The 57671-nt window shown below is 68.7% G+C and carries 49 protein-coding genes and 1 pseudogene (1 of these 50 running past the window's edge); 27 read left to right on the plus strand and 23 right to left on the minus strand.

Translation table 11 applies throughout. The annotated features are described in order from the left end of the window. The first annotated feature begins 22 nt into the window (after positions 1–22). From A5781_RS22140 to A5781_RS22150, 3 genes are all read left to right on the plus strand, one after another. Positions 23–910, plus strand: coding sequence for a L,D-transpeptidase family protein (locus A5781_RS22140; protein ID WP_067211925.1), 888 nt, complete (start codon positions 23–25; stop codon positions 908–910). A 146-nt stretch (positions 911–1056) separates the two neighbouring features. Beyond that, complete coding sequence (locus A5781_RS22145) at positions 1057–1638, plus strand: TetR/AcrR family transcriptional regulator (RefSeq protein WP_067211930.1); 582 nt, start codon at positions 1057–1059, stop codon at positions 1636–1638. Then, positions 1635–3881, plus strand: a complete 2247-nt coding sequence (locus tag A5781_RS22150; protein WP_067211934.1) for a molybdopterin-dependent oxidoreductase — start codon at positions 1635–1637, stop codon at positions 3879–3881. Before A5781_RS22145 ends, A5781_RS22150 begins: the two co-directional genes overlap by 4 nt. Here A5781_RS22150 and A5781_RS22155 read toward each other — a convergent pair. After that, on the minus strand, positions 3865–5850 hold the full coding sequence (locus tag A5781_RS22155; protein ID WP_067211938.1) for a M13 family metallopeptidase: 1986 nt from the start codon (positions 5848–5850) through the stop codon (positions 3865–3867). The genes A5781_RS22150 and A5781_RS22155 overlap by 17 nt on opposite strands. 41 nt (positions 5851–5891) lie before the next feature. On the opposite strand from A5781_RS22155, the gene A5781_RS22160 reads away from it, so the two are divergent. Both A5781_RS22160 and A5781_RS22165 read left to right on the plus strand, forming a co-directional pair. Further along, entirely contained in the window at positions 5892–6548 is a 657-nt protein-coding gene (locus A5781_RS22160; protein ID WP_067211941.1) for a hypothetical protein, read from the plus strand. Next, complete coding sequence (locus A5781_RS22165) at positions 6545–7228, plus strand: hypothetical protein (RefSeq protein ID WP_067211945.1); 684 nt, start codon at positions 6545–6547, stop codon at positions 7226–7228. The genes A5781_RS22160 and A5781_RS22165 overlap by 4 nt, the downstream gene beginning before the upstream one ends. On the opposite strand, the gene A5781_RS22170 is transcribed toward A5781_RS22165, so the two are convergent. Both A5781_RS22170 and A5781_RS22175 read right to left on the minus strand, forming a co-directional pair. After that, positions 7229–7717 carry an XRE family transcriptional regulator gene (locus tag A5781_RS22170; RefSeq protein WP_231987303.1) on the minus strand — a complete coding sequence of 163 codons (489 nt, stop codon included), beginning with the start codon at positions 7715–7717 and terminating at the stop codon, positions 7229–7231. Between the two features lie 59 nt (positions 7718–7776). Further along, entirely contained in the window at positions 7777–10821 is a 3045-nt protein-coding gene (locus A5781_RS22175; protein ID WP_067211951.1) for an efflux RND transporter permease subunit, read from the minus strand. A 328-nt stretch (positions 10822–11149) separates the two neighbouring features. On the opposite strand from A5781_RS22175, the gene A5781_RS22180 reads away from it, so the two are divergent. After that, entirely contained in the window at positions 11150–11701 is a 552-nt protein-coding gene (locus A5781_RS22180) for a hemophore (RefSeq protein ID WP_067211955.1), read from the plus strand. Here A5781_RS22180 and A5781_RS22185 read toward each other — a convergent pair. After that, positions 11698–12867: a TIGR00374 family protein gene (locus A5781_RS22185; protein WP_067211959.1), complete on the minus strand. Its 1170-nt coding sequence runs from the start codon at positions 12865–12867 to the stop codon at positions 11698–11700. The genes A5781_RS22180 and A5781_RS22185 overlap by 4 nt on opposite strands. 168 nt (positions 12868–13035) lie before the next feature. On the opposite strand from A5781_RS22185, the gene A5781_RS22190 reads away from it, so the two are divergent. Continuing rightward, the gene (locus A5781_RS22190) at positions 13036–14181 is read left to right on the plus strand and encodes an AI-2E family transporter (protein ID WP_067211964.1); all 1146 of its coding nucleotides are present in this window, start codon (positions 13036–13038) and stop codon (positions 14179–14181) included. Positions 14182–14185: 4 nt separating this feature from the next. On the opposite strand, the gene A5781_RS22195 is transcribed toward A5781_RS22190, so the two are convergent. The 3 genes from A5781_RS22195 to trmB are packed head-to-tail and all read right to left on the minus strand — an operon-like array spanning position 14186 to position 18674. After that, positions 14186–17119, minus strand: coding sequence for an MMPL family transporter (locus A5781_RS22195; protein WP_067211967.1), 2934 nt, complete (start codon positions 17117–17119; stop codon positions 14186–14188). Positions 17120–17168: 49 nt separating this feature from the next. Beyond that, entirely contained in the window at positions 17169–17873 is a 705-nt protein-coding gene (locus A5781_RS22200; protein WP_067212093.1) for an NYN domain-containing protein, read from the minus strand. 9 nt (positions 17874–17882) lie between these two features. After that, positions 17883–18674 carry a tRNA (guanosine(46)-N7)-methyltransferase TrmB gene (trmB, locus tag A5781_RS22205; RefSeq protein WP_156624946.1) on the minus strand — a complete coding sequence of 264 codons (792 nt, stop codon included), beginning with the start codon at positions 18672–18674 and terminating at the stop codon, positions 17883–17885. A 170-nt stretch (positions 18675–18844) separates the two neighbouring features. Here trmB and A5781_RS22210 point away from each other — a divergent pair, with 170 nt between their 5' ends. From A5781_RS22210 to A5781_RS22220, 3 genes are all read left to right on the plus strand, one after another. Then, positions 18845–19927, plus strand: a complete 1083-nt coding sequence (locus A5781_RS22210; protein WP_067211974.1) for a hypothetical protein — start codon at positions 18845–18847, stop codon at positions 19925–19927. Then, positions 19924–21501 carry a hypothetical protein gene (locus tag A5781_RS22215; protein ID WP_067211978.1) on the plus strand — a complete coding sequence of 526 codons (1578 nt, stop codon included), beginning with the start codon at positions 19924–19926 and terminating at the stop codon, positions 21499–21501. The genes A5781_RS22210 and A5781_RS22215 overlap by 4 nt, the downstream gene beginning before the upstream one ends. Before the next feature lie 149 nt (positions 21502–21650). Beyond that, a complete protein-coding gene (locus A5781_RS22220) occupies positions 21651–23480 on the plus strand; it encodes a phosphoenolpyruvate carboxykinase (GTP) (protein ID WP_067211981.1) in 1830 nt (609 codons plus the stop codon). Between the two features lie 16 nt (positions 23481–23496). Here the strand turns inward: A5781_RS22220 and A5781_RS22225 are convergent, their stop codons facing one another. Beyond that, positions 23497–24597, minus strand: coding sequence for a diguanylate cyclase (locus A5781_RS22225; RefSeq protein WP_067211985.1), 1101 nt, complete (start codon positions 24595–24597; stop codon positions 23497–23499). Positions 24598–24756: 159 nt separating this feature from the next. On the opposite strand from A5781_RS22225, the gene fadD4 reads away from it, so the two are divergent. Both fadD4 and A5781_RS22235 read left to right on the plus strand, forming a co-directional pair. Continuing rightward, complete coding sequence (gene fadD4, locus A5781_RS22230) at positions 24757–26274, plus strand: fatty-acid--CoA ligase FadD4 (RefSeq protein ID WP_067211990.1); 1518 nt, start codon at positions 24757–24759, stop codon at positions 26272–26274. A 3-nt stretch (positions 26275–26277) separates the two neighbouring features. Next, positions 26278–27237, plus strand: a complete 960-nt coding sequence (locus tag A5781_RS22235) for an enoyl-CoA hydratase/isomerase family protein (protein ID WP_067211994.1) — start codon at positions 26278–26280, stop codon at positions 27235–27237. Between the two features lie 7 nt (positions 27238–27244). Here A5781_RS22235 and A5781_RS22240 read toward each other — a convergent pair whose 3' ends face one another. Continuing rightward, positions 27245–27688, minus strand: a complete 444-nt coding sequence (locus tag A5781_RS22240) for a CD225/dispanin family protein (RefSeq protein WP_067211997.1) — start codon at positions 27686–27688, stop codon at positions 27245–27247. A 112-nt stretch (positions 27689–27800) separates the two neighbouring features. After that, positions 27801–28961 carry an acyl-CoA dehydrogenase family protein gene (locus A5781_RS22245; protein WP_067212095.1) on the minus strand — a complete coding sequence of 387 codons (1161 nt, stop codon included), beginning with the start codon at positions 28959–28961 and terminating at the stop codon, positions 27801–27803. 193 nt (positions 28962–29154) lie between these two features. Between A5781_RS22245 and A5781_RS22250 the strand changes: the two genes are divergently transcribed. From A5781_RS22250 to A5781_RS22260, 3 genes are read left to right on the plus strand one after another with little or no spacing between them, the layout of a single operon-like run. Beyond that, the gene (locus A5781_RS22250) at positions 29155–30147 is read left to right on the plus strand and encodes a MaoC family dehydratase (protein WP_156624960.1); all 993 of its coding nucleotides are present in this window, start codon (positions 29155–29157) and stop codon (positions 30145–30147) included. Between the two features lie 27 nt (positions 30148–30174). Further along, on the plus strand, positions 30175–31356 hold the full coding sequence (locus A5781_RS22255) for a CoA transferase (protein WP_067212004.1): 1182 nt from the start codon (positions 30175–30177) through the stop codon (positions 31354–31356). Beyond that, a complete protein-coding gene (locus A5781_RS22260; RefSeq protein ID WP_067212008.1) occupies positions 31350–32654 on the plus strand; it encodes an amidohydrolase family protein in 1305 nt (434 codons plus the stop codon). Before A5781_RS22255 ends, A5781_RS22260 begins: the two co-directional genes overlap by 7 nt. A 7-nt stretch (positions 32655–32661) precedes the next feature. Here A5781_RS22260 and A5781_RS22265 read toward each other — a convergent pair whose 3' ends face one another. Continuing rightward, a complete protein-coding gene (locus A5781_RS22265) occupies positions 32662–33561 on the minus strand; it encodes an alpha/beta hydrolase (protein ID WP_067212011.1) in 900 nt (299 codons plus the stop codon). Positions 33562–33641: 80 nt separating this feature from the next. Here A5781_RS22265 and A5781_RS25740 point away from each other — a divergent pair, with 80 nt between their 5' ends. The 7 genes from A5781_RS25740 to A5781_RS22295 all read left to right on the plus strand — a co-directional run bounded on the left by A5781_RS25740 (position 33642) and on the right by A5781_RS22295 (position 40196). Beyond that, positions 33642–33785 carry a hypothetical protein gene (locus A5781_RS25740; RefSeq protein WP_156624949.1) on the plus strand — a complete coding sequence of 48 codons (144 nt, stop codon included), beginning with the start codon at positions 33642–33644 and terminating at the stop codon, positions 33783–33785. 170 nt (positions 33786–33955) lie between these two features. Next, the gene (locus tag A5781_RS22270) at positions 33956–34624 is read left to right on the plus strand and encodes an SAM-dependent methyltransferase (protein ID WP_067212014.1); all 669 of its coding nucleotides are present in this window, start codon (positions 33956–33958) and stop codon (positions 34622–34624) included. A gap of 188 nt (positions 34625–34812) precedes the next feature. Then, on the plus strand, positions 34813–35994 hold the full coding sequence (locus tag A5781_RS22275; RefSeq protein ID WP_067212017.1) for an alpha/beta hydrolase: 1182 nt from the start codon (positions 34813–34815) through the stop codon (positions 35992–35994). A 44-nt stretch (positions 35995–36038) separates the two neighbouring features. Beyond that, positions 36039–37448 carry a wax ester/triacylglycerol synthase family O-acyltransferase gene (locus tag A5781_RS22280; RefSeq protein ID WP_067212019.1) on the plus strand — a complete coding sequence of 470 codons (1410 nt, stop codon included), beginning with the start codon at positions 36039–36041 and terminating at the stop codon, positions 37446–37448. A 117-nt stretch (positions 37449–37565) separates the two neighbouring features. Then, a complete protein-coding gene (locus A5781_RS22285; protein ID WP_369816431.1) occupies positions 37566–38342 on the plus strand; it encodes a crotonase/enoyl-CoA hydratase family protein in 777 nt (258 codons plus the stop codon). A 67-nt stretch (positions 38343–38409) separates the two neighbouring features. Beyond that, positions 38410–39903: a class I adenylate-forming enzyme family protein gene (locus tag A5781_RS22290; protein WP_067212023.1), complete on the plus strand. Its 1494-nt coding sequence runs from the start codon at positions 38410–38412 to the stop codon at positions 39901–39903. Then, positions 39900–40196, plus strand: a complete 297-nt coding sequence (locus A5781_RS22295; RefSeq protein WP_067212026.1) for a hypothetical protein — start codon at positions 39900–39902, stop codon at positions 40194–40196. The genes A5781_RS22290 and A5781_RS22295 overlap by 4 nt, the downstream gene beginning before the upstream one ends. A 4-nt stretch (positions 40197–40200) precedes the next feature. On the opposite strand, the gene A5781_RS22300 is transcribed toward A5781_RS22295, so the two are convergent. The 4 genes from A5781_RS22300 to A5781_RS22310 form a co-directional block, all read right to left on the minus strand. Next, positions 40201–40767, minus strand: a complete 567-nt coding sequence (locus A5781_RS22300; protein WP_067212100.1) for a TetR/AcrR family transcriptional regulator — start codon at positions 40765–40767, stop codon at positions 40201–40203. 89 nt (positions 40768–40856) lie between these two features. Beyond that, positions 40857–40988, minus strand: coding sequence for a hypothetical protein (locus A5781_RS26460; RefSeq protein WP_255360835.1), 132 nt, complete (start codon positions 40986–40988; stop codon positions 40857–40859). Between the two features lie 299 nt (positions 40989–41287). Beyond that, complete coding sequence (locus tag A5781_RS22305; protein WP_067212030.1) at positions 41288–42760, minus strand: aldehyde dehydrogenase; 1473 nt, start codon at positions 42758–42760, stop codon at positions 41288–41290. A gap of 94 nt (positions 42761–42854) precedes the next feature. Continuing rightward, a complete protein-coding gene (locus A5781_RS22310; RefSeq protein ID WP_067212033.1) occupies positions 42855–43622 on the minus strand; it encodes a class I SAM-dependent methyltransferase in 768 nt (255 codons plus the stop codon). Positions 43623–43914: 292 nt separating this feature from the next. On the opposite strand from A5781_RS22310, the gene A5781_RS22315 reads away from it, so the two are divergent. Further along, complete coding sequence (locus A5781_RS22315; protein ID WP_067212037.1) at positions 43915–45069, plus strand: glycosyltransferase family 4 protein; 1155 nt, start codon at positions 43915–43917, stop codon at positions 45067–45069. Here the strand turns inward: A5781_RS22315 and A5781_RS22320 are convergent. Both A5781_RS22320 and A5781_RS22325 read right to left on the minus strand, forming a co-directional pair. Next, complete coding sequence (locus A5781_RS22320; RefSeq protein WP_067212041.1) at positions 45053–46750, minus strand: hypothetical protein; 1698 nt, start codon at positions 46748–46750, stop codon at positions 45053–45055. The genes A5781_RS22315 and A5781_RS22320 overlap by 17 nt on opposite strands. A gap of 8 nt (positions 46751–46758) precedes the next feature. Continuing rightward, entirely contained in the window at positions 46759–48036 is a 1278-nt protein-coding gene (locus A5781_RS22325; RefSeq protein WP_197504014.1) for a DUF3068 domain-containing protein, read from the minus strand. 174 nt (positions 48037–48210) lie between these two features. On the opposite strand from A5781_RS22325, the gene A5781_RS22330 reads away from it, so the two are divergent. After that, positions 48211–49392, plus strand: a complete 1182-nt coding sequence (locus A5781_RS22330) for an acyltransferase (protein ID WP_156624952.1) — start codon at positions 48211–48213, stop codon at positions 49390–49392. On the opposite strand, the gene A5781_RS22335 is transcribed toward A5781_RS22330, so the two are convergent. From A5781_RS22335 to A5781_RS22345, 3 genes are read right to left on the minus strand one after another with little or no spacing between them, the layout of a single operon-like run. Beyond that, entirely contained in the window at positions 49389–49865 is a 477-nt protein-coding gene (locus A5781_RS22335; RefSeq protein WP_067212048.1) for a YbjN domain-containing protein, read from the minus strand. The two genes, A5781_RS22330 and A5781_RS22335, sit on opposite strands and share 4 nt — an antisense overlap. 44 nt (positions 49866–49909) lie before the next feature. Beyond that, positions 49910–51400 (minus strand): AMP-binding protein, encoded by a 1491-nt coding sequence (locus A5781_RS22340; RefSeq protein WP_067212051.1) that lies wholly within the window; start codon positions 51398–51400, stop codon positions 49910–49912. After that, positions 51393–52373: a phosphotriesterase gene (locus A5781_RS22345; RefSeq protein ID WP_067212054.1), complete on the minus strand. Its 981-nt coding sequence runs from the start codon at positions 52371–52373 to the stop codon at positions 51393–51395. The genes A5781_RS22340 and A5781_RS22345 overlap by 8 nt, the downstream gene beginning before the upstream one ends. A gap of 114 nt (positions 52374–52487) precedes the next feature. Here A5781_RS22345 and A5781_RS22350 point away from each other — a divergent pair, with 114 nt between their 5' ends. After that, positions 52488–54185, plus strand: coding sequence for an acyl-CoA dehydrogenase (locus A5781_RS22350; protein ID WP_067212059.1), 1698 nt, complete (start codon positions 52488–52490; stop codon positions 54183–54185). Positions 54186–54224: 39 nt separating this feature from the next. On the opposite strand, the pseudogene A5781_RS22355 reads toward A5781_RS22350, so the two are convergent. The 3 genes and pseudogenes from A5781_RS22355 to A5781_RS22365 form a co-directional block, all read right to left on the minus strand. Continuing rightward, positions 54225–55071 (minus strand): annotated as a pseudogene (locus A5781_RS22355) (aldo/keto reductase). Between the two features lie 108 nt (positions 55072–55179). After that, the gene (locus A5781_RS22360) at positions 55180–55764 is read right to left on the minus strand and encodes an aquaporin (protein ID WP_067212062.1); all 585 of its coding nucleotides are present in this window, start codon (positions 55762–55764) and stop codon (positions 55180–55182) included. Between the two features lie 198 nt (positions 55765–55962). After that, on the minus strand, positions 55963–56559 hold the full coding sequence (locus tag A5781_RS22365) for a TetR/AcrR family transcriptional regulator (protein WP_067212066.1): 597 nt from the start codon (positions 56557–56559) through the stop codon (positions 55963–55965). Between the two features lie 290 nt (positions 56560–56849). Here A5781_RS22365 and A5781_RS22370 point away from each other — a divergent pair, with 290 nt between their 5' ends. Together A5781_RS22370 and A5781_RS22375 are read left to right on the plus strand one after the other, a co-directional pair. After that, a complete protein-coding gene (locus tag A5781_RS22370; protein ID WP_067212068.1) occupies positions 56850–57542 on the plus strand; it encodes a TetR/AcrR family transcriptional regulator in 693 nt (230 codons plus the stop codon). After that, positions 57539–57671 carry the start of a R2-like ligand-binding oxidase gene (locus A5781_RS22375; protein WP_067212071.1) on the plus strand. 809 nt of this gene lie beyond the right edge of the window, so 133 of the gene's 942 nt are visible here — the first part of the coding sequence; the start codon lies at positions 57539–57541; its stop codon lies beyond the right edge, outside the window. The genes A5781_RS22370 and A5781_RS22375 overlap by 4 nt, the downstream gene beginning before the upstream one ends.

The following is a 57671-nucleotide window of genomic DNA, read 5'->3' on the forward strand; positions in this document are numbered from 1 at the left end:
ATGCGATCGTCGGCAGCGTCAGATGTGTATAAGAGACAGGCCTGCGCCGCCGCCCGACCCGTTCGCGCCGCCGCCTCCCCCCGACGCGCCGGCGCCACCGCCGCCACCGGCTGCGCCGGCACCGCCGTGGATGCCCCCGGCGGCGCAACCGGCCGCGGCCTCGGCTGACGGGCAGAATCCCACCCCATTCACCGGCACGCCGCCGTTCGGGCCGCCCTCGTTCGTCCCGAAAACCGGCTCGACGGTGGGTGTGGCCCAGCCGATCATCATCAACTTCCCCGGACCGGTTGAGGACGCCGGCGCGGCCATCAACGCCGTACACGTCTCGTCCGTGCCGCCGGTGTCGGGCAAGTTCTACTGGATGACCCCGACCCAGCTGCGCTGGCGCCCGCTGAGCTTCTGGCCCGCGCACACCGCGGTGACCGTCGACGCCGGCGGCACCGTGACCAACTTCCAGACCGGCGACACGCTGATCGCCACGGCCGACGACGCCACCCACCAGCTGACCGTCACGCGCAATGGCACCGTGGAGAAGACTTTCCCGATGTCGATGGGCATGACGTCCGGTAACCACCAGACCCCCAATGGCACCTACTACGTGCAGGACAAGAAGGCGTCGGTGGTGATGGACTCCTCGACCTACGGGGTTCCGGTCAACTCGACCTACGGCTACAAGGTGACGGTGGAGGACGCGGTCCGCTTCGACAACGTCGGCGACTACGTGCACAGCGCGCCGTGGTCGGTGGACGATCAGGGCAAGCGCGACGTCAGCCACGGCTGCATCAACATCAGCCCCACCAACGCCAAGTGGTTCTTCGACAACTTCGGCCCGGGTGATCCCGTCATCGTGAAGAACTCCAGCGGCGGAAACTACAAGAAGAACGACGGCTCGGCCGACTGGATCAATTAGCCTTCAGCCCAGCAGACGCAAAATCGCCCATTCCGACGCGGAATTGGGCGATTTTGCGTCTGTCGGTGAGTGCATGCTTCTGGGGCTTTCGCCGGCCCGCCGATTATGTATAGCATCATACATAAGCTAGGCCCGAAGGAGCGGCGATGCGCAGTCCACGCGAGCGGATGGTGATCTCCGCCGCGCTGTTGATCAGGGAGCGGGGGGCGCACGCCACCGCGATCTCGGACGTCCTCGAGCACAGCGGCGCGCCGCGCGGATCGGCCTATCACTACTTTCCGGGCGGGCGGACCCAACTGCTTTGCGAGGCGGTGGATTACGCCGGTGAGCACGTCGCCGCGATCATCTCCGCCGCCAAGAACGGCCCCCAGTTGATGGACACCCTGATCGAGAAGTATCGCCGCCAACTGCTCGACAGCGACTTCCGCGCGGGCTGCCCCGTGGTCGCGGTTTCCGTGGAGGCCGGTGAGGAAGAGCGCATGGCGCCCGTCGTCGATCGGGCCGCATCGGTGTTCGACCGCTGGAACGACCTGATCGCGCAGCGCTTCATCGCCGACGGGATACCGCGCGCGCGGGCCGGCGACCTGGCGATGCTGGCCACCACCGCGCTGGAGGGCGCGATCGTGCTGGCCCGGGTGCGCCGCGACCTCACCCCCCTCGACGTCGTGCACCGCCAGCTACGTGACCTGCTGTCGGCCGAGGCGAACAGAAAGGACGTCCCGCGATGACTTGTGAATGGAAGTCCACGGCGTGCATCCTGTGCGAGTGCAACTGCGGCATCGTCGTCCAAGTCGAAGATCGGCGGCTGGCCCGCATCAGGGGCGACAAGGCTCACCCGGCGTCGCAGGGATACACCTGCAACAAAGCCTTGCGGCTGGACCACTATCAGAACAGCGGCGCCCGATTGACCTCTCCGCTGCGGCGGCGCGCCGACGGCAGCTTCGAGGAGATCGACTGGGACACCGCGATTGTCGAGATCGCCGAGGGTTTCAAGCACATCCGCGACGCCTACGGCGGGGACAAGATCTTCTACTACGGCGGCGGCGGGCAGGGCAACCACCTGGGCGGGGCCTACAGCGGCGCGTTCCTCAAAGCCCTCGGTTCGCGCTACCGGTCAAATGCCTTGGCCCAGGAGAAGACCGGTGAAGCCTGGATCGACGGTCAGCTGTACGGCGGTCACACGCGAGGCGAATTCGAGCACGCCGAAGTGTCGGTGTTCATCGGGAAGAACCCGTGGATGTCGCAGAGCTTTCCCCGCGCCCGGGTGGTGCTCAACGAGATCGCCAAGGACCCGAAGCGGTCGATGATCGTCATCGATCCGGTCGTCACCGACACCGCCAAGATGTCCGACTTCCATCTACGGGTGCAACCGGGCACCGATGCGTGGTGCCTGGCCGCGCTGGCGGCCGTCCTCGTCCAGGAAAACCTCTGTGACGAAACGTTTCTGGCCGACCACGTGCGCGGCGCCGACGCCGTCCGCGCCGAGCTGCGCTCGGTGCCGGTGGCCGAGTACGCGCAACGGTGCGGGGTGGACGAAGAGTTGTTGCGCACGGCGGCGCGGCGCATCGGCGCGGCGGCCAGCGTCTCGGTGTTCGAGGATCTCGGTGTGCAGCAGGCGCCCAACAGCACGCTCTGCTCGTACCTGAACAAGCTGCTGTGGATATTCACCGGCAACTTCGCGAAAAAGGGTGGCCAGCATCTACATTCGGCGTTCGGGCCGCTGTTCGGCCAGTTCTCCGGGCGCACGCCGGTGACCGGTGCCCCCATCATCTCCGGATTGGTGCCCAGCAACGTCGTTCCCGAAGAGATCCTGACCGATCACCCGGATCGGTTCCGGGCCATGATCGTGGAGAGCAGCAATCCGGCGCATTCGCTGGCCAACTCGGCCGCGTGCCGGGAGGCCTTTCAGGCGCTGGAACTGATGGTCGTCATCGACGTCGCGATGACCGAGACCGCCCGGCTCGCGCACTACGTGCTGCCCGCGGCATCCCAGTTCGAGAAGCCGGAAGCCACGTTCTTCAATCTGGAGTTCCCGCACAACGCTTTTCAGCTGCGCCGTCCGTTGCTCGAACCGTTGCCGGGGACGCTGCCCGAGCCGGAGATCTGGGCGCGGCTGGTGCGCGCCCTGGGCGTGGTCGACGATGCGGATCTGCGGCCACTGTCCGAAGCCGCCCGGCGCGGGCGACAGGCCTACACCGAAGCCTTCCTCACCGCCACCGCAACCAACCCGACCGTCGCCAAGCTGCTTCCCTATGTCCTCTACGAGACGCTCGGGCCCACGCTGCCGGACGGTCTGCAGGGCGCGGCCGCGCTGTGGGGGCTCGCCCAGAAGGCCGCCCTGACCTATCCCGAGGCGGTGCGCCGCGCCGGTCACGCCGACGGCAACGCGCTGTTCGACGCGATCCTCGACACCCCGTCCGGGGTGACGTTCACCGTCCACAACTACGAGGACGACTTCGCCTTGATCAGCCACGCCGACCACAAGATCGCGCTGGAAATCCCTGCGATGCTTGACGATTTGCGGGCGCTAACCGCAGCCCCGCCGCGGCTGACCTCACCGGATTTCCCGATCGTGCTGTCGGTGGGCGAGCGCCGCGCCTACACCGCCAACGACATCTTCCGCGACCCCTCCTGGCGTAAACGCGACGCGGACGGGGCGTTGCGCGTCAGCGTCGAGGACGCCCTGGCGCTCGGGCTCGTCGGCGGGTGCCGCGCCCGCATCAGCACCGCGGCCGGCAGCGCCGAGGCTACCGTCGAGATCACCGAGACCATGCTGGCCGGACATGCGGCCCTGCCCAACGGATTTGGGCTCGACTACGTCGACGGCGACGGGCATACCGTTACCCCGGGGGTCGCCCCCAACGCGCTCACCTCGACGGAATGGCGCGACCCCTACGCCGGCACTCCGTGGCACAAACACGTGCCCGCCCGGATCGAGCCGGCGGGAGTGCCCGTCAGTTCCAGATCCTGACCCGGCGCTGCGGCTCGAGGAACAAGGCGTCGTCCTCGGACACCTCGAAGGCGTCGTAGAACGCGTCCATGTTGCGGATGACGCCGTTGCAACGGAACTCCGGCGGCGAGTGCGGATCGGTTGCCAACCGCCGGATCGCTTCCGCCTGACGGGATTTGGTGCGCCACACCTGGGCCCAGCCGTAGAACACGCGCTGCACGCCGGTGAGACCGTCGATGACGGGCGCGGGCCGGCCGTTCAGCGACAGCTGGTAGGCGAGCAGGGCGATCGACAACCCGCCCAGGTCGCCGATGTTCTCGCCGACGGTGAATGCGCCGTTCACGTGGTGGCCGGCGTCGAGCCCCCGGGGCGTGTACGCCGCGTACTGCTCGATGAGCGCCTTGGTGCGAGCGCCGAATTCGGCGCGGTCGGCGTCGGTCCACCAGTCCACCAGGTTGCCGTCGCCGTCGTACTTGGCGCCCTGGTCGTCGAAGCCGTGCCCGATCTCGTGCCCGATCACCGAGCCGATCCCGCCGTAGTTGGCGGCGTCGTCGGCCTCGGCGTCGAAGAATGGCGGCTGCAAAATGGCTGCCGGAAAAACGATTTCGTTCATCCCCGGGTTGTAGTAGGCGTTGACCGTCTGGGGCGTCATGAACCACTCGTCTTTGTCGACCGGGCCGCCGAGCTTGGCCAGTTCGCGGTCGTGGTTGACCGCGTATCCGCGCTGGAAGTTGCCGTAGAGGTCGGTGCGGTCGATCACCACCTTGGAGTAGTCCCGCCACTTCGCCGGGTAGCCGACCTTGGCGACGAACTTGTCCAGCTTGGCCAGCGCACGCTCCCGGGTTTGCGGCGTCATCCAGTCCAGCTCGTTGATGGACAGCCGATAGGCCGCCTTCAAGTTCTCCACCAGCGCGTCGATGCGGGCCTTGGCGTCCGGCGGGAAATACCGTTGCACGTAGAGCTTTCCGACGGCATCGCCCATCAGGCTCTCCACCAGCGAGACCGCCCGCTTCCAGCGTTCCCGGATCTGCTCGGCCCCGGTGAGCAGGCGGCCATAGAAGTCGAAATCCGCGGCGACCAGCTCGTCGGTCAGCCAGGACGCGCGGGCGCGGATCAACCGCCAGCGGGCCCAATCCTTCCAGTCCGCCAGGTCGGCGCCGGACCACAGGTCGGCGAAGGCGGTGAGGTAATCGGGTTGCCGCACAATGGTTTCCGCGAAGTCCTGCGGTGTGGCGCCCAGCGCGTTCACCCAGCCGGTCCAGTCGAAGCCCTTCCCTTCGGTCTGCAGATCGGCGAAGGTGCGCAGGTTGTAGCTGAGCTCGGCGTCCCGCCGCTTGACCACATCCCAGTGCGCGGCGGCCAGCTTGCCCTCCAGGTCCACGATGCGGGCCGCGGTCTCGGCGTGCGCGTCCGGGGTCCCGCCGTACACTAGGCCGAACATCCGCGCGATGTGACCGGGATAGGCCGCCAGCACCTCGGCGTGCCGCTCCTCACGGAAGTAGGACTCGTCGGGCAATCCGATGCCGGACTGGGTGACGTGCACCAGGTACCGGGCCGAGTTCTTGGCGTCGGTATCGATATACAGCGCGACGCCGCCGCCCACTCCCGTGCGCTGCAACGCACCCACCGCCGCGGCCAACGCGTCCGGGTCCGCGGCGTCGTCGATGGCGGCCAGCTCGTCGAGCAGTGGTTGCAGGCCGCGGCGCTCGACGGCCTCCTCGTCGAGAAAGCTGGCGTAGAGGTCGCCGATGCGTTGCTGATCGGTGCCCGGGGGCGCGCCGGTCTCGCTGGCCTCGATGATCAGGTCGCGCACCTGTTCCTCGGCGCGGTCGTGAAGGTGTCGGAACGCGCCGTCGGTCGCCCGGTCCGCCGGGATCTCGTATTCGGCCAGCCAGCGGCCGTTTACGTGACCGAACAGGTCGTCTTGGGGGCGGGTGTTGGCGTCGACATGGCTCAGGTCGATCCCCGAGCGAATGGCCTCTACAGTCACCCCGCCATCCTTCCATCTTTGTCGGGTGCGACGATCGGGCCATGTCCGACGGCGAGCGCACCGAGCCAGAAACCCAGGAAACGGAAGAGGCAGATCTCGCCGAACCCGACGAACCCCTTGACGACGAATCCGAGGTCGCCGACGGCCCGATGTTCTCCCCATACGGCATCGCGTCGGCCGTCCTGGGCGTGCTGTCGGTGGCCGCGATCGTGTTCGGGTTCTTCCTCTGGTCCGGGCATCGCGACGACACGGCCGAACGCCGCTACCTCACCCGCGTCATGCAAACCGCCGCCGACTGGACGGGCGTGCTGATCAACATGAACAGCGGCAACGTCGACTCCAGCCTGCAACGGCTGCACGACGGGACGGTCGGCGAACTCAACACCGACTTCGACGCCGCCATGCAGCCCTACCGGCAGGTGGTGGAGAAGCTGCAGTCCAAGAGCGCCGGGCGCATCGACGCGGTGGCGGTCGAGACCGTGCGCCACGACCTGGACACCCAGCCCGGCGTTTCCCGGCCCGTGGTCACCACCAAGTTGCCGCCCTTCGCAAGCCGTCTGGATTCGGTCATGCTGGTCGCGACGTCGGTCAGCGAGAACGCCGGCGCCAAACCGCAGACGGTGCACTGGAACCTGCGGCTCGACGTCGTCAACGTGGACGGGAAGCTGATGATCTCGGGACTGGAATCCATCCGATGAGAAATTTGTGGCGCCTGCTCGCGTTCGACATCCTGGCCCCGGTGGCCGCGATCGCGGGGTTGCTGGCGATCGGCCTGATTCTGGGCTGGCCGCTGTGGTGGGTTTCGGCGTGCTCGGTGCTGGTGCTGTTGATCGTCGAGGGAGTCGGGGTCAATTTCTGGCTGCTGCGCCGTGATTCGGTCAGCGTCGGTACCGATGACGACGCGCCGGGCCTGCGATTGGCCGTCGTCTTGCTGTGCACGGCCGCGCTGGTGGCCGCGGTGGTCACCGGATACACGCACTGGACGCGCTCGGACCGCGAGTTCAAGGACGACTCCCGCGACGTGGTTCGGGTCGCAACGGGCATGGCGGAGGCGATGGCGTCGTTCACCCCGGGCGCCCCGGACAGCTCGATCGACCGCGCCACGGCGTTGATCGTCCCCGACCACGCCGCCGCGTTCAAAGAGCAGTACACGAAGACCAGCGCCGAGCTGGCCCAGCACAACGTCACCGCTCAGGCCGCGACGCTGGCGGCCGGGGTCGAGGCCCTCGGGCCGTCGGCGGCCAGTGTGGCGGTGATCCTGCGGGTCACCCAGAACGCGCCGGGCCAGCCCGCCAGCCGGTCGGCGCCCGCGCTGCGGGTGGCGCTGACCAAGCACGGCGATGCCTGGCTGGTATCGGACGTGCTGCCGATCAGGTGATCAGTTGGAGTCGGCCGAGCGCGTCGACTTCACCTTGACGAACCGATCCGACAGTCGGCGCATCCGGATCATCAGCGCGGCCGACGGGCTGGTGCTGCCGTCCAGGTAGGCGATGAGCTCCTCGGCGGTCACCCCGATGCGGGAGGCGAATTCCGCTTCGGCCAGGCCCGATCGGTCGATGAGCAGCCGCACGTGGCGGGCCACCTCGGCCCGTTCGTTGGCCTCCAGGTGGGTGCGGGCGCGTTCCAGCACCTCCCACAGCGCTTTGGAGATGCCGTAGGGGCGGGTGCCTTCGAGCACCTCTTCGACCTGGCGGGCGGTCCGCCCGTACGGATCGCGCTTCAAAGCCGCGGCGATGCGCTTCCAGGTGGCGATGTCGCCGCCCTGCAGCGCGGCACGAATGGCGGACGTCGGCCAGAACTCCACCGGCTGGTCGGGGTCTTGAACAGGTCCACTGGGAGATTCGCCGCCGGGGGCGCCCTCGCGCATGTGCGGATCGGTGGCCGGCCGGTGGGACGGCAGTGTGGAGCGTCGGTCAGGTGCCAACGTCACCTCGCCTCCTCCAGCATCGCTACGGCCACCGACAGGCAGCGCTGCCTGATCTCCTCCCAGTCGGGGTGGGCGTCGGCCTCGGACGACCCCTGCTCGTCGTTTAAATCACAGGGATCCGGATCAGCGAGTCGACGGACCAACTGGGTGGCGATCCATTCCCGCCTGGGCGACTGACAACAGTAGTACCTGTCCATGCCGGCCAGCACCACAGCGGCGGTCTCGGGCTCCAACGTTTCAACCATATCGGCAAAGTCGGCGTAATCGCGGCGACTGTTACGGCACATGATGAGGTAGCCCTTCAGCCGCAGCGTCTCGGCGCCGGTCGGGACCAGCAGCCGGTCGCCGGTGGGCAGCTGAACGTGGGTGGTTTCCACCGGGCTGCGGCGTTCGTACACCGACCGGTCCGCGGTGTCGGTCTCGCTCTCCAGCGCGTCGATGGCGACCGAAAGCCGCCCCCGCCACAACGTGACCGGGTGCACGGGCCGGTCCGACCCCACGATCGCCTTGGCGATGCCGTTGCGTGACGTCAGGCCACCGACCAGCTTCTTGGCCGTGCCGTTGGTGTGACCGTTGCTGCCGGTTCTGCGCTCGGGGGCGCCCACCGCGACGCCCGCCTTCTCGTCGTCGATGTTGACCTGATGGGGAATCTGACCGGGGTCACGGCCGCGATCCTGGTCCGGTCCCCGCAGCTGCGCGCCCTGCCTCTCCTTGCCGCTGCGCCCGCAGCCGGTGAACGCCAGCGGATCGGTCACGCAGATGGCGTCGGGCGCCAAGTGCTTGAGCTTGGCCGCCGACTTGAGCACCATCCGCAGGTCGGCGTTGGGCGCAGTCAGCGCCGATATGTCGTCGGGAATGACCACGACGTCGCCGAGGTCGACCTCCGGGAGCGGCCGGTCGAAGTCGACCGACGGCAGCACGCGCGACAGCCACGGCGGGATCCACCAGTTCCATTGCGCGAACATCGCCATCAGCGCCGGTACCAGGACCAATCGCACCACCGTCGCGTCCACGGCAATCGCCACCGCGCACGCCACGCCGATCTCGGCCACCAGCGGCATGCCGGCGAACGCGAAGCCGATGAAGACGGCGATCATGATCAGCGCCGCGCTGGTGATGGTGCGGGCGCTGGTGCTCACGCCGTACGCGACGGCGTCGCGGGTGTTGCCGGAATGCAGGAAGCGTTCCCTGATGCGGGTCAGCAGGAAGATCTCGTAGTCCATCGACAACCCGAAGGTCATCGCGAGCACCAGCGGGGGGACGGTGCTGTCGATCGAGCTGATCTGGGCGAACCCGAGGTCCTTCAGCCAGCCCCACTGGAACACCATCACCAGGCTGCCGTAGGCGGCCGCGACCGACAGCAGGGTCATCAGCACGCCCTTGAGCGCCAGGAACACCGAGTGGACCGAGAGCAGCAGCATCACGAACGCGATCAGCGCCACGATGGCCAGCACCAGCGGCTCGGTCTTGGACACCTGGTCGTCGAAGTCTTTGATCAGCGCGGTCGGGCCGCCGACGTCCACTCGTGCGGTTCCCCTGTCGGGCACCTTGGGCAGCTGCGCGCGCATCCAGCCGACGGTCTCGCGGGCGCGCATGTCCTCGGGGTCGACCGACAACACCGCGGACAGCAGGGTGCTGCCGTTGTCCTCGGCGAATTGCGGCGGCGCCACCGTGACGATGTTCGGGGCCTGCGTCATCCGCTGCCGGATCGCGCTGATGGTCTGGCTGTGTTCGGGCGAGGCGGCGCCGCCGTCCGGGAAGGTGACCAGCACCCGAATCGGGCCGAGCGCGCCGGGGCCGAGGGCCTGGGCCGCCGCGCCCACCCCGGCGCGGATTTCGTGCGACGAGTCGAACTGGCGCAACAGGCTGTTGCCCAGCACCATCGAGGAGGCCGGCGCGGCCATGACGAGCAGGACCAGCGAGGCGGCCAGCGCCGAGATCCACGGCCGGCGCATAACCCAGCCGATCCAGCGGTTCCAGAACCGCGATTGGCCACCCTCCGGCCCGCGCGACCAATGCAGGAATGCCGATCGTTTGGCGGCCGAGCGGCCGAACGTCGCCAGCGCCGCGGGGGTCAGCGTGGTCGAGGTCAGCATCGCGACCGCGACGGCCAGGATCGCCCCGGTGGCCATCGATTTCAGCGCCGGGGTGTTGATCACGTAGATCCCGGTGAGCGAGGCGACGACGGTCATCCCGGACAGCACCACCGCCAGCCCCGAGGTGGCCATCGCGGCGTCGACGGCCTCCCGCGGCTCGCGGCCGGACCGCAGCTCCTCGCGGAAGCGCATCAAGATGAACAGCGAATAGTCGACGGCGAGGGCGATCCCGAACATGGAGACCGTCGAGGTCACGAACACCGACATGGTCGTGTAGGCCGACAGCAGGTAGACCAGGCCCATGGTGACCACGACGGTGCACACGCCGAGGGCGAGGGGGATCGCCGCGGCCGCGAGGGAGCCGAACACGGCGAGCAGGACGATCAGGATCACCGGCAGGTTCCAGCGCTCGGCGGCGGCGATGTCGTGCTTGGTGTTCTGCGCCGCGGCGGCGCTGAGCGCGCCCTGCCCGATCACATACAGCCGCACCCGGCCGTTGGCGGTCTGGCCGGGCTGGTCGCCCTTGATGCCGACCTTGGTGCGCAGCTGCTTGGCGACGTCACTGGTGTTGCGGGAATCCAGGCGCAGCGACAGCACGTACGGCCGATCGGGTTGGGGCGGACGCTGGGTGGGGTTGGGCACCTCCGAGACGCCGGGGACCTCGGCGGCGGTCTGCCTCAGTTGCGCGACCGCGTCGTTGATGTCGGCGTAGCTGGCATCGGGGCGGGGCGCGGCCACCAGGGCCAGCGAGGACGACCCCTGGTCGTGGTAGAGCTCCTCGAGCTGATCGTGGACGAGCAGCGACTGCGAACCGGCCACGTCGAAACCGCCGCCGGTCAGGTTCCCCGACTGCGTCAAGGCCAGATAGATCGCCGGAACCAAAGCCAGCAACCAGCCGGTGAAGACCAACCAGCGGTACTTACGCAGGCTGCGGCTGAGGCGCATCATTAGCTGCTGGATTTCGTCACTCCCCGTGTATCGCGTAACGCGTGTTGGCGAGAATACCGCAGCGACCTGTGGATGATGTGAGCTTTCTAGTTCCTGAGCTGCAACGACGGCGTTGTTGCCAAGACGCTGCCGAGCCGTTGTGAGCCGGTGACCGGCGGGATTTTCCTCACAGGGCCTCGCTCGGGCTGGCAGGGGCGCCGCCGGCGATGGCAGGATGTCGGATGGCCCGCGGAGCCCTGGGGAGCTCCGCTATCGAAGAGGCCGTCTATTGCAGCCGTTTGCGAGGCGTCGGTGCTGCGTGCGACGTCGCAAACACTAAGGAGTTTCCATGACGAGAGGCACCGCCACCGGGCGCCGCAGAATCTTCGCCGGGCTGATCGCCGGCACCCTGCCGTGCGCCGCCCTCGCCGTCCTGGCGGGACCGCCGGCCACGGGCGCTACCGACCCGTGCTCGGCCAGCGAAGTCGCCCGGACGATCGGTTCGGTCTCCAAGTCGATGGGGGACTACCTGGACTCGCATCCCGAGACCAACCAGACGATGACCTCGATGCTGCAGCAGCAGGCGGGCCCGCAGTCGATGACCGGGCTGAAGTCCTACTTCGAGGCCAACCCCAAGGTGGCCGGCGACATGACGTCGATCGCCCAGCCCCTGACCAACCTGTCGCTGCAGTGCAAGTTGCCGATCTCGCCTACCCAGGCGATGGGCATGATGCAGCAGGCGCAGGGCGCCGCCGGTGGGCTGCCCGCCCTGCCGGGTAATGCGGCAGGGGCGTCACCGCTGGCCGGCACGCCGGCCGCCCCGCCGGCGGCCACCGGCCCCGTCGCACCGGCGCCGGCCAACCCGCTGTCGGGCCCGTCGCGCGGCAACACCGCCGGCTAGTTCTCGGTTTCCGCGCTGCGGTCGGGCGGTAACGGGCCCTGTAGGGCGGTCTCGGTCGGATCGTTGGCGGGCTGGTTCTGCTGCGCGGTCGGTTCGGTGTCGGGCACCGCCTCTTCGTCGTCCGGGACGGCGACGTTCTCCGTGCGGAACACGAAGAAGAACACCACCCAGCCGATGGCGGACATCAGCAACCAGCTGATCAGCCGGTAGATCAGCATGGCCGAGATCGCGTTGGGCAGCGACATGCCGCTGGACACCAGCCCGGGCACCAGCACCGCCTCCACCACCAACAACCCGCCCGGCATCAGCGGTATGGTGCCGACGGCGCGGGCGGCCGCGTAGGCCACCGTCAGCCCGGCGACCGACGCGTGATCCCCGGCGGCGTACGCCGCAAAGCCGAGGCACGCCACGTCGGCGACCCAGTTGAACATCGACCAACCGAACGCCACCCCCATGTCGCGCCGGCCCAGGCTCACCGATTCCAGCTGCATCAGGGTCTGGCGCCACCTGTCCAGGCCGGTGTCGGCGGGCCGCCCGCGGACGGAGTTGACCCAGGACAACACCCGGCCGCCGATGCCGTCGATCAGCTCCGGCCGTGACGCGACGGCCTGGGCGAGAATCAGCAACGCGACGAAGCCGCCGAGGGTGAACAGCAACGAGAACGGGTTGTTCTTCGCGCCGAGGAAGAACGCGCCGCCCAGCCCCAGCAGCGCCAGACCGACGGCCTGCAGGACGCCCCCCATCACCAGCTGCCACGACGCGACCACCGTCGAGGCGCCCCAAAGCCGTTGCTGCCGAAGCAAAAACGTGGCGGACAGCACCGGTCCTCCGGGCAGCGTGGTGCTCAGCGAGTTGGCGGCATAGATGGCGGCTTCGGATCGCAATTGTTTGACGTGTACGCCGGCCGACCGCAGCAGCGTGCGCTGGATTTGCGCGAAGCTGTGCATCGACGCGGCCGACGCCACCACCGACGCCAGCAGCCACCACCAGTTCGCCTCGTACAGGCTCATCCAGGCCTTGGCCAGCTGATGCCAGCCCAGGGCGACCTCCACGGCAAGCACGATGGCGACGATCCCGAGGATCACCCACCGCAGCCACCAGTACTTCCCGCGCGGGGCCTCTTCGCGCGGGAAGTCGAGATTGCGGGCGGGTGCGTCGTGCGACACGTGATTTAGGGTAACGGTGCAGGTGGCGCGGGGATCGCCGCGCGTCGCCGACCGTGTCTTGGAAGTTCCGGGGTCGTAACCGGATCGTGCCGGGGTGGTCGCGGCCGGCCGGCGTGCGGACGGGTCCGCGCACGTTTGGCGGTGCCCCGCGCCGGATAGGCTCACCCAATGCCGGCAAACACCGACGACGCTTCGGTCGAACCCCTCGTCCGGAAGACCGCAGCCTGGGCCTGGCGTTTGCTGGTCATCCTCGCCGCGCTGCTCGCCCTGCTGTGGGTGGTGAAGAGGCTCGAGATCATCATCGTCCCGGTGCTGGTGGCGCTGCTGGTCAGCGCCCTGCTGCTGCCGGTGGTCGACTCGCTCGACCGGCGCGGCCTGCCCCGCGGCGGGGCGGTGGCGATGGTGCTGCTGGGTGGGTTCGCGATCCTGGGCGGCATCCTGGCGTTCGTCGTCATTCAGTTCATCGACGGTCTGCCGGGTCTGACCGAGCAGGTGACCCGCAGCATCGAGTCCACCCGGCGCTGGCTGATCCACGGGCCGGCGCATTTGCGCCGCGAACAGATCGACAACGCGGGCAACGCCGCGATCGAGGCGCTGCGCAACAATCAGGCGAAGCTGGAAAGCGGCGCCCTGTCCACCGCGGCCACCATCACCGAGCTGGTCACGGCCGCGGTGTTGGTGCTGTTCACGTTGATCTTCTTCCTCTACGGCGGGCGGAACATCTGGGCCTACGTGTCCAAGATCTTCCCGGCCGACGTCCGCGGCCGGGTAAGCGAGGCCGGCCGGGCCGGCTACGGGTCGCTGACCGGATACGTGCGCGCCACTTTCCTGGTGGCCCTGACCGACGCCGCCGGGGTCGGCACGGGCCTGGCGATCATGGGCATCCCGCTGGCGCTGCCGCTGGCCTCCCTGGTGTTCCTGGGCGCCTTCATCCCGCTCGTCGGTGCCCTGATCTCGGGGCTGGTGGCCGTGGTGGTCGCCCTGTTGGCCAAAGGCATTGTGTACGCGCTGATCACGCTCGGTTTGCTGATCGCGGTGAACCAGCTGGAGGCCCATGTGCTGCAGCCGCTGGTGATGGGTCGCGCGGTCTCGATTCACCCGCTCGCGGTGGTGCTCGCCATCTCCACGGGCGGGGTGCTCGCCGGGATCGTCGGCGCGCTGCTGGCCGTGCCGACGGTCGCGTTCCTCAACAACGCGATGCAGGTGCTGCTAGCCCCGGATCCGGCCGCCGAAGCCGAGAAGCAGACCGAAGAGGCCGACGAGGGCAGCATCATGGAGGCCGAACCGGACGAACCCAAAGCGAAGGCCGACTGAGGCCCTACAACCGACCCTCGCGGCGCAGCAAATCCTGGGCGGACAAACCGCCACCCGAACGCCGGCGCTGGCGCGCGTCGCCGTTATCGGCCTGTCCGCGCGGGTTCAGCTTCTCCGTGGCGGCGTCGGGGTCGTTGCCCTCAGGCCGCATGGACGGGATGGCGGTGGTGGGCTCGACGGCGTCGCCCTTGTCGTCAGAACGGTTGGGGGGCACCGGGATCGCGCGGGTTTCGCCGCCGGACGGTGGTGCCGGCGGCGCGGCGGGCCCCGGGGCGGAAGGTCGCGCCGGTGCGGGCGGGGCGGCATTGGCCGGCCGCTCGTGGGCGGGGTGGTGCGCCGGACTGGCGGGGGCGGCGTTGGGCACCGAGAGGCGCGTCGTCTTAGCCTCCGTGGGCTGACCCGGCCGGGTCTGCAGACGGGTGGTGTTGGCGACATCGGCCGGGGGCGCCGCGGAGCGCATCGCCGCGCCCGCGGGCACTTCCGTGCCGGGCTTGGGTTCGGCCGGCCCCGGACGGGTCGCCCGCGACGGCTCGAGGGCCGCGGGGTGCGTGGGGTCGTGAGGCGGGCGCGGCGCGGCGGCGACCAGGCTGGCCGCCACCGGGGGCCGCGCGGGCCGCCCGTTGAGGGTCGGCCGCTTGCGCTCGTCGGGCAGGTCGATCTCGCCCAGCCCGATCTTGTTCTGCAGGCGCCTCGCCCAGCGCGGGGCCCACCAGCAGTCGTCGCCGAGCAGCTTCATCACCGACGGCACCAGGAACATGCGGACCACGGTGGCGTCCAGCAACAGGGCCGCCATCAAGCCGAACGCCAGGTATTTCATCAACACCAGGTCGGAGAACACGAACGAACCGGCGACCACGGCGAGGACGAGCGCGGCGGCCGTGATCAAGCGCCCGGTGGTCGCGGTGCCGATCCGGATCGCCTCGGCGGTCGACATGCCGCGCTCGCGTGCCTCGACCATGCGAGAGACCAGGAACACCTCGTAGTCGGTGGCCAGGCCGAAACCGACCGCCACGACCAGCGCGATGAGCACCACCATCAGTGAAGTCGGCGTGAAATTCAGCCAATGCGATAGGTGCCCGTCGACGAAGATCCAGGTCAGGATGCCCAGGGTGGATCCCAGCGTCAGCGCGCTCATCAGCACCGCCTTGATCGGCAACACCACCGAACCGAACGCCAGGAACATCAACAGAAGCGTGGCGCTGAGCAGCAGCACCAGCATCAGCGGGCCCTTCGCGGCCAGGCTGTGGATGCTGTCCTGCTCCAGCGCCGGTGTGCCGCCGACCAGCAGGGCGAGGCCCTTCGGCGGGCTCACCGCCCGCAGTTCGCTGATCTTCTTGGCGGCGTCGCTCTTATTGAGCAGGCCGTTCTGGATCACCCGCACCGAACCGTCCTTGGGCACCGTCGTCCCGTTCGGCCCGGCGACGCAGGGGTTGCCGGCGATGGTCGGGCAGGGCCGCTCCTCCCAGGTCTTGTCGGTGAACCCGGAGATGGAACTGATCCGGCTGCGGATGTCGGCCACCTGCTGGTCGGTCACCTTGCTCTGGTTGGTGCTCTCGATCACGACCGTCAGCTGTTCGGTGCGGTATCCGGGGAATTGCTTGTCGAAGTGTTCCTGCGCCAGGCGCACCGGGTTGTTGGGCGGCAGGTACTTCTCGCTCATGCCGCCGAACGACAGGTTGCCCAGCGGGATGACCAGCAGGATCATGCCGACGGCGATCGGGATGGCGAAGGCCAGGGGTCGCTTCATCACCCAGTTGACGAGCTTGCCCCAGAAACCGGCCTCGACCTCCTCGCGGGTCTTGGTCTTCTGCAGCCGGTCCGCCAGCCAGTTGAGGTAGGCGCGCGAGTACTTCCAGTTCCGCAGGAACGGCACCCGGAACGCCGTCCGCACGCCCAGCGCGTCGACGTGGCGGCCCAGGATGCCCAGGCACGCCGGCAAAAACGTGATCGACAGCAGCGCCGCCAGCCCCACCGCCGCGAAGATCGCGTAGGTCAGCGAATGCACGAAGCCCTGCGGCAACACCAGCAGGCTGGCGCTCGAGGCGATGATCAGCACCGCCGAGAACGTCACGGTGCGACCGGCCGTCATGATGGTGCGCCGCACGGCGGCCTCGGTGTCGTAGCCCTCGGCGATCTCTTCCCGGAACCGGCTGACCACGAACAGCCCGTAGTCGATGGCGATGCCGAGGCCGATGAGCGAGACCACCGGCTGGGCGAAGAAGTGCACCGGCCCGAATTCCGCGACCAGTCGCAGGATGCCCAGGGCCCCGGCGATGCTGAGGCCGCCCACGATGGCCGGCAGCCCGGCGGCGATCGCGCCACCGAACACCAGGAACAGCACCACCGTCACCAGCGGTAGCGCCAGCACCTCCATGCGGCGCTGGTCCGTGGCGATGGTGCCGGTCAGTGCGCTGGCGATCGGCTCGAGGCCGGCGAGCTGCACCGTGCCGCCGTCGAGCTTCTGCAGCGCCGGCGCGATGGCCTTGTAGTTGTTGAGGATGCTGTCGTCGTCGTCGCCCTTCAGCGGGATGGACACGAACGTGTGCTTCTTGTCCTCGCTGACCATCCCTTTGATAAGGGGATTCGTGCTCTCCGGCGCCGCCAGCCACCCGGCCCAGCCGACGACCTGGTCGGGATGGTCGGTCTTGAACTTGTTGAGCTCGCCGACGATCTTGTCCCGCCATGCGGCGTCATCGACGGTCTGTCCGCTGGGAGCGCTGAACGTGGCCACGACGTGGCTGGTGCGGTCGCGGCCGTAGGTCTGGTCGCCAAGCACCGAGGCCTTGACGGACTGACTGCCGTCGTCGTAGAAACCGCTCTGGGTGACATGCTTGCCGAGGCTGACCCCGAAGACGCCGCCGAGAAGGCACAGAGCTACCGTGACCCCGATAACGATGTACCGGTAGCGGTACACAGTTCGACCCCACCAGGCGAACACGCAAGCTCCTTACTGGATCGTTAACGACCCGCGCATCGGTCTTCCAGTGTCACACACGCGCGGTCAACAGAGCGGACAGCGGCCGGAACGGCTGCAGCCATGCTCCCTGGTCAGGCAGCGAATCTAGGCCGATTCGCGGCAAGGGCTCCCGGAACACACCGCTGATGTCTTCCAGGTCGACAAAGTCCAAGGTATCCGACGCTAGCGCCCAACTCGCATGTTCGCGAAATCCGATGACTTGAACGGTGACCCCGGAGCGTGCTATCTCCTCCAGCGGTAGACGAAACGCCTGGCCGTCGGCCGAAGCCACCACCAGCGCCGCCAGCCCTTCGCTGCGTCGCAGTTCGATGTGGGCGAGCATGTCGCGGTCGACGTCACTGTCCTCGTCGATCTTCGGTTTGGCGAAGACCGCGAATCCCACGTTACGAAGGGCGTCCACCCAGGGGCGGACCACGTCGGCGCTGCCGGGCGCGATGTTGGTGAAGACGGTGGCCTCGGGTTCGACGACGACGCCCGGCCGGCCGGCACTGATCTCGGCCGTGCGCGCTAGCAACCAGCGCCCCAGGGCGTCGAACCGCGGACGCTCCAGGGCGGTGGGGCGTCGCCCCAGGATCGACCCGAGGCCCATGTCGAGGTTGGGCGCGTCCCACACCAGCAACACGCGCCCGCCCGGCGGTGAGAAGCTTCCGAGCGCATCGTCGGGCAACGCCGGCAAAGGTTCAGCTGCCGTGGTCTGTTCTTCCGCCAGGCTCATGGTCATCGCCTACTCATGTCGTAGCCAGATGAATTCGGTCACGGCGCTGCCCGCCTCGTGGGCTTTCGTCTCGTATTTCGTGGTCGGCCGCACCACCGAGATCGGCAGCCGGCTGCCGGCATCGACGCGACGCAGCCGCGGCTCGGCGTCGCCGACCTCGCCGATGTGTTCGGCGTACCCGGGGTGGTCCGTCGCGGCGTGCAGGACACCACCAGGGAGTAACCGGTCGGCGATGAGGCCAATCGTGCCCGGTTGCAGAAACCGGCGCTTGTGATGACGGGCCTTGGGCCAGGGATCGGGAAAGAACACCCGCACCCCGGTCAGGGAACCGGACGGGATCAGCCGCTGCAGCACCTCGACCCCGTTGCCGCGGATCAAGCGGATGTTGCCGACCCCCTCGCGGTCGATCGCGCACAGGAGTTGCGCCAGCCCGCGCTTGTAGATTTCCACCGCGATCACATCGACATCGGGCTCATCCTTAGCCATTGCCAGCGTGGATATGCCGCTGCCACAACCGATTTCGAGCACCAGCGGCGCCTGGCGGCCAAACCATGCGCGGGTGTCCAGCCGCGGGCCCCCGCCGCCCTCGCCTTCGCCGGCCGGGGCGTCCAGGGATAGGCCCAGCTCCGGCCAGCGCCGCTCCCAAGTCTGCCGCTGGGCATCGGAAAGGGCGGATCGCCGGGAGCGAAAGCTCGATGCCGGAAGGTAGCGCTGGCCGCGACGGTCGTCCGACTCCTCCTCAGGCGCGTCGGGGAACGCTCCCGCCCGGGGTTGCGCATGCATTTGTCCATGGTGGCCCATAACCGAGTGATGTAGCCGCCCCTGGTCCAGATTGATACCCAACAGTTGCCTTCAGCTGGTAACAGTCAATCGGTGGCTCGCATCAAAGTGACGCAAGTGCCACCATTCGGTGGGACCCGACCGGCCCCCGGGTCGGATCCATCGAACCGAACGCAGGACATGAGGGGACGATGAGCGGACAAGGACACCAAGGTTTCGTCGACGAGCTGGCGCGATTCGCCGCCGGCCACGCCGACCCTCGCGTGACGGCCATCGCCGAGCGAACGGCCGCGCCCCTGCGCGCGCTGGTCCGGGGACGCCACGGCGTGGGGTGCGCCACGGTGGCGCGGGCGCTGGACCGCGCCGGAGCCGCCGCGGGGATCTCGGTGACGACCGCCGGCGGTCGCGAAGTCGACGTCGTCGTGTACGTGACCACCGAGGTGGTCAAGCCGGAAGACATCGACGCGATCGCCGCCGCCGCGCGCCCGGTGTTGGCGGTGCTGAACAAAGCCGACCTGGCCGGGTCCCTCGCCCGCGGGGACGGGCCGATCGCGGCAGCGCGAACGCGTTGCGCGGAGCTTGCCGAACTGGTGGGCGTGCCCACGGTGCCGATGGCCGGCCTGCTCGCCGTCGCCGCGGTCGACGACCTGGACGCCCCGCTGTGGGCGGCGCTGCGGACGCTGGCCGCGCACCCCGGGGTGGCCGCCTCCCTCGACGGCTCGTTCGCCGGGTTCATGTCGGCGGACAATCCGGTGCCGGCCGACGTGCGGCTGCGCCTGCTGAACACCCTGGACCTGTTCGGCATCGCGCTCGGGGTCGCCGCGGTCCGGCAGGGCAGGACGGCCGCGCAGGTGCGCGCGCTGCTGCGCCGGACGAGCGGTGTCGACGCCGTGCTGTCCCACATTGCGATCGCCGGCGCCGAAGTGCGCTACCAGCGGGTGCTGGACGCCGTCGCGGAGTTGGAGGCGCTGGCGGTCAGCGACGAGACGATCAGCGGATTCCTGTCCCACGACGACACGGTGGTCGCCCGGATGGCGGCCGCCGTCGACCTGGCGGAGGCGGCCGGGCTGGGCCCGGACCACGGGGAACCGGCTGACTGGGACCGTGACCCGTCCGCGCACCTGCCGCGCGCGGTGCGGTGGCAGCGTTACAGCCGGGTGTCGGCGAGCGAGCTGCACCGCGCCTGCGGGGCGGACATCGCCAGGGGATCGATGCGGCTGTGGTCGCAGGCCTGCGGGTCGCTGCCCGGGGAGACGCTGGGGGACTGGCGATGAGCGCCGACAAGCACGACGATCCGGTCGCTCGAGTCGACGCGCTGGTGGCGAGCATCGGTCCGGAGCTGGATGCGCCCGCCATCCACCGCCGTGACGTGGTGCTGGTGACCGGGCCGTGGATGGCCGGGGTGACGGCGGTGGCCGCGGCGCTGCGCGAGCGGCTGGCGGAGCACAAGTTCGTCGAGTCGGTGGACCTGGGCCCGGGCGAGGCGCCGACGGCGGTGGTGTTCGTCGTCTCGGCGGCGGCCCACCTCACGCAGTCCGACTGTGCGCTGCTGGACGCCGCCGCCGCGCACACCGATGTGGTGGTTCCAGTGGTGTCCAAGATCGACGTGCACCGCGCCTGGCGCGACGTGCTGGCCGCCAACCGCGACACGCTGGCCGCGCACGCGCCGCGTTACCGCGGCGTGCCCTGGGTGGGAGCGGCCGCCTTGCCCGACCTCGGCGAGCAGGACGTCGACGATTTGGTGCAGACGCTGTCGACGCGGTTGGCCGACTCCGAGCTCGCGCGCCGAAACCGGTTGCGGGCGTGGGAGTTCCGGCTCAGGACCGTCGTGCAGCGGTTCGACCGCGACGCCGACGGGGCCGGGCGGCGGGCACGGGTCGACGCGCTGCGCGACGAGCGCAGCACGGCGTTGCGGCAGCGGCGCGAGGCGAAGACCGAGCGCACCATCACGTTGCGCGGTCAGATTCAGCAGGCGCGGGTCCAGCTGTCCCACTTCGCGCGCAATCGTTGCTCATCGGTGCGCAGCGAGCTGCAGGAAGACGCCGCGGGATTGTCCCGGCGCCACATGCCCGGCTTCGAGGCGCACACGCGTGGCCGGCTGGACGAGGTGGTCGCCGAAGTGAACGAGGGCACGGCCAGCCACCTCGCGGATGTCGCGCAAGTGGTGGGGGTCGCGACGACGCTGCCGGCAGTCGAGGAGCTGCCGACGGTCGACGTCCCTCCGCCCCCGCTGAAATCGCGGCGGCACGAGACCTGGCTGATGATGCTGCTGGGCGCCGGGTTCGGCCTGGGCGTGGCGCTGACCCTGAGCCGGTTGATGAGCGGGCCGGCCGCTCGGCTCAGTCCCGCGCTGTCCGTCGTCGCGGCGGTGACGTGCGTGGCGATCGGGCTGGCGGTCACCCTCCTGGTGGTCAATATTCGTAGCCTGCTGCGCGACCGGGCGCTGCTGGACCGCTGGGCGGGCGATGTGACCTCGTCGCTGCGATCGGTGGCGGAGGAGCTGGTGGCGACCCGCGTCCTGGTGGCCGAGTCGGTGCTCAGCAAAGCGGTGCTGGCCCAGGACGAGGTGGAGAACGCCGAGGTGAGCGACCAGGTCAGCGCCATCGACCGCGAGCTGCGCGCCCATGCCATGGCCGCGTCGCGGGCCGCCGCCGCGCGGGAGCGGGAGCTGCCAACGGTGCTGGCGGCCCTGGACGCCGTTCGTGCGGAACTGGGTGAAGCGGGTATAACTTCGGCCACCGATGAAGCGTCCGACGGCAAATTGGACGGAGAAATCGAGGGAACCGAAAAACCGGCTTCTAGGAGCGGCGATGGAGATTCTGACGGATCTTCTGAATCGTTGTTGTGAGAAGGCTTATACCTGCCCGAGACTTCCCCGACAAGGTGCTCACGATAACCTGTAGTTAACGCCACCATGTCAACCGTTGTGTGGGCGACCGCATATGCGATAGGCACCCAAAAGAAGCCCGAGTACGCAGAAGAATTCAGGAGACTTCGATGACCTCAGCGACCATTCCCGGATTGGACACCGCACCCACGAAGCATCAGGGGCTGCTGTCGTGGGTACGGGAGGTCGCCGAGCTCACGCAGCCCGAGCGCGTGGTGTTCACCGACGGCTCCGCCGAAGAGTTCGATCGGCTCGCCGGTCAGCTGGTCGAGGCGGGCACGTTCACGAAGCTGCACGAGAAGAAGCACCCCAACTCCTACCTGGCGCTGTCCGACCCGTCCGACGTGGCGCGGGTGGAGTCGCGGACCTTCATCTGCTCCGAGCGCGAGATCGACGCCGGCCCCACCAACAACTGGATGGAACCGGCCGAGATGCGGGCCGTGATGACCGACCTGTACCGCGGCTGCATGCGCGGCCGCACCATGTACGTGGTGCCGTTCTGCATGGGCCCGCTCGGCGCGGACGACCCCAAGCTGGGCGTGGAGATCACGGACTCGGAGTACGTCGTCGTGTCCATGCGCACGATGACCCGGATGGGCAAGGCAGCCCTGGAGAAGATGGGCGACGACGGGTTCTTCGTCAAGGCGCTGCACTCGGTGGGTGCCCCGCTGGAGCCCGGCCAGCAGGACGTGCCGTGGCCCTGCAACGACACCAAGTACATCACCCACTTCCCGGAGACCCGCGAGATCTGGAGCTACGGCTCCGGCTACGGCGGCAACGCGCTGCTGGGTAAGAAGTGCTACTCGCTGCGCATCGCGTCGGCGATGGCCCACGACGAGGGCTGGCTGGCCGAGCACATGCTGATCCTCAAGCTGATCTCCCCGGAGAACAAGGCGTACTACTTCGCCGCGGCCTTCCCGTCGGCGTGCGGCAAGACCAACCTCGCGATGCTGCAGCCGACCGTCCCGGGCTGGCGCGCGGAGACCCTGGGCGACGACATCGCCTGGATGCGGTTCGGCAAGGACGGCCGGCTGTACGCGGTCAACCCCGAGTTCGGTTTCTTCGGGGTGGCGCCGGGCACCAACTGGAAGTCCAATCCCAACGCCATGCGCACCATCGCCGCGGGCAACACCGTCTTCACCAACGTCGCGCTCACCGACGACGACGAGGTGTGGTGGGAGGGCCTGGAGGGCGAGCCGGATCACCTGATCGACTGGAAGGGCAACGACTGGTACATCCGCGAGACGGAAACCAAAGCCGCCCACCCGAACTCGCGCTACTGCACGCCGATGTCGCAGTGCCCCATCCTCGCGCCGGAGTGGGACGACCCGCAGGGCGTGCCGATCTCGGGCATCCTGTTCGGCGCCCGCCGCAAGACCACGGTGCCGCTGGTGACGCAGGCCCGCGACTGGCAGCACGGCGTGTTCATGGGCGCCACCATGGGCAGCGAGCAGACCGCCGCCGCCGAAGGCAAGGTCGGCACGGTGCGCCGCGACCCGATGGCCATGTTGCCGTTCCTCGGCTACCACGTCGGTGACTACTTCCAGCACTGGCTCGACCTCGGCAAGAACTCCGACGAGTCCAAGATGCCGAAGGTGTTCTTCGTCAACTGGTTCCGCCGCGGCGACCAGGGCGAGTTCTTGTGGCCGGGCTTCGGCGAGAACAGCCGCGTGCTGAAGTGGATCGTCGACCGCATCGAGCACCAGGCAGGCGGCCAGGACACCCCGATCGGCATCGTGCCGACCGCGGCGGACCTGGACCTGGACGGCCTCGACGTCGAACCCGAAGACGTCGCGAAGGCGCTCGCGGTCAACGCCGACGAGTGGCGCCAGGAGCTTCCGCTGATCGAAGAGTGGTTCGAGTTCGTCGGGGACAAGCTGCCCACCGGCGTCAAGGACGAGTTCGAGGCGCTCAAGCAGCGCCTGGCCGACGCCGACTAGGTCGGGCTGACCGCCATCACCCCGCGCGCCGCGAATCGGGGCTCGCCCTCTTCTCGGCGTACATCAGTTCGTCGGCGCGGGCCAGCAGTTCGTCCACGGTCGCGTGCTCGGCGACGGGCGCCTGGACCAGGCCGATGCTGGCGGAAAGACGGTAGGGCCGGTCTCCGGTCTCGTTGAAGGAGCGGAATGCCTCGGCGAGGCGGTCTTTGACCGCAGCGGTCCCATTGTCGCCTTCGGTGACCATGACGCAGAATTCGTCGCCGCCCAGGCGGGCGACGATGTCGGAGTCGCGCCGCACGCCGCGCAGGACCTGGGCGACGTCTTTGATCAGGGCGTCGCCCACATCGTGGCCCTGCTCGTCGTTGACCCGCTTGAGCCCGTCGACGTCCAGGAAGGCGAGCGCGCAGTTGTGACCGAGGTGGTGCGCCCCGCGTAGCTTCTGCTCGGCCAGCAGGTAGAAGCCGCGCCGATTGTTGAGCCCGGTCAGTTCGTCGGTGACGGAGAGCCGACTGATCTCCTCGTTGGCGCTTTCCAGCTCGGCGGTGCGGTCGCGGACCCGCTGTTCGAGTTCGGAGTAGACCTGAACGTTTTCCATGGCGATCGACGCCGAATCGGCCAAGGCCTGCAGCAGGCGGACCTCCTGCTCGGACGGCGGATGGAGGTGGGCCCAGTAGTTGCCGATCGCCCCGATCGGTTCGAGCTTGCGGATCGGGACCATCACCAGGCTCTTGACGAAGGTCGCGCGGTAAATGCCTTGCGGGATGCGCGAATCCCGGTAGATGTCCGGGATGATCGCCGCCTCGCGGTTGAGCATCGCCCAACCGCTGATGCAGGATTCGATGGGGAAGCGGCTGCCCTTCCACAGCGGGGCGATGGCGTCTTCGTCGGCGTAATAGCACTTGTTGTCGTCGCGCAGCACGAGCGTGGCGCCGTCGCAGCCGGTGAGTTCGCGCGCCGAGGACCGGACGATGCGCTGGATTTCGGCCAGGCTGCGCGCCAACGACAATTCCTGGACCGCCTCGAGCAACCGCTCCATGCCGTCCACGTAGTCGTCGAGGCCAAGCCGGTCGGTTGCGGAGCAGCACGGCGCGGGCGCGGAGAGGCGCTCGGCGTCCATGGCGCACCTCCGTACGAGACTGGCCGGGGTGTAAAGCCGGCACCGTCAAGGGACGGTACATTACACCGATCGGCGCCGCACCTGCGCCGATTCGGTCGATCGTACCGTCGGCCGTGACCACTTGACACCCGTCAAGTTTTTCGGCGGTACAGTCTGCGCATGCAGATTCGCGAGTACGTCGGCGCCGCTAAGCCCGCCGTCATTCTTCACCCGTCCGGGACGGTCATCACCTTCGATGAGCTGGAGGCGCGGGCCAACCGGCTGGCGCACTATTTCCGGCGCGCCGGCCTCGTCGAGGGCGACGCCGTCGCGATCCTGATGGAGAACAACGAACACATGCACGCGGTCATGTGGGCTGCGCGCCGCAGCGGTCTCTACTACGTCCCGATCAACACCCACCTGACCGCCGCCGAGGCCGCCTACATCGTCGACAACAGTGCCGCCAAGGCGATCATCGGGTCGGCGGCACTGCGCAAGACGTGCGAGAACCTGGCCGAGCATTTGCCGGGCGGCCTGCCCGGGTTGCTGCTGATCGCGGACGACGACCTCGAGGGGTGGCAGCGGTACCCCGAATGCGTTGCGGGCGAGCCGGACACCCCCATCGACGACGAACGCGAAGGTGACCTGCTGCAGTATTCGTCGGGCACCACCGGCCGGCCCAAGGGCATCAAACGCGAACTGCCGCACGTGCCGCCGTCCGAGGCGCCCGGCATGATGTCGGCCCTGGTCAGCTTCTGGATGAATCCGGATTCGATCTATCTGAGCCCGGCGCCGCTCTATCACACCGCGCCGTCGGTGTGGTCGATGAGCGCGCAGGCCGGCGGGGTCACCACGGTGGTGCTGGAGAAATTCGATCCCGAAGGCTGCCTCGACGCCATCCAGCGTCACCGTGTCACGCACGGCCAGTTCGTCCCGGCGATGTTCACCCGAATGCTGAAACTGCCCGAGGCGGTGCGTAATTCGTACGACCTGTCCAGCCTGCAGCGGGTGATGCACGCGGCAGCGCCGTGCCCGGTGGAGATCAAGAAGCAGATGATGGACTGGTGGGGGCCGATCATCGACGAGTACTACGCCTCCTCCGAGGCGATCGGGTCGACCCTGATCAGCGCCGAGGAGTGGCTGGCGCATCCGGGCTCGGTCGGCAAGCCGATGGCCTGCGAGATCCACATTCTGGACGAGAACGGGAACGAGCTACCGCCGGGCCGGCCCGGCGAGATCTACTTCGCGGGCGGCTACAGCTTCGAGTACCTCAACGACGACGCGAAAACCGCTGCGTCCCGGGACAAACGCGGGTGGACGACGGTCGGCGACATCGGTTACGTCGACGACGAAGGCTACCTCTACCTCACCGACCGGCGCCACCACATGATCATCTCGGGCGGGGTGAACATCTACCCGCAGGAAACCGAGAACCTGCTGGTCACCCACCCGAAGGTGTTGGACGCGGCCGTGTTCGGCGTTCCCGACGACGAGATGGGGCAGCGCGTGCTGGCGACCGTGCAGACCGTCGACCCGGCGGACGCCACCGACGAGTTCGCCGACGAGCTGCTGACGTGGTTGCGAGATCGCCTGGCGCACTACAAGTGTCCGCGCTCGATCGCGTTCGAGGCGCAGCTGCCACGCACCGACACCGGCAAGCTCTACAAGAACGGGCTGATCGAGAAATATTCGGTGTGACCCATGCTCCGGGTGCTGGACCTGTCGAGCCCCCCGGCTGCCGGCCCCGAACCCGGCACCGCGGCGCCGCCGGGGCTGATCCTGGCCTACGGCGCGGCCGCGGACCTCGCCCGCCACGAATCATGGTTGGAGGCGGCGACTTTCACGTTGACCGAAGACCGCTGCGACGATCGCCGGGTGGTCACCGTCGATTCGGTGCCCGGCGCGCTGGCCGAGTTGACCGCGCGCTGCCACAACTGGCCGCAGGCCAGCACTGTCTGTGACGACGTGTTGCGCGGGGTCGACCCGGGTGGGCCCGCGCTACCGGCGGTGGTGACCGAGTCGCTTGCCTATTCGACCTTGCAGGCGGGTCCCGAGTTCGCGCGCTGGCTGCAAGAACGCGGTCCGGCCCGGCTGCCCGACATCGCCGAGCCGGTACGGACCCACCGCGACGGCGACACGATGCGCATCGCGTTCAACCGCCCACAACGCCACAACGCATTCTCCACCGACGCCCGGGCCGCGCTGCTGGAGGCGCTCACCGTCGCGCAACTCGACCCGTCGGTGACCGGGATCGTGTTGAGCGGCAACGGACCGTCGTTCTGCAGCGGCGGCGACCTCGCCGAATTCGGCACCTTCGCCGACCCGGCGAGCGCGCACCTGGCCCGCACCCGGCACAGCCCCGCCCTGGCGCTCGATGCGCTGACCGCCCGGCTCGGCCGCGCCTGCAGGGCGGAGGTGCACGGCCGAGTGCTGGGCAGCGGGCTGGAGATGGCGGCGTTCTGCGGATGGGTGACCGCGCGCGACGATTCGGTGTTCGGGCTACCCGAACTTCAGCTGGGGCTGATCCCCGGCGCCGGCGGGACGCTCAGCGTCACCCGCCGGATCGGCCGGTGGCGCACCGCCTATCTCGTGCTGTCCGGCCGCACCATCGACGCCGGCACTGCGCTGGCCTGGGGCCTGGTCGACGCTATTGACGCCTAAAGCGTTGTCAGAAGCCCGAATACGTGGTGGTCGTGGTCGACGGCATGTTCGAGACGGCGATCACGCCGATGGCGACGTACAGGATCACCATGATCACCGCGAACACCGCGCCGACGACCGCACCGATGATGGCCCACTTCTTGGCGTTGTTGGCCGCCTCCTGCGCCTCGGGGTACCGCCCCTGGGCCCACAGCCCGGACACCTTGGTGGAGTACACGATCGACACGATTCCGATCGGCAGGCAGCACAGTACGGTGCACAGGATCGCCCAGACGAGGTAGTTCTCCGGCTCCGGCTGGCCCTGCCAGCCCGGCTGCGGCGGCTGCCAACCCGGTTGCTGGCCCGGCCAACCCGGCTGCTGGCCCTGCCAAGGCGGCGGTTGTCCCTGCCATTCCGGTTGCTGGCCCTGCCATTCCGGGGAGCCTTCGTAGGGCCCTGGGGGATAACTCATGGCAGCCGACTTTCTTTCGTTGCAGTAACTTTTAATTCCGCGCAGCTTTGCTGAGAAGTCAGGCAAGGATACAGCACGCCCCGACGTCAAGCCCGCACATTCGGACTCGCGCTCAGATACCGCCCCGCGCCACCAACTGTCCGGCGATCACATTGCGCTGAATCTCGTTGGTGCCCTCGCCGACGATCATCAGCGGGGCGTCGCGGAAGTAGCGTTCCACGTCGTATTCGCATGAGTAGCCGTAGCCGCCGTGAATCCGCACGGCGTTCAGGGCGATCTCCATCGCCACTTCGGAGGCGAACAGTTTGGCCATCCCGGCTTCCATGTCGCAGCGCTCGCCGCTGTCGTAGCGCTCGGCGGCGTAGCGGGTGAGCTGACGGGCGGCGGTCAGTTTGGTCGCCATGTCGGCCAGGTAATTGCCCACCGACTGATGCTTCCAGATGGGCCGGCCGAAGCTCTCCCGTTGCTGCGCATAGGCCAGCGCGTCCTCGAGCGCCGCCGTGCCGACACCCAGCGCCCGGGCGGCCACCTGGATGCGGCCCGTCTCGAGCCCCTTCATCATCTGCGAAAAGCCTTCGCCCATCTCACCGCCCAGCACCGCCGACTCGGGTGCCGCGAAGTTGTCGAAGGACAGCTCGCAGGACTCGACGCCCTTGTAGCCCAGCTTGGGCAGATCCCGTGACACCGTGAGGCCGGGCCCGTGCTGGACGAGCACGATCGAGATGCCCCGATGGCGGGGCGTGGCATTCGGATCGGTCTTGCACAGCAGCGCGATCAGCCCGGACCGCCGCGCATTGCTGATCCAGGTCTTGGAGCCGTTGATCCGCAGACCGCCGGGGGCGCCGTCCGCACCCGCAAAAGGCAAGGCCGTCGTCGTCATGTTCTGCAGGTCCGACCCGCCGCCCGGTTCCGTCAACGCCATCGTGGCCCGCAGCTCGCCGGACGCCATCGCCGGCAGGTAGGCCCGCTTCTGTTCCTCGGTCCCGAACAGGGCCAGCAGCTTGGCCACCACGGTGTGCCCGCCCATCGCGCCGGCCAGGCTCATCCAGCCGCGGGCCAGCTCCTCGGTAACCCTTACGTAGCACGGCATGGACACCGGCGACCCGCCGTATTCTTCGGGAATGGCCAGGCCATAGATGCCGATCCGCTTCATCTGCTCGATCCACGCCTCGGGATAGGTATTGGCGTGCTCGACCTCGCGGACGGTCGGCTTGACGTCGCGGTCGATGAACGCCCGCACCGTGGCCACCAGCATGTCCTCTTCGTCATTCACGTGCGATCGCTTCCTCCAGCGTTGATGGTGGCGACCCGCTTCGCCCGGCTTCGCCGCGCTCGCGATCGCCACGAGGTTGATGGTGGCGACCCGCTTCGCCCGGCTTCGCCGCGCTCGCGATCGCCACGAGGTTGACCCTCGATTCCACACCCTGCCAGCATGTGGCGTTGTGACTAGTGACGGGTATGCGGGGATGCGCCCCGGCGGGCCGTACTTCGACGACCTCTCGGTCGGCCAGGTCTTCGACTGGGCGCCGGCGGCGACGCTGTCCTCGGGGCTGGCGGCGACCCACCAGGCGATCGTGGGCGACCGGCTGCGCCTGGCGTGCGATGCCGTGCTGTGCACCGCCGTGACCGGCGTGCCGGGACCGCTGGCGCACCCCGCGCTGGTGTGCGACGTCGCGATCGGCCAGTCGACGCTGGCCACCCAGCGGGTCAAGGCCAACCTGTTCTACCGCGGCCTTACGTTTCACCGATTTCCCGTCATCGGCGACACCATCTACACCCGCACCGAAGTGGTTGGGCTACGGGCCAATTCGCCGAAGCCGGGCCGGGCGCCGACGGGGCTGGCGGCGCTTCGGATGATCACCATCGACCAGGCCGATCGATTGGTCCTCGACTTCTACCGGTGCGCCATGCTGCCGGCCGGTCCGGACTGGAATCCTCACGGCGCACCCGCCGACGACCTGTCCGGAATCGGCGCCGGCGCGCCCTGCCCGGCCGCCGATCCCGCCGCGCACTGGGACGGCGAGGTGTTCCGGAACAAGGTGCCCGGTCCGCACTTTCACCCCGGACTGGCCGGCGCGGTGCTGCGCAGCACCGCCGACGTGGTAACCAGCGCGCCCGAGCTGGCCCGGCTGACCCTGAACATCGCTGCCACCCACCATGATTCGCGGATCAGCGGGCGCCGGCTCGTGTACGGCGGCCATACCATCGGGCTGGCGCTTGCGCAGGCGAACAGGCTGCTGCCCAACCTCGCAACGGTGCTGGGCTGGGAGTCGTGCGATCACACCGGGCCCGTCCACGAGGGGGACACCCTCTACAGCGAGTTGCACGTCGAGTCCGCCGAGCCGACCGGTCACGGGGGCGTGCTGGGGCTGCGGTCGCTGGTGTACGCCGCCGGCGACGTCGCGGGTGAGCCGGACCGCGCGGTACTGGACTGGCGATTCAGCGCGCTGCAGTTTTAGGCGGGGACCACGAGCACAATAGGGAAGGTGAGCTCGGCTACGTCGATGTGGGGGAGCAGCGGGCTGGCCTATCTGACCGGCCTGCCGGACGGGCCGCCCGACTTCTCCCGCGCGAACGTGCTGACCCACGCCCAGCGGGTGGCCGCGGCCGTGGCCGAGCGCTGGGGCATCCCCGTCGATGCCGCCGGCCTGCTGGCCGGGCGGGCCGCCTTGCTGGGCCTGACCCGCGGCGGCCGGGCTTCCGCCGGTGGCGCCACCCGGTTGTTGGGCGCCGCCGACGGCTGGTGTGCGATCACGCTGTCGCGCCCGGACGACGTCTCCGCCGTGCCCGCGCTGGTGCAGACCGATGAGGCGGCCTGCGACCCCTGGCCGACGTTGCAGCGCTGGGCCGCAACCCAACCCCTCTGCGCGATCGTCGAGCGCGCGACGCTGCTCGACATCCCCGCGGCGGGTCTGGGCGAAGCCGCGGCCGCCGCGCCGCGAACGCGGCCACGGGGTGGCCGCGGACCGGCGCGCGACGTCGCGGGGCTGCTGGTCGCCGACCTGTCCTCCATGTGGGCGGGCCCGCTGTGCGGACAGCTGCTGGCACGCGCCGGGGCGACCGTCGTGAAGGTCGAGAGCCCGGACCGCCCGGACGGTACCCGCGGCGGCAACCGGGCGTTCTTGGACTGGATGAACGGTCAAAAGCTTTCGTACTGTGTCGATTTCGACGGTCAAGCCGACGAGTTGCGCGAGTTGCTCACTGCCGCCGACGTGGTGATCGAGGGCTCGCGCCCCGCGGCGCTGACGCGGCGCCGGCTCGGGCCGGACGATGTCGCGCCGGGACGAGGCCGAATCTGGTTGCGCATCAACGGATATGACGATGCCAGGCCGGCGTTCGGCGATGACGCGGCGGTGGGTGGCGGGCTCGTCGGCGTCGCCGCCGACGGACCGGTGTTCTGCGGTGACGCCATCGCCGATCCGCTGACGGGGATGGAGGCTACGCGGGCGGTCGCCGAATCGCTGGGCCGCGGTGGCGGCGAGCTGATCGAGGTCTCGATGGCCGCCGTCGCCGCCGGTTACGCGGCGCTGCCAACGCAGCCGTCGGTCGCCAACCGGCCCGCGCCGCCCCCACCGGTTTCGCCGCCAAGCCGGCCCGCGGCGCGGCTGGGCGCCGATAACGCGGCGGTGCGCAGAATCGTGGCCGAACGAGGCTGCCCGCCATGCTGATTCGGCGGGCCACGCTCCTGGACGGGACGACCACCGACATCCGGGTCGGCGAGCGGATCGACGAAATGGGCGATGGCCTGGTCGCCGAGCGCGGCGAGGGCGTGCTCTACGCCGGCGGCGGAACCGTGCTGCCCGGCCTGCACGACCACCACGTGCACGTGCGATCGGCGGCCTCCGCGCTGGATTCGTTCTTCGTCGGGCCGCCCGGGGTCAGCACCAAAGCCGAACTGACACAACTGCTGTCGAATGCGACGCCGGGTCCCGACGGGTGGATTCGCGCCGTCGGCTACCACGAGTCGGTGGCTGGCGACCTGGACCGGACCGCCCTCGACGCGATGATTCGCAGCTTCCCGGTGCGCATCCAGCACCGCAGTGGGGCGCTATGGATCCTCAACTCCGAGGCGCTGGGCCGGGTCGGGCTCGCCGAACATCCCGACGGGCGCCTGCGCAGCGCGGACCACGGCTGGTCGGACCTGCTGCAGCGGCGCGAAAGCGACCTCGCGGAACTGAGCCGGCGAATCACCGCGACCGGCGTCACCGGCGTCACCGACGCCACCCCGGACCTCGACGCCGATGACATGGTGTCGCTGATGGTGGCGCACCGGCACGGCGAGTTCCGGCCACGGCCGAGTTTCCTGTGCCCGGGTAAGAAGATCCTGCACGACGACCGCCTCGATCTGGACGGGCTGACGGACTGGATCGCCGGTCAGCACGACGCGGACCGGCCGGTCGCCGTGCACTGCGTGACCGCGGCCCAACTCGTGGTCACCATCGCAGCCCTGCGGGCGGCCGGCAGCCATCCGAGGGATCGCATCGAGCACGCGGCCGTCGTGCCCGACGACAACCTGGCCGACCTGGCCGAGCTGGGGGTCACGGTGGTCACCCAGCCCAACTTCGTCGCCGAGCGCGGCGATCACTACCTCGCCGACGTCCCCGCCGCCGAGCATCCCCAGCTGTGGCGGGTCGCCTCCCTACTGGAGGCGACGGTGCCGGTGGCGCTCTCCACGGACATGCCCTTCGGTCATGGCGACCCCTGGACGGCGATGCGCGCCGCGGTCTACCGCACCACCCTCAGCGGCACCGTCCTCAACGCCAACGAATGCGTCTCTGCCCGAGAGGCTTTGACGATGTTCCTAGGGGAGCCGGAGCGACCGGGGCGGGCGAGGACCGTCGCGGTCGGACAGCCGGCCGACCTCTGTGTGCTCAGCGAGCCGCCGGCGACGGCGCTGGCCGAGCTGGACGCCGGCATGGTGGCGGCCACCATCATCGGCGGCGAACTCGTTTACTTCGCGATGTGACCGGCGATCACGGCGTGGCGGCGAGCGCGGAACGCAGAATGCCGCACTGGCTGTCGAAAAACCGCTGCGACACTTGCGCTTTGGGCACGGCCAGGTCGAAGCCGTGGAAGGCGCCCGGAACGGTCTCGACGTGGCACGGCACCCCGGCGGCCGTCAGGCGCTCGGCGTAGGCCAGGTCCTCGTCGTGGAACAGGTCGTGCGTGCCGACCCCGATCCAGGCCGGCGGCAGCCCGCTCAGGTCATCGCGGCGCCCCGGCACGGCCACCTGAGGGTCGGCGTCGCCGAGGTACGCCGCCCAACCGAACTCGTTGCTGCGGTTGTCCCAGAGCCGGTAGTGGGACTTGCGGGCGGTGGCCGAGCTGCGGTCGTCGAGCATCGGATAGCTCAGCAGCTGAAACGCCGGGCTCACCTCGGCGCGGTCGCGGGCCAGCAGGGCCAGGGCCGCGGCCAGGCCGCCACCGGCGCTCGCGCCGCCGATGGCCACCCGGTACCGGTCCACGGACGGCAAGCCGGCCAGCCACGTCAACGCCGAATAGCAGTCTTCCAGCGGGGCGGGATACGGATGTTCGGGCGCCAGGCGGTATTCCACCGACGCGACGGTGGCGCCGAGCCGCCGGCTGAACGCTCTGCAGAGCCGGTCGTCCTGCTCGGCGGTGCCGATCACGTAACCGCCGCCGTGGATCCACAGCAGCGCGGGGGTCGGCTCGGCCACGCCGACCGGCCGGAACAGCCGGACGCCGGCCCCAGAACCGAGCGTGATCACCTCGACGTCGCGGGCGGGCTTACCAAGGCGGCCGCGCAAGGCCGTCGCCGCCCGCATGAGCCGCAGGGTCCGGGGGCCGACGAGTCGGCGCGGGGTGAAACGGGCGATCCGCTGCAGGTCAGGGTGAACGTCGGTGTTCGGCACCGCATCAGTATCACCGACGTGGAACGCTCGAGGGGCCTGGTATGACTGAGATGCGGTGATTCAGACTTCGGGGAGGCGACGTGACCGCAAACGCTGCGCGGTTCATCGATACCGTCCACGGCAACATCCGCGTCCAGGCCTGCCCCGGCACCGGACCCGCCGCGCCGCTGCGGCCCCGCGAGAAACCGTGGGGGACCGGGCCTCTGCGAAGCGACCGCGAATGAACCCTTCCGCGCCCGGGTGCGTGCTCCTAGGGCGGTGGATTAGCCGAACAAATATCGGGGTATCGGTGGAATGCTGGCGAGGGCGGTACGCGCCAGCGTTTCGTCGTCGCAACGTCCCTCACCGGGACCGAGCGTGGACCGCCCGGCCGGGCAGGACGCGAGGGACGTGAATGCTGGGGCATCTCTACGATCGGGCACTCGGCGGCGAGCGATGTTGGATTCGCCATGACGACGGCGAGCTGCGACCGCTGCCGGCCCACCGCTGGCTGGGCGTGCGATGTCCCGATGACGTGTGTCCCGGTGATGGATCTGGTGACGCCTTCGACGAAGTCTTCGACGAAGCCGTCACGCAGATGTGCACCGGGCCGACCATCGAATTGGGATGCGGGCCCGGCCGGTTGGTGGCCCGGCTGATTCAGCGGGGGATACCGGCCCTGGGCATCGATCGCTCGGTGGCCGCGATCCGGTTGGCGGGCCGCGGCGGCGCGCCCGTCCTGCTGGGCGACGTGTTCGACCCGCTGCCCGCGATGGGCCTGTGGCAGACGGTGTTGCTGGTCGACGGCAACGTCGGCCTCGGCGGCGACCCGCGCCGGATCCTGGGGCGGGCCGCCGAGCTGCTGGCCCGCGGTGGGCACTGCGTGGCCGAGTTCGACGCCGAGAACATCGGCATCCGTTCGCGCTGGGTCCGGCTGGAGTCCGCCTGCGAGATCGGGCCCTGGTTTCGGTGGGCGTCGGTCGGCGTGGACAGCGCCGCCGCGCTCGCCGCGCAGGTCGGTCTGACGCTGACCGGTGTCCGCCTGATCGGCGGGCGGGTGATCGCCTGCCTGGCGGCGATGTGAGCGTGTCGCGACAGGCCTCGACCCACGCCGATAGCAAACGCCACGGCGGCCGATAGCGGCCCGTATTTGCGCAGGGCAACCGCACGCCAGGTGTCTTTCAGATGTCGGATGTTGCGTCGACGCAAACGTCAGTTTCGGACCCGGGGCCGGGGGTACGCTGCCCTAACACGACGGCAAGGAGGCCGACTATGACATCGTGCGCGAAAAAGTTGCTGCGGGCTCGTCCGGGCGACTACGCGCTGGCCTTGAGCGTCGCGGGTGCCTCGCTGCCGGTGGTCGGCAAGCACCTCGAACCGCTGGGTGGCCTCACCGCGATGGGCATTTGGGGCGCACGGCACGCCCCGGACTTCTTTTCCGGCATGACGAAGCCTCGGCAGCCGTCGGACAGCGAGGAGATTCGCCGCCGCGATCGGGAGAGCACCCGGGACGTGTCCCTGGCGGCCCTCCGGGGAATCGTGTCGGCGGCCGACCTCGAGCTGGAATGGCCCGCGGCGCTACGAACCCCGCCGATTTGGGACGCGATGCGCCAGCGCCGCTACCTCCACCGTCGCGCGGTCCACTACGGAGACCACCCCGCGCAGGTGCTCGACGTCTGGCGCCGCAAGGACCTGACCGGCCAGCCCGCGCCGGTGCTGATCTTCGTCCCGGGCGGCGCCTGGGTGCACGGCAGGTGCATGGGGCAGGGCTCCGCGCTGATGTCCCGGCTGGCCGAGCAGGGCTGGGTCTGCCTGGCGATCGACTACCGCGTCGCCCCGCATCACCGGTGGCCGCGGCACGTCATCGATGTCAAGACGGCCATCGCGTGGGCGCGCGCCAACGTCGACAAGTTCGGCGGCGACCGCGATTTCGTCGCGGTGGCGGGTTGTTCGGCCGGCGGGCACCTGTCCGCACTGGCCGGCCTCACTCCCGACGACCCGAAGTACCACGCAAAGCTGCCCGAAGGCGCCAACACCTCGGTGGACGCGGTGGTCGGCATCTACGGCCGCTATGACTGGGAGGACCGCTCCACCCCCGAGCGGGACCGGTTCGTCGACTTCCTGGAGCGGGTGGTGGTCAAGCGCAGGATCGACCGTCACCCCGAGGTGTTCCGCGACGCGTCGCCGATGGCGAGGGTGCACCGAAATGCCCCGCCGTTCTTGGTGATTCACGGCAGCAAGGACAGCGTCATCCCCGTCGAACAGGCGCGCAGCTTCGTCGAACGGATGCGGGCGGTCTCGCATTCGATGGTGGGCTACCTGGAGTTGCCCGGCGCGGGCCACGGGTACGACCTCATCGACGGAGAGCGGGCGGGAGCGGCGGCGCACGCGACTTCGCTGTTCCTCAACCAGGTCTATCGCACCAAGACAAACGCGGCCAAAGAGGTTATCTGAACTGCCGCCGCTGAGTATGGTCCCTCTATGGGTAAGGGGCAGCGGTGAAACGGCTGAGCGGGTGGGACGCGGTTCTGCTTTACAGCGAAACGCCGAACGTGCACATGCACACCATCAAAGCCGCTGTGATCGAACTCGATTCAGATCGGTTTGACTTCGGCGTCGAGGCGTTTCGCGAAGTCATCCGCGGCCGGCTGGGCAAGCTCGAGCCATTCTGCTACCAGTTGGTCGAGATTCCCTTCCAGCTTCACCACCCGATGTGGCGGGAGCATTGCGAGGTCGACCTCGACTACCACATTCGCCCGATGCGGTTGCCCGCGCCCGGCGGCCGGCGCGAGTTGGACGAGGCCATCGGGCGCATCGCCAGCACGCCGTTGGACCGCAGCCGCCCGCTCTGGGAGATGTACTTCGTCGAAGGGCTGGCGAACAACCGGATCGCCGTGGTCGGCAAGATCCACCACTCGCTCGCCGACGGCGTCGCCTCGGCCAACCTGATGGCCCGCGGCATGGACCTGCAGCCCGGGCCGGAGGGCGGCCCGTACGTGTCCGACCCGGCGCCCACCACCCGGCAGCTGATGGGTTCGGCGTTCGCGGATCACCTGCGGCACGTCGGGCGAATCCCCGCGACGGTCCGCTACACCGCGCAGGGGCTGGGCCGGGTCCGGCGCAGCTCGCGCAAGTTGTCACCGGAGCTGAGCCGGCCGTTCGAACCGCCACCGACTTTCATGAACCACAAGATCAACGCGGAGCGCCGGTTCGCCACCGCCACCCTGGCGCTGGCCGACGTCAAGGAAACCGGCAAGCGGCTCGGGGCGACGATCAACGACATGGTCCTGGCCATGGCCACCGGCGCCCTGCGCACCCTGTTGCTGCGCTACGACGGCACCGCCGTGCCCCTGCTGGCGTCGGTGCCGATGAGTTTCGACTTCTCGCCCGAGCGGATCTCCGGCAATCGCTTCACCGGCGTGCTGGTGGGCCTGCCGACCGACTCCGACGATCCGCTGGAGCGGGTGCGGTGCACCCACGAGAACGCCATCGCCGCCAAGGAAAGCAATCAGCTGATGGGGCCCGAGCTGGTCAGCCGCTGGGCGGCCTACATGCCGCCCGCGCCCACCCAGGCCTTCTTCCGGTGGGCGTCCGGCCGCGACGGGCACAACAAGATCCTCAACCTGAACATCTCCAACGTGCCCGGCCCACGCGAACGCGGGCGGGTCGGCGGGGCGCTGGTCACCGAGATTTACTCGGTGGGCCCGCTGACCGCCGGTAGCGGCCTCAACATCACCGTGTGGAGCTACGTCGACCAGCTCAACATCTCGGTGCTGTCCGACGGCGCCACGCTCAAGGACCCGCACGAGGTGACCGAGGCCATGGTCGCGGACTTCATCGAAATACGAAGGGCCGCAGGGCTTTCCGAGGATCTCACCGTCATCGAAGCCGCGATGGCACCGGCCTGAGGACGGTCCTGGAAACGGGACTCTCGGCTGGTGCCAATGCCATTTCCGTCGACCGTTACCATCGGTCGGATAAGCAGCCATCCCTACCCTTAAGGAGCTGTGCGGCACGTGAGCACCGTGAGCGAAGAAGCCAGCGAACCCGAAGTCCTGGTCGAACAGCGGGATCGGATCCTGATCATCACGATCAACCGGCCGAAGGCCAAGAACGCGGTCAACGCCGCGGTGGCCAACGGCCTGGCCGAGGCCGTCGACCGGCTCGACGGCGACCCGGGTCTTTCGGTGGGCATCCTCACCGGCGCCGGTGGATCGTTCTGCGCGGGCATGGACCTCAAGGCCTTCGCGCGCGGCGAACTCCCCATCGTCCAGGGGCGCGGCATGGGCTTCACCGAACGCCCGCCCATCAAACCGCTCATCGCGGCGGTCGAGGGCTACGCCCTGGCCGGCGGAACCGAGTTGGCGTTGGCCACCGACCTGATCGTTGCGTCCAAGGATTCGGCCTTCGGCATCCCCGAGGTCAAGCGCGGGCTGGTCGCGGGTGGCGGCGGTCTGCTGCGGCTGCCGCAGCGCATCCCGTCCGCCATCGCCATGGAGCTCGCGCTCACCGGCGACAACCTGCCGGCCGAGCGTGCCCACAAGCTGGGGCTGGTCAACGTGTTGGCCGAGCCGGGCAAGGCGCTTGACGAGGCCATCGCGCTGGCCGAGAAGATCGCCGCGAACGGGCCGCTCGCGGTGGCCGCCACCAAGCGGATCATCGTCGAGTCGCGCGGCTGGAGCCCCGAGAACATGTTCGCCGAGCAGAACACGATCCTGGGTCCTGTGTTCGCGTCCAACGACGCCAAAGAGGGCGCCATCGCCTTCGCCGAGAAGCGCCCGCCGCGCTGGACGGGCAGCTGACATTCGGCCGGACGGGTTACACTGTGACTAAGTTTTGTAAAGTCGTGGAGATCCGGGAAGACCGAGGATGAGCATTTCTTTGCTTCTGGAGATGGCCGCGTCGAGCAATCCCGATCGGACTGCGGTGGTCTCCGGGGACACGCGGCTGACGACGCAGCAGCTCAGCGATCTCGCCGACGGCGGTGCCGGGGTGATCGCTGGATCGAATGCCCGACATGTCGTCTACGTGGGCACCGGCGGCGCGATGCTGCCGGTGCTGATCTTCGCCGCGGCGCGCGCCGGGTTGCCGTTCACGCCGATCAATTACCGGCTTTCCGCCGACGGCATCCAGGCGCTCATCGAGCGCCTGCCCGAGCCCCTGGTGATCGTCGACAGCCGCTACCGGGACATGGTCGGCGAGACCACGGCGCGGCTGATGACCACCGACGAATTCCTGGCGGCCGCCCACGACAACGAGCCGGCCGCGGAGTTTCCCGACCCGGACTCGGTCGCGATCGTGCTGTTCACCTCGGGCACCACGTCGCAGCCCAAGGCCGTCGAACTGTCGCACAACAACCTGACCAGCTACGTGACCGGCACGGTTGAATTCGAGTCGGCCGCCGACAGCGACGCCGCGCTGATCTGCGTGCCGCCCTATCACATCGCCGGGGTGGGCGCCGCGCTGTCGAACCTGTATGCCGGGCGCAAAATGGTCTACCTGCCGAATTTCGATGCGCAGGAATGGGTTCGGCTGATCAATGCCGAGAACGTGACCACCGCGACCGTGGTGCCCACCATGCTGGACCGCATCGTTGCCGCGCTGGAGGCCGAGGGCCACGAGCTGCCGTCGCTGCGCAACCTGGCCTACGGCGGGTCCAAGGTGGGGCTCCCGCTCGTCCGCCGGGCCCTCGAACTTCTGCCGGGCGTGGGCTTCGTCAACGCCTACGGCCTGACCGAGACGAGCTCGACCATCGCGGTGCTCACCCCGGACGACCACCGGGCGGCGCAGGCCGCGGAGGCACCCGAGGTCGCCAGGCGGCTGGCGTCGGTCGGGCAGCCGGTCCCCGGCATCGAGATCGAGATTCGCGACGAGGACGGCAACGTGCTCGGGCCGGGCGAAACCGGCGAGCTGTTCGTCCGCGGCGAGCAGGTCTCCGGCCGCTACACGGGGATCGGTTCGGTGCTCGACGAAAACGGCTGGTTCCCAACCAAAGACATCGCCATGCTCGACGAGGACGGCTACCTGTTCATCGGCGGCCGCAGCGACGACACCATCATCCGCGGTGGTGAGAACATCGCGCCCGCCGAGCTCGAAGAGGTGTTGGTGGAGCACCCGCTCGTGCGGGACGTCGCCGTGGTCGGTGTCGAGGATCCGCAGTGGGGCCAGGCGATCGTCGCGGTGGTGGTGCCCCGCCCCGGTGCGGATCCGGATCCCGAGGAATTGCGCGAGCATGTCCGGAAAAGCTTGCGCGGGTCGCGAACCCCGGACCGGGTAGTGTTTCGCGACGAGCTGCCCACGACTCCCACCGGCAAGGTACTTCGCCGGGAGATCATCGAGATGCTAGAAGGGCTGAAGGCATGATCAAGAACGGAACCCGCTTGGCAAGCCAGGTGTGTGACACACAGGTGATCGTCGTCAGGAGCGCCGACAGCCTCGACGACTTGCGTTGTGGCGGTGCGCCTATGGTGCCGATTGGCGCCGAGCGTTCGGGCGAATTGGACCCGGGCTTCGCCGACGGCACCGTGATGGGCAAGCGCTACGTCGACGAGACCGGTGCCGAGGTGCTGGTGACCAAGCCGGGCGCCGGGAGCCTGAGCGTCGGAGCGACCGCGCTGCAGCTCAAAGAGGTCAAGCCGCTGCCGGCCAGCGACTGAGGAGTTACTCCCCGATATTATTGCGGAGCACGAATTCCCTTGCCTTGATTAGGAATTCGAGCTGGTCGCCGACCTGACGCAACGGGTCGATGCTGCCGGTCGAGCGGGACAGCACGATGGCGCCCTCCAGCGCGGCGATCGACATCACCGCCAGCGAGGCGGCGCACGGCTCGTCGAAGCCGTCGTGGGTGAACGCCCGGGTCAGCGACGCGCACCAGCGGCCCAGGATGGCGCCGGCCTCGGCGGAAAGCTGGGCGTCGTCGTCGTCCGAGCCGATCGCCGCTGCCACCACCGGGCAGCCGGCGTTGAAGCCGCCCTCGGTCAGCAGACGCTCCCAGAACTCGACGAACTTGCCAAGCAGCACCCGGGCGCCCTGCTCGGCGGCGTCGTCGATCATCGCGGTGATGGAATCACCGGAATACCGCAGCGCCTCGATCAGAATCTGATTGCGGCCGTCGGGGAAGTGGTAGTAGACCGAGCCGCGCGGCGCGCCGCTGCGGGCGAGCACCGCATCGATGGTCACTCCCGCGGCGCCTCGTTCACGCATCACCTCGGCGGCGCTGGCCAGCATTTTCCTGCGCGTGCCGCCGCGCTTCGTCGGGGTGATGTCCTGCACTGTTTCGCTAGTGGTCGCCACTCTCGTGCCTCCCGTGGCTAACGTCATGCAGCGTGTGATTGCCGCAGTACCGGCCAATGCATGCTGCGGGGGCTGAAGCGGAAATTCCGGCGCTTAAGGTCGGGCATCTCGCGGGTGAATTGATAGCCGCCGATGTTCAACTCGATGATCCACATGATTCTCTCCCGGCCTAAGTGCAGCCCATGATTATGCTTAGTAGCATATAAGACAGCGGTCCAGTAAGCAAATCTATTCCCTATGTAAACGCTGAACCACGGGAAACGTTGTCGCGCGTCGTTGTGAATCGTGATTGACGGGGGTGTAACAACCAGGTTTCTATGCTATTTAGCATAATTGTGGGGCTGTGGCACCGCTGGCCGGCACCTTCACCAAGGGCCTGAAACGCCGAACGTGCACCCGCCGCGAGGTTGGTCCTGATTCGTCGCGGCGAGTGCACGCTCGGTGCGTACCGGGGTCAGCCCTCGATCGTGTGGCCCATCGGCATGAGCACGCTCTTCTGTTGGGTGAAGTGCTCCACACCTTCGGGGCCGTTCTCGCGGCCGATGCCGGAGTTCTTGTAACCCCCGAACGGGCAACAGGGGTCGAACGCATACCAGTTGATCGCGTAGGTGCCGGTGCGGATCTTCTCCGAGACCGCGATGCCACGTTCCACGTCGGTGGTCCACACGCTGCCGGCCAGGCCGTACACCGAGTCGTTGGCGATCTTGATCGCGTCCTCCTCGGTGTCGTATCCGATGATGCTCAGCACGGGCCCGAAGATCTCCTCCTGGGCGATCGTCATCTTATTGTCGACGTCGGCGAAGACCGTGGGCTGCACGAAGAAGCCGCTGTCCAGGCCCTCGGGGCGGCCGCCGCCGCACACCAGCCGCGCACCTTCTTCGATGCCCTTGGCGATGTAACCCTCGACCCGCGCGCGCTGCTTCTCCGAGATCAGCGAACCGATCTGGGCGGCCGGGTCCGACGGTAGGCCCACCGGCAGCGCCTGCACGAAAGCGCTTACCGCGTCGACGATTTCGTCGTAGCGGGAGCGCGGGGCCAGGATCCGGGTCTGGGCCACGCAGGCCTGCCCAGTGTTCATGATCCCGGAGAACACCAGCATCGGGACCGCGGCCGCCAGGTCGACGTCCTCGAGGACGATGGCCGCAGACTTGCCGCCGAGTTCCAGAGTGCACGGCTTGAGCATGTCCGCGGCGCGCCGGCCGATCTCCTTCCCGACGGCCGAGCTGCCGGTGAAGGAGAAGAGGTCGACTCCCGGGTTGGAGGTCAGCGCCTGGCCGGTCTCGATCCCGCCGGGCACCACCGACAGCACGCCCTCGGGCAGCCCCGCCTCGGCGAAGGCCTCCGCCAAAGCGTTTGCGCTCAGCGGGGTTTCGGCGGCCGGCTTGAGCACCACGGTGCAGCCGGCCAGCAGCGCCGGGCCCAGCTTGTTGACCGCCAGGAACAGCGGCACGTTCCATGCGACGATCGCACCCACCACGCCGATGGGCTCGCGGTAGACGATGCTCTGCCCGTAGCCGCCGGTGCGGACGTCTTTCCACTTGATCTGGTCGACGGCGGGGCCGGCGAAGAAGTTCAGCGCCCCGATGGAGCTCATCCAGTGCATCGTTTCGACGCCCATCGGCGGCTGGCCTGTCTCGGCCGCCAGTAGCTGGGTGAAGTGGTCCTTACGCTCTTCCATCAACTTGAGCGCGTTGGCGATGACGGCCGCGCGTTCCTTGGGCGGCGTCGTGGGCCAGGGTCCGTTGTCGAAGGCGGCGCGGGCCGCGGCCACCGCGGCGTCGACGTCGGCGGGCGCCGCCATCGGCACCTTGCCGACATACTCGCCGGTGGCCGGGCAGCGCACCTCGATCACCTCGTCGGTCGACGGCTCAGTCCACTTGCCGCCGATGAAAAGCTTGTCGTATTCCGTCGTTTGGCTCTCGGGCATCTGCGCCGCTCCTCCTTATTGCTTCGCGCTGCATCGTCGCCGGCGCGCATGGCGCCACCCTACCCAAGCCGACGCAAAACGAGAACATGTTTCATTATCGGGGCCGCAGCACCAGCACCAAGTTGCTGACTCCGAACTCCCGTAGCAGCGGCACCCAGGTCATCCACCACGCCCATCGGGGGTGGTAGCGGGGAAATGCCGCCACCGCGGCCCCGGTGCTCGCCGCCCATTGCAGGCCGTCGGCCGCCGAGACCGCGAACAACGACGACCCGTAGTTGTTTTTCGCCGGATGCCCGTGTTTGCGGGCGTAGCGGGCGGCGGCCCGGGCGCCCCCGAGGTAATGGGTCAGGCCCATCTCGTGCCCCCCGAACGGGCCCAGCCAGACGGTGTAGGAGAGCACGGCCAGCCCGCCCGGCTTGGTCACCCGAAGCATCTCGGCGCCCAGCTGCCACGGCCGCGGCACGTGTTCGGCGACGTTGGACGACAGGCAGATGTCCACCGAGTCGTCGGCGAACGGCAGCGCCATGCCCGAGGCGCGGACGAAGTTCCCGTCGCCGCTTGCGGGCGTGGGTCCCGCGGCGTGCATCTCGCTCGGGTCGGGTTCGACGCCGACGTAGCGGATCCCGGCGTCGGCGAACGCGGCCGAGAAGTAGCCGGGACCGCCGCCGACGTCGAGCAGGGTGCGGCCGGCCGGGGTCTCGCCGGTCGCGGCCAGCCACAGGTCACCCACCATCGCCGCGGTATCCGCCGCCAGCGCGCCGTAGAACCGGGCCGGCTCCGACTGCTCGAAGCGGAATTCGAACAGCAGCCGCAGCGCGCGGGCCAGGGTCGCCCGCCGCGCGAAGACGTCAGTCGCGGCCACCGGCCAACCCTACGCAGCACCGGCGCGCGTCGCCGCCGGGCAGCTTGGGTCACTGGTGTCACACCCGTCCCTGGATCGGGCGGCACCGGAAGTGCCCGCCTCACAGCGACAACGCCCGGTGATAGGCGTGTGCCGCCGATTTGTCGCTGTGAGGCGGGCACTTCGAGCGGTCCTTCCCCGGCGGAGGCCAGTGTGGCGCCAGTGACCGACTGGCCGCCCCCGCGACGCGGATGGGGTGCCCCCACACGCGCCCTCCGCGGCGCGCGTCATCGCCGGGCTAGGCTGACCGGTGATGTCTGGTCTGCGCTCCGTGCTCCTGCTGTGCTGGCGCGATACCGGACACCCGCAGGGCGGCGGCAGCGAAGCCTACTTGCAGCGCATCGGCGCGCAGCTGGCCGCGTCCGGCATCGACGTCACGCTGCGCACCGCCCGCTACCCCGGGGCTGCTCGCCGCGAAGTGGTCGACGGCGTGCGCATCGACCGCGCCGGCGGCCGGTATTCCGTCTACGTCTGGGCCCTACTCGCGATGGCTGCGGCGCGGCTGGGCCTCGGACCGCTGCGGCGGGTGCGGCCCGACGTCGTCGTCGACACCCAGAACGGCCTGCCGTTCCTCGCCCGGCTGGTGTACGGCCGGCGGGTCGTCGTGCTGGTGCACCACTGCCACCGCGAGCAGTGGCCGGTGGCCGGCCCCGTGCTCGGGCGGCTCGGCTGGTTCGTCGAGTCGACGTTGTCGCCACGGCTGAACCGGCGCAACCAGTATGTGACGGTGTCGCTGCCGTCGGCGCGCGACCTGGTGACGCTCGGCGTCGACCACGCGCAGATCGCGGTGGTGCGCAACGGCCTCGACGAAGCCCCCGCGCGCACGCTGTCCGGCCCGCGCGCCGCCACGCCCCGGGTGGTGGTGCTGTCGCGGCTGGTGCCGCACAAGCAGATCGAAGACGCTCTCGAGGCCGTCGCACAGCTCCGGCCGCGCATGCCGGGTCTGCACCTCGACATCGTCGGCGACGGCTGGTGGCGGCGGCGGCTCGTCGACCACGTCCATCGGCTCGGCATCTCCGACGCGGTGACGTTCCACGGCCACGTCGACGATGTGACCAAACACCATGTGCTGCAAAGCGCTTGGGTGCAGCTGCTGCCGTCGCGCAAGGAGGGCTGGGGGCTGGCGGTCGTCGAGGCGGCCCAGCATCGGGTGCCGACCATCGGCTACCGGTCCTCGGGCGGCCTGTCGGATTCGATCGTCGACGAGGTGACCGGGATCTTGGTGGACACCCACGCCGAACTGGTAAACCGTCTCGAAGAGGTGCTTTCCGACCCCGTCCTGCGCGATCAACTCGGCGCCAAGGCGCACACCCGAAGCGGTGAATTCTCTTGGCGGCAAAGCGCCGACGCCATGCGCGCGGTCCTGGAGGCCGTGCGGACCGGCCACCCGGTCAGCGGCGTGGTGTAGCACCAAGCCGGCGCCGCCACGCGCTGACAGCCGCGCCGGCGCCGCCGACCATCAGCGCCGCCAGCCACGCCAGATGCGCGATCAGCGTCGTCGTGCGGGCGGTGGCGGACACCCCGGCGGTGTGGCCGCCGATGCGATAGAGCGCAAGGTTGTCGTCGCGGTAGACCGGCGTCAGCGCATCGAGGGTGCGGGCGGACGCCCCCATGTCGCCGGCGGTGTCCGACTCCACGACCAGCCAGCCCACCCCGGCCGGGGCCAGCGCGGACCGATCGGGCCCGGAAAGCAGCAACTGCTGCACGGCGCGGGCCCGGGCGCCCTCGCCCGGGATGACGGTCCCCGAGATGACCAGGTCGCCCGTGCTCAGGACGTCGGCGCGCACCCAGCGGGGCAACGGATCCAGCACCGGCGCCCGACCCGACCAGGAGTACAGCCGCATGGTGCCGGCCGGCAACACCGCCACCGCCGCGGGCTGGCCGTTGATCGCGGCGGCCACCGCCGTCCACCCGCGCGGGTACTGCACCGGCGACACCTGGCCCCATACCCCCCAGGCCAGGTCGGGCAGCGCGAAGATCAGCGCGAGGCAGCAAACCGGCGCCGTCAGGGCCGGCCACACCCACCGGCTCAGCGCCACCACCGCGCCGGCGCCCGCCAGCGCGTAGCCCGGCACGGCCAGCGCCACCCACTTCTGCCCGTCGCGCAGCACGCCGAATCCGGGCGCGGCGTCAACCAGCGCACCCAATAGGTGCAGTCCCGGGCCGGTCGCCAGCCCGGCCGGAACCAGCACGGCCACCGCCGCCAACACGAGCAGCGGTCGCACCGCGCCGCGGCGAACCACCGTCGGCATCCCGACCGCCACCACGCCCAGCAGCACCATGGCCGACGCCACCGCGAACAGGGTGGTCCGCGAGATCGGCACCGCCTCGCCGTTCCAGATCCCGCCCAGGCTGGCCAGGCTGGCGAGCGTGCCCAGACCCGGCTCGGCGCGCGGCGCGAACGCGGTCACCCCTAACGTGTTCGCCGCCGTGTGGGAGGTCAACGACGAGCCCAGCGCAGACGCGGTCAGCCAGGGCAGCGCCGCCACCAGCGCGGCGCCCAGCGTCGCCGCGGCGCACACCCGGCGGGACCGGCCCGCGCCGGGCACGGCCACGCACACCAGCCCGACGGTCGCGGCGAGCAGCAGACCGGTCGGCGTCAGCCCGGCCAGCGCGATCCAGAAAGCCAGCCCGAAGAACGAACCGGAGGCCGTCCGCAGCCTGAGCATCGCCGCCGCAACCCAGGGCAGGCAGCCGTAGCCGACCAGCAGGCTCCAGTGGCCTTGGAGTAGCCGCTCGGCGACATACGGGTTCCAGATCGCCAGCGTGGTGGCGACGAACTGGCCGGCCACGCCCGCGTCGGGCAGCGCCGTCGCGACCAGTTGGGCCGCGCCCCATCCCGCCAGCCAGAGCCCCAGAACGAGTAGCGCCTTCACCACGACGCCGCCGTCCAGCACGTGAGAGGCCAGGGCCACCGCGAAGTCTTGCGGCGTCGCCCGCGGCGCCGACGTCAAGCCCAGCGCGGTATCGGACACATACGAGCGCGGCGTGGACACCGCGTCGCGCAGCAGCAGGTAACCGGGCTTGAGCAGCGGCCCGACCACCAGCAGCGCCAAGACCAACGCGTACCCGGGTCGGGTCCAGCGCACGTGGCGGGCTATTCCCGTTCGGGTGGACTGGCGGGCTCGGGCGGCCCCGACTCGGGCGGCTCATCGGAGCCGAGGGTGGGCGCGTCCGCGCCGGGATCGTCGCGCGAGCCGGGACGCTGCGTGGGCAGCTTCTCGGTCTCGGCCTCGGCGCCGGGCACCGGCTCCTCGAGCCCGGTGCGGCCGAAGAAGTCCTGGTCACTGCGGTCCAGGCCGGGATCGGTCAACGCGCTCTCGGTCCGCAGACTGAACGAGGCGAGCAGGCCGCCACCGACCAGCGCGATCAAACCGACCGCGGTGAAGGTGATCGGCAGCACCCGCGACCACAGCGACAGCCGGTCGCGCTCGTCGCGGGCGGCGTTGACCTGCGATTCGACGGTGTCCTGGTTGGAGGTGACCTTATAGTCGGCCAGCGTCAGCTCCGGCTTGAGCGGGTCGCGGGCGAAGTAGTGGTTGGCGTGCTCGGTCTCCTTGACGATGGTGCCCGATACGGGGTCCACCCAGAAGGTCCGCTGCGCCGCGTAGTAGCGCGTCATGGTGATCTGCTCGTTCGGATCGCCGCCCTGCACGCCCCACATCGACGCGGAGGTGGTCTGCTTGGCGTCCTCGTTGCCGGCCAACAGCGACGGGTAAGCCACGGGCGCCACCAGCTTGCCGTCGGCGTTGTAGCCGATGTTCTGGGTGAACTTGTAGGTGGTCAGGCCGTTGACGTCTTCTTGGCTGTCGTAGTTGACGTCGAACGGTTTCTGCGCGATCGGATCGAAGTAGGGGTACGTCTTCTTCTCGGTGTGGAAGGGGAACCGGTAGGACAACCCGTCGTGCCGCAGGGGCATCGCGGTGGGCGGGTTCTCGTCGTTGACGGCGCGCGGTTTCTGGACCGAGCCGCCGGCGTGGGTGTCGTCGGAGACGGCCATCGCGGTCTTGCGGTTGAGGGTGACGGTGTCGACGATCGCCAGCAGCAGCCCGCTGTCCTTCTGCTTGTCGGTGCGCCGCACCGACGTTCCGACCTGCAGCGTGACCACGTCGGCGTTGGCGGGCGACTCGACGCTGACCTGCTGCTGGGAGGCCAGGGGGACGTTCTGGTTGACGACGACGTGATCGGTCGACAGCGATGCGGAGTCCAGCGCGGTTCCGGTGCCGTCGCTGATGAGCGTGCTGTCGATGTTGAGCGGGACCTTCGTGATCCTGCTGGTGGTGTACGTCGATAACAGCAGCGCGGCGATCAGCAGGGCGGCCCCGAGACCGATGATCCCGCATGCGGCTAACCGCAACATGACTGCTCGGTTCACGTTGCTGTGCCCTCCTAGTGCTCTCTTGCCCCGTCAGCCGCGACCCACCCCGACCTGAGCAAGCACCGAGGCAAACCCGTTTGACCCTAACAGCAGAACGTAAGGCCTCGGCTTACGAACCTGTCGTCGCGCGCGGGTGCTTCGGGTGTACCCATTCGTTCTCCCAACCCACAGATGCAGACTGTGGGGGTGACCGATGGCCGGCAGGTGGGCGGGACGCGCAGCTTCCTGCCCGCCGTGGAGGGGATGCGCGCCTGCGCGGCCATGGGGGTGGTCGTCACGCACGTCGCTTTCCAGACCGGGCACTCCAGCGGTGTCACCGGCCGGCTCTTCGGCCGCTTCGATCTCGCCGTCGCGGTCTTCTTCGCGTTGTCGGGCTTCCTGTTGTGGCGCGGCCACGCCGCGGCGGCACGCGGCCTGGGACCGCGTCCCCGCACCGGCCACTATCTGCGCTCCCGGGTGGTGCGAATCATGCCCGCCTATGTGGTGGCGGTCGTTGTGATCTTGTCGCTGCTGCCCGACGCGGATCACGCCAGCCCGACCGTGTGGCTGGCCAACCTGACCCTCACCCAAATCTATGTGCCACTCACCCTGACCGGCGGGCTGACCCAGATGTGGAGCCTTTCGGTCGAGGTCAGCTTCTACCTGGCGTTGCCGATTCTGGCGTTGCTGGCCCGGCGGCTGCCGGTCGGCGCGCGGATACCGACGATCGCCGCGCTGGCGGCGCTGAGCTGGGCCTGGGGCTGGGTGCCCATCCATTCCGGATCCGGCACCAACCCGCTCAACTGGCCGCCGGCCTTCTTCTCCTGGTTCGCCGCGGGCATGCTGCTGGCCGAATGGGTCCACAGCCCGGTCGGCCTGTCACACCGGTGGGCACGCCGGCGGGTCCCCATGGCCGTCGTCGCCGTGCTGGCCTACCTGCTGGCGGCCTCCCCGCTGGCGGGCCCGGAGGGGCTGATTCCCGGCACGGCCACCCAGTTCGCGGTCAAGACGGCGGCGGGCTCAGTGGTGGCGTTCGCGCTCGTCGCCCCGCTGGTCCTGGACCGGGTCGACACCTCTCACCGGCTGCTGGGCAGCACCGGCATGGTGACGCTGGGCCGGTGGTCCTACGGCCTGTTCGTCTGGCACCTGGCCGCGCTGGCCATGGTGTTCCCGGTGCTCGGGACGTTCGCCTTCACCGGCCGCATGCCCGCCGTGCTGGCGCTGACGCTGGTCTTCGGCTGGGCGATCGCCGCGGTCAGCTACGGGCTGGTCGAGTCGCCCTGCCGGGAAGCGTTGCGGCATTGGGAGAGACGCGAGAGGCCGGCCGAAACCGCAGACGTGGTGGACGCCGAGGCGGACGCGATCGCGCCCTAGCCGGTGCGGTCCATCCACTCTTCCAGCATGTCGGCGGACGGCAGGCAGATCGCGCGCTCGATCTTCTGGAACAGATCGGCCCCGTACTCGACGGTCGATCGGACGAGGTTGCCCAGCGCCTCGAGGTGGATGCCGTCGGTCAGCAGGTAAGCGTTCTCGCCGACCACGCTGACGTGGCTCGGCCGGGCGGTTTCGCGCACAAACGCCTTGGGCCAATGGGTTTCGCGATTCCAGTCGTTGACCAGTTCCATCAGGCGCGCCCGCTCGGTAGCGGGGTAGTGCCCGGCGGGGCTGATCGAGATCTCGAAAACGTCGCGCCGCAAACCGTTGATCCGCAGGTTCACGTGCAGCTTGCCGCGCTCGTAGCTGGGCAGCATCATGAACTCCTCGCGGTCATCGCTGCGGAAGAAGCGCAACTCACGCGATCGCAGGTAACGGTCGATCAACTCCGTGCTCAGCGGTTCGATCTGCATTGCCCGATGATGGGCCCGCCGGCTTGGAGGATTCTTGGTGTGCGTCAGGCCGGCCCGACGGCCTGCAGGCGCTCCATGATCTCGGCGCGCACCGCCGACCGCCGCGCCTTCCCAGCGTCGTCGCGCAGGGGGGCGTCGACGAATTCTACGAAATCCGGGGTGGGCGGCACCTTGTACGCCGCGAGGTGTTCGCGCAGAAATTGCTGCACCCCGGCGGCGTCCAGCCCCGCGTCGTCGGCCGTGTGCACCAGCGCGTAGGGCACCTGCCCCAGATCGCCGGAGTTTGGGTCGGGGACGCCGACCACGAGGCAGGACAACACGTCCGGGTGTGCCGACAACGCGTTCTCGATCTCGGCTGGGTACACGTTGCGGCCGCCGACGGTGAACATGTCCACCCTGCGGTCAGACAGATAGAGAAATCCGTCGGCGTCGAAATAGCCGAGGTCGCCCAACGAGTCCCAGCCGTCGCGGCTCTTCGCCGTCGCGCCGACGTAGCGGTAGGTGGGCGCGCTGCCCGGTGCGGGCCGCATGTAAATCTCGCCCTCCACGCCGGGCGGACACGGGTTGCCGTCGTCGTCGAGCACCTTCATCTCGCCGGCGACCACCACCCCGACCGAGCCGCGGTGGGTCAGCCACTGGTCGCCGGAGATGAAGGTCAGCGCCTGTAATTCGGTGCCGCCGTAGAGTTCCCACACTTTTTCCGGACCCAGCAGATCGATCCACGCCTGCTTGACGGCGGGCGGGCACGGCGCCGCCAGATGCCAGAAGCGGCGGATCGACGACAGGTCGTAGGCACCCGGTTCGGCGTAATAGACCGGCAGCGTCCGCTGCATGATCGTCGGCACCGTCGTCAAAAAGGTGACTTTATGGTCGGTGATCAGCCGAAGGAATTGCTGCGGCTCGAACCGGCTCATCAGCACCAGGTGATGGCGCATCAACAGTGCCATGGTCGCTGCGGTGAATCCGGTGTTGTGCGACAGCGGCACCGGCATCAGCGTGACATCGCCCTCCTGCGCGCCCAAGGGATAGCCGATGGCGGCCGGTATCCGGCTGTCGCCGCCGGATTCGATCAGCTTGGGGCGGCCGGTGCTGCCGCCGGACCCCATCGCCTTCCACACCGGCGACACCGTCTCCGGCAGCGCCGCGTCCGAACAATGCGGTCCCGGCGTGAAACCGGCTGACACGCTTGGCATTCCGGGATACTCGCGGCCCACCAACAAGGTGGGCGGGCGCAACTCCAGCAGGCCCTGCAACTCCGCGTCCGGCAACCGCGCCGACAGCGGCTGCGGCACCGCGCCCAGCTTCCAGCACGCCACCGCGGCCTGGATCCACTCGATCGAGTTGGGCAGCACCATCGTCACGTAGTCGCCGACCCCCACACCGCACTCGGCGTAGGCGCGGGCCAACCGGTTCGTCGAACGGTCGAGTTCGGCGCGGGTGATGGTCACTCGATCACAGGTGACCGCCGGCTCGTCGGGTGCAAGTTCGGCCAGCGCGGAGATCTGGGTGCCGATCGGCGGGATCGGCTCACTCATATGCGCCCTGCCGCTCGAAGATGCGGCGGGGGTTGTCGACCAGCATGGTGTGCAACTGGTCGTCGGTGACGCCGCGCTCCTTGAGGGCGGGGATGACGTCGTTGTGGATGTGCAGGTAATGCCAATTCGGCGCCATCTGGGGCACCAGGGCTTCGGGAAGCGCGTCGAAATAACAGTTGGCGTCGTGCGAGAGCACCATCTTGTCGGCGTGCCCGCGCTCGCACATCGTGGCCACGATGTTGACCCGGTCCTCGAACGGCAGGATCACGTCGATGCCGAACCGGTCCATGCCGAGGTAGGAGCCGGCGGCGATGAGCTCTTCGAGGTAGCCGACATCGGTGCTGTCGCCGGAGTGACCGATGACCACCCGGCTCAGGTCCACGCCCTCCTCCTCGAAGATGCGTTGCTGCTCGAGCCCGCGGCGCAGCCCGGCGTGGGTGTGCGTGGAGATCGGCACCCCGGTGCGCTTGTGCGCCTGCGCGACCGCGCGCAGCACCCGCTCGACGCCCGGGGTGATGCCGGGTTCGTCGGTTGCACACTTGAGGATGCCCGCCTTGATGCCGGTGTCGGCGATGCCCTGCTCGATGTCGCGGACGAACATCTCGGTCATGATCTCGGGGCCGTCCAGCATCCCTCCGGGGCCCTCGTAATGGAACCGGAACGGCACGTCGTTGTACGTGTAAAGTCCCGTCGCCACAACGATATTCAGCTCGGTGGCCGCCGCGACGCGGGCGATGCGCGGGATGTAGCGGCCCAGCCCGATCACGGTGAGGTCCACGATGGTGTCGACACCGCGGGACTTCAGCTCGTTGAGCCGATCGATGGCATCGGCCACCCGCCGTTCCTCGTCACCCCACGCTTCGGGATAGTTCAGCGCGATCTCGGTGGTCATGATGAACACGTGCTCGTGCATGAGCGTCACGCCGAGGTCGGCGGTATCGATGGGGCCGCGGGCGGTATTGAGTTCTGACACGTGACTGATGCTAGGTCGACCCGGTGGTCGGAGAACAGTGCCGATTTATTCCGGTGCGCCCTAAGGTGCAGTACCGTCACCCTCGTCCCAACCGGAACCCGCGGGAGTCGCGTCATGTTGCTCAATCCCAACCACCTGCAACGCAAATACCCTGACCGGCGCTCGGCGGAGATCATGGCCTCGACGGTGGACTTCTTCGAATCGCGGGGCAAGGCGCGGCTGAAGTCCGACGATCACGAACGGGTGTGGTACTCCGAGTTTTTGGACCACATCGGACGCGAGCGCATCTTCGCGTCCCTGCTGACGCCGTCTCAGTACGGCGCCGACGATAGTCGCTGGGATACCTACCGGATCAGCGAGTTCGCCGAGATCGTGGGCTTCTACGGGCTGAGCTACTGGTACCCCTTCCAGGTCACCGCGCTGGGCTTGGGCCCCATCTGGATGAGCGCGAACGAGGACGCCAAGCGCAAGGCCGCCGCCCAGCTCGAGGCCGGCGAGGTGTTCGCCTTCGGCCTGTCGGAGCAGACCCACGGCGCCGACGTCTACCAGACCGACATGATCCTGACGCCGTCCGAGAGCGGCTGGGTCGCCAATGGCGAGAAGTACTACATCGGCAACGCCAACGTGGCGCGGATGGTCTCCACCTTCGGCAAGATCGCCGGCTCAGACGAATACGTGTTCTTCGCCGCCGACTCCCAGCACGATCGGTATGACCTGATCAAGAACGTGGTGAACTCGCAGAACTACGTGGCCAACTATGCGCTGCGCGACTACCCCGTCACCGAGGCCGACATCCTGCACCGCGGTCCCGGGGCCTTCCACGCGGCCCTCAACACGGTCAACGTCTGCAAGTACAACCTGGGCTGGGGCGCGGTCGGCATGTGCACCCACGCCATGTACGAGGCGGTCACCCACGCCTCCAACCGGGTCCTGTACGGAACCGTCGTCACCGACTTCAGCCACGTGCGGCGGCTGCTCACCGACGCGTACTTGCGGCTGGTCGCGATGCGGCTCGTCGCGACCCGCGCCTGCGACTACATGCGCGGCGCCTCGGCGGACGACCGGCGCTACCTGCTGTACAGCCCGCTCACCAAGGCGAAGATCACCAGCGAAGGCGAGCGGGTCGTCATCGCCCTGTGGGACGTGATCGCCGCCAAGGGGGTGGAGAAGGACACCTTCTTCGAGGCCGTCACCCGCGAGATCGGTTTGCTGCCAAGGCTCGAGGGCACCGTGCACATCAACGTCGGCCTGCTCGCCAAGTTCATGCCCAACTTCCTGTTCGCCCCCAACGCCGAGCTGCCGATCATCGGCCGCCGCGACGACGCGGCCGACGACACGTTCCTGTTCGCGCAGGGTCCGACCGGGGGCCTGGGCAAGGTGCGCTTCCACGACTGGCGCGCGCCGTTCGACGGGTTCGGGCACCTGCCCAACGTGGCGTTGCTGCGCAAGCAGATCGACGTGCTCGCCGACATGCTGGCCAGCGCGACCCCCGACGCCGCACAGCAGAAGGACGTCGACTTCGCCTTCGCCGTGGGCCAGTTGTTCGCGACGGTGCCCTACGCGCAGCTCATCCTCGAGGAGGCCGCGCTGTCCGACGTGGACGAGACGCTGATCGATGAGATCTTCGCCGTGCTGGTCCGCGACTTCAACGGCTACGCCGTGGAGCTGAGCGACAAACCCGCGACGACGGACGAGCAGGCCCGCTTCGCGACGCGGATGATCCGCCGCCCCGTCCACGACCCCGCCCGCTACGCCCAGATCTGGAAGGAGCACATCCTTCCCCTCAACGGCGCGTACCAGATGCGGCCATAGTTCGGCGCCGACGCGTGCGTCTACATCTGTGCCGAAACATCAATCGGGGATGTTGTCGAATGTATCGGGGTGGGGACCGGTGCGACCGGGTTCGCCACGGTCGAGGCCGCTGATGGAGTCCATCTGCTCGGTGCTCAGCGTGAAGTCGAAGATATTGAAATTCGCCTCCATCCGCTCGCGGTGCACCGACTTGGGAATCACGACGTTGCCGCTCTGGATGTGCCAACGCAGCACCACCTCCGCGGGTGTTCTGCCATGCGCATCGGCGATGCGGGTGATGAGGTCGTCGTCCAGGACCTTGCCCTTCGCGATTGGCGACCAGGCCTCCGTCGCGATCTGGTGCTGGCGGTTATAGGCATCGACCTGCTGGTTCGTAAAGTAGGGGTGCACCTCGATTTGGTTCACTGCGGGCGCGGTGTGCGATCCCTCGGCGAGTCGGCGCAGATGGGCGACCTGGAAGTTCGACACGCCGATGCTGCGTGCCCGGCCGTCCTTGGCGAATTCCTCCAGCACGTTCCACGTGGAGACGAAGTCGCCGTGATAGCGGGTGGGAAGGGGCCAGTGGATCAGGAACAGGTCGACATAATCCGTACCAAGGGCGGTCAATGTGGCGTCGAACGCGCGGCGCGCGTCATCGGGCCTGTGATGTCCGTTGTTGAGCTTGCTGGTGACAAACACCTCGCCGCGGTCCAGCCCCGCATGCCGGATGCCTTGGCCGACTTCCCTTTCATTGCCGTACATCTGCGCAGTGTCGATGTGGCGGTATCCGACCGCAAGGGCGGTACACACCGCGGCGGCGGTCTGTTCCGGTGCAATCTGGAACACGCCGAAGCCTAGTTGAGGGATGGTGTTGCCGTCAGAGCGTGATCGAAGGAATCGAGTTCATCTGCTTGGCCTCCTAGTGATTGATTGCTGTGGTTCTGCGCTGTCGCTCGGACCCCGGCAGGACGCGAAAACGATTCGCCACGTTGGTATCTCGTCTCATCTTGGCGCCTCACTTATCGGCTGGGTTGAGGGCGCGGAATACGAGGCCGGCCGTCACGCCGCCGACCACTTCCGGGACGAGGTAGATCAGCGTCGACCAGCCGAGCAACCCGCTGGCCGCGCCCCCTAGCAGGACAGCGGGGTTGAACACACCGCCGGAAATGCCGCCGACGCTCACGGCACCGACAACGACCGTGAAACCGATGGCCAACCCGTAGAAGGAGTTGTCTGCGTGGTCCTTGCTGGTTGCGACGTTGAGGACGACATAGGCCAGGGCAAAGGTGAACAAGAATTCGACGATGAGCGCACTCGTCATGGCGTCACCGCGCGGCGCGAATGCCCGGGCGGGCGATGCGCTGATGGTCGCGCCGACAACGACTGCAGCGAGCAGGCCGGCCGTGAGTTGGACTATCCAGTACCCAATCGCATCATGGACACCGATCCTGCTGCGGACGAGCGCGGCCATCGTCACCGCCGGGTTGTAGTGGCCTCCGGAGATGTGGCCGCCGGCGTAGACCATGACCATGAGGATTCCGCCAATCGCCAGCGGCGCTAGCGACGTCGCGGCCCGGGCGCTGGCGCCGACAGTGAACATGAGGAAGAACGTCCCGATGAACTCGACAGCAAGCTTGCGAGCCGTCGGACGGAGTCGCGTCCTCGAGCTCTGCGAGGGCCCGGCGACAAAGCGGGTGGATGTCATGACTGACCCCAATCAGACAGATACTGAACGTTTAGTTTATAAAATAACCGCTGAACCGCCGCTTTTTAACCCCGTGAAGCTATGACCTCGGTCTCAGTGGCCCAGCCCGCGCATCGCTGCGTCGACGATCGCGTCGGCGCCGGCGTCGTCGAGGGGCGCATGGCCCGCGACCAGGCGATACATCACCGGCCCGAAAATTAGATCAATCGCCACCTCGGGGTCGATGTCTGCGCGCAATTCGCCCCGCGCGACACCGCGGTCCCAGATCGCACGGACCAGTTTGCGCCGAGAGCCGACGAGATAGTCGCGCAGTTGCGAGCCGACTTGCGGGTCGAACTGTGCCTCGCCGACGAGTTGGGCATAGGCCCGGCCACTCTCACTGCTGTAGAAGCGGGCCATGCCGCGGAGCGCAAGGCGGAAGTCCTCGTGCGCCGATCCTGTGTCCTGATCGGCTGATTCAATCGCCATTTCCGACAGAAACGCCTCGACGGCAAGCGCGTACTTGTTCGGCCACCACTTATAAATCGTCGCCTTGCTCGCCCCGCTCCGGGCGGCAATCTCCTCGGTAGTCATCGCTCGCAGGCCGACCTCGTGCATGAGCTCCGACGTCGTACGTAGCACCGCAGCTCGGGTCTCCTGGCTGCGGGGGCGGCCTGGGCGGGCCCGGAGCTGATCCACGCGATCCGACACCTTTTCGTCGAACTGAATTGATGTTCCAACTATGGACCACCCGCCGGCGGCCGGGCTACGCCGACGCCAGTTCGTTTCGTGCGCAGCCGCTTGGATCTACCTAACGGCACCATGCCAATGCGGACTCGGAAGGCCCGATGGCGCGCTCCGTAACTTGCTCCAGCGAGCATGTGCTCTGAGCAGCGGCGATCATATTTTGTCCGAGTGCGGTTCGTTGCTGCGGGGTGATACTTGACTGTGACGCGGCTCACCGTAATATGACCAGTGGTCATCGACGCTAGGAGGCCGCATTGCCAACGGTGACTTGGGCGCGGGTCGACCCCGCCCGTCGCGCCGCCATCATCGACGCGGCGGAACAAGAATTCGGGGCGCACGGGTTCTCCCGGGGCAGCCTCAACGTCATCGCGCGGCGGGCCGGCGTCGCGAAGGGCAGCCTGTTCCAGTACTTCGCGGACAAGCGTGACCTGTACGCGTTCATCGCCGACATCGCCAGCCAGCGGGTGCGTGCCTACATGGAAGACCGCATCCGCGAGCTCGACCCGGGCCGGCCGTTCTTCGACTTTCTGACGGACTGGCTCGACGCATGGGTGGCCTACTTCGCCGACCACCCGCACGAACGCGCGCTGCACGCCGCGGCGACCCTCGAGGTCGACACCGAAGCCCGCGTCAGCGTCCAGAACGTCATCCACCGGCACTACCTGGAAGTGATGCGGCCACTCGTCCGCGACGCGAAGGTGCGCGGCGACCTGCGCGCCGATTCGGACACCGACGCGCTGTTGTCGTTGCTGCTCTTGATCTTTCCGCACCTGGCGCTGGCGCCCTACATGCGGGGTTTGGATCCGATCCTCGGGCTCGACGAACCCTCCCCGGAGCAGCCGGCACTGGCGGTGCGCCGGCTCGTCGGCGTACTGGCGGCCGCCTTCGCGGCGTCCCCGCGCCCGCCCGTCCACTCAGCCCCACAACAATCCGAGGAGGTCTCATGACACGCACGCATACGAACTCGATGGTTCGAGGGGGACTCAACTGGGACAGCCTGCCGTTGCGGCTGTTCGCCGGCGGCAACGCGAAGTTCTGGGACCCGGCCGACATCGACTTCTCCCGCGACCGCGCCG

The sequence above is a fragment of the Mycobacterium sp. 852002-30065_SCH5024008 genome, assembly GCF_001665645.1.
GTDB lineage: Bacteria > Actinomycetota > Actinomycetes > Mycobacteriales > Mycobacteriaceae > Mycobacterium > Mycobacterium paraffinicum.

Coding starts and splice junctions, on each gene's coding strand:
- A5781_RS22140 (WP_067211925.1), top strand. CDS start 23: ATGTGTATAAGAGACAGGCCTGCGCCGCCGCCCGACCCGTTCGCGCCG.
- A5781_RS22145 (WP_067211930.1), top strand. CDS start 1,057: ATGCGCAGTCCACGCGAGCGGATGGTGATCTCCGCCGCGCTGTTGATC.
- A5781_RS22150 (WP_067211934.1), top strand. CDS start 1,635: ATGACTTGTGAATGGAAGTCCACGGCGTGCATCCTGTGCGAGTGCAAC.
- A5781_RS22160 (WP_067211941.1), top strand. CDS start 5,892: ATGTCCGACGGCGAGCGCACCGAGCCAGAAACCCAGGAAACGGAAGAG.
- A5781_RS22165 (WP_067211945.1), top strand. CDS start 6,545: ATGAGAAATTTGTGGCGCCTGCTCGCGTTCGACATCCTGGCCCCGGTG.
- A5781_RS22170 (WP_231987303.1), bottom strand. CDS start 7,717: ATGCGCGAGGGCGCCCCCGGCGGCGAATCTCCCAGTGGACCTGTTCAA.
- A5781_RS22175 (WP_067211951.1), bottom strand. CDS start 10,821: ATGATGCGCCTCAGCCGCAGCCTGCGTAAGTACCGCTGGTTGGTCTTC.
- A5781_RS22180 (WP_067211955.1), top strand. CDS start 11,150: ATGACGAGAGGCACCGCCACCGGGCGCCGCAGAATCTTCGCCGGGCTG.
- A5781_RS22190 (WP_067211964.1), top strand. CDS start 13,036: ATGCCGGCAAACACCGACGACGCTTCGGTCGAACCCCTCGTCCGGAAG.
- A5781_RS22200 (WP_067212093.1), bottom strand. CDS start 17,873: ATGAGCCTGGCGGAAGAACAGACCACGGCAGCTGAACCTTTGCCGGCG.
- trmB (WP_156624946.1), bottom strand. CDS start 18,674: ATGGGCCACCATGGACAAATGCATGCGCAACCCCGGGCGGGAGCGTTC.
- A5781_RS22210 (WP_067211974.1), top strand. CDS start 18,845: ATGAGCGGACAAGGACACCAAGGTTTCGTCGACGAGCTGGCGCGATTC.
- A5781_RS22215 (WP_067211978.1), top strand. CDS start 19,924: ATGAGCGCCGACAAGCACGACGATCCGGTCGCTCGAGTCGACGCGCTG.
- A5781_RS22220 (WP_067211981.1), top strand. CDS start 21,651: ATGACCTCAGCGACCATTCCCGGATTGGACACCGCACCCACGAAGCAT.
- A5781_RS22225 (WP_067211985.1), bottom strand. CDS start 24,597: ATGGACGCCGAGCGCCTCTCCGCGCCCGCGCCGTGCTGCTCCGCAACC.
- fadD4 (WP_067211990.1), top strand. CDS start 24,757: ATGCAGATTCGCGAGTACGTCGGCGCCGCTAAGCCCGCCGTCATTCTT.
- A5781_RS22235 (WP_067211994.1), top strand. CDS start 26,278: ATGCTCCGGGTGCTGGACCTGTCGAGCCCCCCGGCTGCCGGCCCCGAA.
- A5781_RS22240 (WP_067211997.1), bottom strand. CDS start 27,688: ATGAGTTATCCCCCAGGGCCCTACGAAGGCTCCCCGGAATGGCAGGGC.
- A5781_RS22250 (WP_156624960.1), top strand. CDS start 29,155: ATGCGCCCCGGCGGGCCGTACTTCGACGACCTCTCGGTCGGCCAGGTC.
- A5781_RS22260 (WP_067212008.1), top strand. CDS start 31,350: ATGCTGATTCGGCGGGCCACGCTCCTGGACGGGACGACCACCGACATC.
- A5781_RS22270 (WP_067212014.1), top strand. CDS start 33,956: ATGCTGGGGCATCTCTACGATCGGGCACTCGGCGGCGAGCGATGTTGG.
- A5781_RS22275 (WP_067212017.1), top strand. CDS start 34,813: ATGACATCGTGCGCGAAAAAGTTGCTGCGGGCTCGTCCGGGCGACTAC.
- A5781_RS22290 (WP_067212023.1), top strand. CDS start 38,410: ATGAGCATTTCTTTGCTTCTGGAGATGGCCGCGTCGAGCAATCCCGAT.
- A5781_RS22295 (WP_067212026.1), top strand. CDS start 39,900: ATGATCAAGAACGGAACCCGCTTGGCAAGCCAGGTGTGTGACACACAG.
- A5781_RS22300 (WP_067212100.1), bottom strand. CDS start 40,767: ATGCTGGCCAGCGCCGCCGAGGTGATGCGTGAACGAGGCGCCGCGGGA.
- A5781_RS26460 (WP_255360835.1), bottom strand. CDS start 40,988: ATGTGGATCATCGAGTTGAACATCGGCGGCTATCAATTCACCCGCGAG.
- A5781_RS22305 (WP_067212030.1), bottom strand. CDS start 42,760: ATGCCCGAGAGCCAAACGACGGAATACGACAAGCTTTTCATCGGCGGC.
- A5781_RS22315 (WP_067212037.1), top strand. CDS start 43,915: ATGTCTGGTCTGCGCTCCGTGCTCCTGCTGTGCTGGCGCGATACCGGA.
- A5781_RS22330 (WP_156624952.1), top strand. CDS start 48,211: ATGCAGACTGTGGGGGTGACCGATGGCCGGCAGGTGGGCGGGACGCGC.
- A5781_RS22335 (WP_067212048.1), bottom strand. CDS start 49,865: ATGCAGATCGAACCGCTGAGCACGGAGTTGATCGACCGTTACCTGCGA.
- A5781_RS22340 (WP_067212051.1), bottom strand. CDS start 51,400: ATGAGTGAGCCGATCCCGCCGATCGGCACCCAGATCTCCGCGCTGGCC.
- A5781_RS22350 (WP_067212059.1), top strand. CDS start 52,488: ATGTTGCTCAATCCCAACCACCTGCAACGCAAATACCCTGACCGGCGC.
- A5781_RS22360 (WP_067212062.1), bottom strand. CDS start 55,764: ATGTTCACTGTCGGCGCCAGCGCCCGGGCCGCGACGTCGCTAGCGCCG.